This is a genomic window from Pandoraea sp. NPDC090278 (assembly GCF_044772185.1).
GTDB lineage: Bacteria > Pseudomonadota > Gammaproteobacteria > Burkholderiales > Burkholderiaceae > Pandoraea.
This window is the reverse complement of record NZ_JBIVYJ010000006.1, coordinates 394,462-451,095: the sequence shown is the minus strand read 5'-3', so window position 1 is coordinate 451,095 and position 56,634 is coordinate 394,462. Positions and strand designations below refer to the sequence as shown.

General features: G+C 62.8%; 54 protein-coding genes and 1 pseudogene (1 of these 55 only partly in view). 30 read left to right on the top strand and 25 right to left on the bottom strand.

The window, feature by feature from the left end:
* Positions 1-191 precede the first annotated feature (191 nt).
* The 3 genes from ACIQWO_RS22685 (at position 192) to ACIQWO_RS22675 (ending at position 2,761) form a co-directional block, all read left to right on the top strand.
* Positions 192-1,334, top strand: a complete 1,143-nt coding sequence (locus tag ACIQWO_RS22685) for a ribonucleotide-diphosphate reductase subunit beta (RefSeq protein WP_039393274.1) — start codon at positions 192-194, stop codon at positions 1,332-1,334.
* A gap of 467 nt (positions 1,335-1,801) precedes the next feature.
* Positions 1,802-2,107 (top strand): hypothetical protein, encoded by a 306-nt coding sequence (locus ACIQWO_RS22680; protein ID WP_150737384.1) that lies wholly within the window; start codon positions 1,802-1,804, stop codon positions 2,105-2,107.
* 24 nt (positions 2,108-2,131) lie between these two features.
* Positions 2,132-2,761, top strand: a complete 630-nt coding sequence (locus ACIQWO_RS22675) for a histone H1-like DNA-binding protein (protein WP_402829094.1) — start codon at positions 2,132-2,134, stop codon at positions 2,759-2,761.
* A 164-nt stretch (positions 2,762-2,925) separates the two neighbouring features.
* On the opposite strand, the gene ACIQWO_RS22670 is transcribed toward ACIQWO_RS22675, so the two are convergent.
* From ACIQWO_RS22670 to ACIQWO_RS22625, 10 genes are all read right to left on the bottom strand, one after another.
* Positions 2,926-3,405: a membrane protein gene (locus ACIQWO_RS22670; protein ID WP_039401436.1), complete on the bottom strand. Its 480-nt coding sequence runs from the start codon at positions 3,403-3,405 to the stop codon at positions 2,926-2,928.
* Between the two features lie 19 nt (positions 3,406-3,424).
* Positions 3,425-4,360: a carbohydrate kinase family protein gene (locus tag ACIQWO_RS22665; protein ID WP_402829092.1), complete on the bottom strand. Its 936-nt coding sequence runs from the start codon at positions 4,358-4,360 to the stop codon at positions 3,425-3,427.
* A 126-nt stretch (positions 4,361-4,486) separates the two neighbouring features.
* The gene (tpx, locus tag ACIQWO_RS22660; protein ID WP_402829090.1) at positions 4,487-4,987 is read right to left on the bottom strand and encodes a thiol peroxidase; all 501 of its coding nucleotides are present in this window, start codon (positions 4,985-4,987) and stop codon (positions 4,487-4,489) included.
* Positions 4,988-5,019: 32 nt separating this feature from the next.
* On the bottom strand, positions 5,020-6,111 hold the full coding sequence (locus ACIQWO_RS22655; protein WP_402829087.1) for a DUF3426 domain-containing protein: 1,092 nt from the start codon (positions 6,109-6,111) through the stop codon (positions 5,020-5,022).
* Between the two features lie 69 nt (positions 6,112-6,180).
* Complete coding sequence (prmA, locus tag ACIQWO_RS22650) at positions 6,181-7,098, bottom strand: 50S ribosomal protein L11 methyltransferase (protein ID WP_402829085.1); 918 nt, start codon at positions 7,096-7,098, stop codon at positions 6,181-6,183.
* Between the two features lie 27 nt (positions 7,099-7,125).
* Entirely contained in the window at positions 7,126-8,487 is a 1,362-nt protein-coding gene (gene accC, locus ACIQWO_RS22645) for an acetyl-CoA carboxylase biotin carboxylase subunit (RefSeq protein WP_402829083.1), read from the bottom strand.
* Between the two features lie 97 nt (positions 8,488-8,584).
* A complete protein-coding gene (gene accB / locus ACIQWO_RS22640; protein ID WP_402829081.1) occupies positions 8,585-9,046 on the bottom strand; it encodes an acetyl-CoA carboxylase biotin carboxyl carrier protein in 462 nt (153 codons plus the stop codon).
* Positions 9,047-9,116: 70 nt separating this feature from the next.
* Positions 9,117-9,563: a type II 3-dehydroquinate dehydratase gene (aroQ, locus tag ACIQWO_RS22635; protein ID WP_039393255.1), complete on the bottom strand. Its 447-nt coding sequence runs from the start codon at positions 9,561-9,563 to the stop codon at positions 9,117-9,119.
* Positions 9,564-9,709: 146 nt separating this feature from the next.
* Positions 9,710-10,234 (bottom strand): TlpA family protein disulfide reductase, encoded by a 525-nt coding sequence (locus ACIQWO_RS22630; RefSeq protein ID WP_402829079.1) that lies wholly within the window; start codon positions 10,232-10,234, stop codon positions 9,710-9,712.
* 143 nt (positions 10,235-10,377) lie between these two features.
* The gene (locus tag ACIQWO_RS22625) at positions 10,378-11,034 is read right to left on the bottom strand and encodes a UDP-N-acetylmuramate--alanine ligase (RefSeq protein WP_402829077.1); all 657 of its coding nucleotides are present in this window, start codon (positions 11,032-11,034) and stop codon (positions 10,378-10,380) included.
* A gap of 119 nt (positions 11,035-11,153) precedes the next feature.
* Between ACIQWO_RS22625 and mpl the strand changes: the two genes are divergently transcribed.
* From mpl to mtgA, 7 genes are all read left to right on the top strand, one after another.
* Positions 11,154-12,539 (top strand): UDP-N-acetylmuramate:L-alanyl-gamma-D-glutamyl-meso-diaminopimelate ligase, encoded by a 1,386-nt coding sequence (gene mpl, locus ACIQWO_RS22620; protein ID WP_402829075.1) that lies wholly within the window; start codon positions 11,154-11,156, stop codon positions 12,537-12,539.
* A gap of 21 nt (positions 12,540-12,560) precedes the next feature.
* Positions 12,561-13,172 carry a YqiA/YcfP family alpha/beta fold hydrolase gene (locus ACIQWO_RS22615; protein WP_402829073.1) on the top strand — a complete coding sequence of 204 codons (612 nt, stop codon included), beginning with the start codon at positions 12,561-12,563 and terminating at the stop codon, positions 13,170-13,172.
* Positions 13,173-13,249: 77 nt separating this feature from the next.
* Positions 13,250-15,445 carry a ribonuclease catalytic domain-containing protein gene (locus ACIQWO_RS22610; protein ID WP_402829071.1) on the top strand — a complete coding sequence of 732 codons (2,196 nt, stop codon included), beginning with the start codon at positions 13,250-13,252 and terminating at the stop codon, positions 15,443-15,445.
* Positions 15,439-16,398 (top strand): energy transducer TonB, encoded by a 960-nt coding sequence (locus tag ACIQWO_RS22605; RefSeq protein ID WP_402829069.1) that lies wholly within the window; start codon positions 15,439-15,441, stop codon positions 16,396-16,398. Before ACIQWO_RS22610 ends, ACIQWO_RS22605 begins: the two co-directional genes overlap by 7 nt.
* 108 nt (positions 16,399-16,506) lie before the next feature.
* Positions 16,507-17,403: a lipid A hydroxylase LpxO gene (gene lpxO / locus ACIQWO_RS22600; RefSeq protein WP_402829067.1), complete on the top strand. Its 897-nt coding sequence runs from the start codon at positions 16,507-16,509 to the stop codon at positions 17,401-17,403.
* Between the two features lie 86 nt (positions 17,404-17,489).
* Entirely contained in the window at positions 17,490-18,362 is an 873-nt protein-coding gene (gene aroE / locus ACIQWO_RS22595; RefSeq protein ID WP_402829065.1) for a shikimate dehydrogenase, read from the top strand.
* A 100-nt stretch (positions 18,363-18,462) separates the two neighbouring features.
* Positions 18,463-19,128, top strand: a complete 666-nt coding sequence (gene mtgA, locus ACIQWO_RS22590) for a monofunctional biosynthetic peptidoglycan transglycosylase (protein WP_402829216.1) — start codon at positions 18,463-18,465, stop codon at positions 19,126-19,128.
* A 44-nt stretch (positions 19,129-19,172) separates the two neighbouring features.
* On the opposite strand, the gene ACIQWO_RS22585 is transcribed toward mtgA, so the two are convergent.
* Positions 19,173-20,048 carry a mechanosensitive ion channel family protein gene (locus ACIQWO_RS22585; RefSeq protein ID WP_150666560.1) on the bottom strand — a complete coding sequence of 292 codons (876 nt, stop codon included), beginning with the start codon at positions 20,046-20,048 and terminating at the stop codon, positions 19,173-19,175.
* Positions 20,049-20,397: 349 nt separating this feature from the next.
* Between ACIQWO_RS22585 and corA the strand changes: the two genes are divergently transcribed.
* Positions 20,398-21,360, top strand: coding sequence for a magnesium/cobalt transporter CorA (corA, locus tag ACIQWO_RS22580; protein ID WP_039393240.1), 963 nt, complete (start codon positions 20,398-20,400; stop codon positions 21,358-21,360).
* A gap of 162 nt (positions 21,361-21,522) precedes the next feature.
* On the top strand, positions 21,523-22,335 hold the full coding sequence (gene pyrF / locus ACIQWO_RS22575; protein ID WP_402829062.1) for an orotidine-5'-phosphate decarboxylase: 813 nt from the start codon (positions 21,523-21,525) through the stop codon (positions 22,333-22,335).
* Positions 22,336-22,443: 108 nt separating this feature from the next.
* On the opposite strand, the gene ACIQWO_RS22570 is transcribed toward pyrF, so the two are convergent.
* Genes ACIQWO_RS22570 through thiL form a run of 3 tightly spaced genes read right to left on the bottom strand, consistent with a single transcriptional unit; the run spans position 22,444 to position 24,500 of the window.
* Positions 22,444-22,947, bottom strand: coding sequence for a CinA family protein (locus ACIQWO_RS22570; RefSeq protein WP_402829060.1), 504 nt, complete (start codon positions 22,945-22,947; stop codon positions 22,444-22,446).
* A 21-nt stretch (positions 22,948-22,968) separates the two neighbouring features.
* Positions 22,969-23,490 (bottom strand): phosphatidylglycerophosphatase A, encoded by a 522-nt coding sequence (locus ACIQWO_RS22565; protein WP_402829058.1) that lies wholly within the window; start codon positions 23,488-23,490, stop codon positions 22,969-22,971.
* Positions 23,487-24,500, bottom strand: coding sequence for a thiamine-phosphate kinase (gene thiL / locus ACIQWO_RS22560; protein WP_402829056.1), 1,014 nt, complete (start codon positions 24,498-24,500; stop codon positions 23,487-23,489). Before thiL ends, ACIQWO_RS22565 begins: the two co-directional genes overlap by 4 nt.
* Positions 24,501-24,829: 329 nt before the next feature.
* On the opposite strand from thiL, the gene ACIQWO_RS22555 reads away from it, so the two are divergent.
* From ACIQWO_RS22555 to ACIQWO_RS22545, 3 genes are all read left to right on the top strand, one after another.
* Entirely contained in the window at positions 24,830-27,133 is a 2,304-nt protein-coding gene (locus ACIQWO_RS22555) for an NADP-dependent malic enzyme (RefSeq protein ID WP_402829054.1), read from the top strand.
* Between the two features lie 276 nt (positions 27,134-27,409).
* Positions 27,410-27,805: a ribonuclease domain-containing protein gene (locus tag ACIQWO_RS22550; protein WP_402829214.1), complete on the top strand. Its 396-nt coding sequence runs from the start codon at positions 27,410-27,412 to the stop codon at positions 27,803-27,805.
* A 7-nt stretch (positions 27,806-27,812) separates the two neighbouring features.
* A complete protein-coding gene (locus ACIQWO_RS22545; protein ID WP_039393221.1) occupies positions 27,813-28,361 on the top strand; it encodes a barstar family protein in 549 nt (182 codons plus the stop codon).
* A 149-nt stretch (positions 28,362-28,510) separates the two neighbouring features.
* Here the strand turns inward: ACIQWO_RS22545 and ACIQWO_RS22540 are convergent, their stop codons facing one another.
* From ACIQWO_RS22540 to ACIQWO_RS22525, 4 genes are all read right to left on the bottom strand, one after another.
* Entirely contained in the window at positions 28,511-29,143 is a 633-nt protein-coding gene (locus ACIQWO_RS22540; RefSeq protein ID WP_402829051.1) for a YidB family protein, read from the bottom strand.
* A 50-nt stretch (positions 29,144-29,193) separates the two neighbouring features.
* Positions 29,194-29,931: a 16S rRNA (uracil(1498)-N(3))-methyltransferase gene (locus ACIQWO_RS22535; RefSeq protein ID WP_402829049.1), complete on the bottom strand. Its 738-nt coding sequence runs from the start codon at positions 29,929-29,931 to the stop codon at positions 29,194-29,196.
* A 118-nt stretch (positions 29,932-30,049) separates the two neighbouring features.
* Complete coding sequence (locus ACIQWO_RS22530) at positions 30,050-30,472, bottom strand: glyoxalase/bleomycin resistance/extradiol dioxygenase family protein (protein ID WP_046289822.1); 423 nt, start codon at positions 30,470-30,472, stop codon at positions 30,050-30,052.
* 162 nt (positions 30,473-30,634) lie between these two features.
* The gene (locus ACIQWO_RS22525) at positions 30,635-31,567 is read right to left on the bottom strand and encodes a polyamine aminopropyltransferase (RefSeq protein WP_402829047.1); all 933 of its coding nucleotides are present in this window, start codon (positions 31,565-31,567) and stop codon (positions 30,635-30,637) included.
* Between the two features lie 197 nt (positions 31,568-31,764).
* Between ACIQWO_RS22525 and tkt the strand changes: the two genes are divergently transcribed.
* Both tkt and gap read left to right on the top strand, forming a co-directional pair.
* Positions 31,765-33,777 (top strand): transketolase, encoded by a 2,013-nt coding sequence (tkt, locus tag ACIQWO_RS22520; protein WP_402829045.1) that lies wholly within the window; start codon positions 31,765-31,767, stop codon positions 33,775-33,777.
* A 28-nt stretch (positions 33,778-33,805) separates the two neighbouring features.
* Positions 33,806-34,816, top strand: a complete 1,011-nt coding sequence (gene gap, locus ACIQWO_RS22515) for a type I glyceraldehyde-3-phosphate dehydrogenase (protein ID WP_150666548.1) — start codon at positions 33,806-33,808, stop codon at positions 34,814-34,816.
* Between the two features lie 104 nt (positions 34,817-34,920).
* On the opposite strand, the gene ACIQWO_RS22510 is transcribed toward gap, so the two are convergent.
* Together ACIQWO_RS22510 and fur are read right to left on the bottom strand one after the other, a co-directional pair.
* A complete protein-coding gene (locus ACIQWO_RS22510) occupies positions 34,921-35,784 on the bottom strand; it encodes a hypothetical protein (RefSeq protein ID WP_402829042.1) in 864 nt (287 codons plus the stop codon).
* Positions 35,785-35,954: 170 nt separating this feature from the next.
* Positions 35,955-36,386, bottom strand: a complete 432-nt coding sequence (gene fur / locus ACIQWO_RS22505) for a ferric iron uptake transcriptional regulator (protein ID WP_039393197.1) — start codon at positions 36,384-36,386, stop codon at positions 35,955-35,957.
* Between the two features lie 249 nt (positions 36,387-36,635).
* On the opposite strand from fur, the gene ACIQWO_RS22500 reads away from it, so the two are divergent.
* The 13 genes and pseudogenes from ACIQWO_RS22500 to ACIQWO_RS22440 all read left to right on the top strand — a co-directional run bounded on the left by ACIQWO_RS22500 (position 36,636) and on the right by ACIQWO_RS22440 (position 51,046).
* A complete protein-coding gene (locus tag ACIQWO_RS22500) occupies positions 36,636-37,259 on the top strand; it encodes an outer membrane protein assembly factor BamE (protein ID WP_402829039.1) in 624 nt (207 codons plus the stop codon).
* A 42-nt stretch (positions 37,260-37,301) separates the two neighbouring features.
* Positions 37,302-38,099 carry a 4-hydroxy-tetrahydrodipicolinate reductase gene (dapB, locus tag ACIQWO_RS22495; protein ID WP_039401415.1) on the top strand — a complete coding sequence of 266 codons (798 nt, stop codon included), beginning with the start codon at positions 37,302-37,304 and terminating at the stop codon, positions 38,097-38,099.
* A 325-nt stretch (positions 38,100-38,424) separates the two neighbouring features.
* Complete coding sequence (leuS, locus tag ACIQWO_RS22490; protein ID WP_402829037.1) at positions 38,425-41,016, top strand: leucine--tRNA ligase; 2,592 nt, start codon at positions 38,425-38,427, stop codon at positions 41,014-41,016.
* Positions 41,017-41,127: 111 nt separating this feature from the next.
* Positions 41,128-41,643 (top strand): LPS assembly lipoprotein LptE, encoded by a 516-nt coding sequence (gene lptE, locus ACIQWO_RS22485; protein WP_402829035.1) that lies wholly within the window; start codon positions 41,128-41,130, stop codon positions 41,641-41,643.
* Positions 41,644-41,695: 52 nt separating this feature from the next.
* Positions 41,696-42,775: a DNA polymerase III subunit delta gene (gene holA / locus ACIQWO_RS22480; RefSeq protein ID WP_402829033.1), complete on the top strand. Its 1,080-nt coding sequence runs from the start codon at positions 41,696-41,698 to the stop codon at positions 42,773-42,775.
* Positions 42,776-42,866: 91 nt separating this feature from the next.
* The gene (locus ACIQWO_RS22475) at positions 42,867-44,135 is read left to right on the top strand and encodes a glutamate-5-semialdehyde dehydrogenase (protein WP_402829031.1); all 1,269 of its coding nucleotides are present in this window, start codon (positions 42,867-42,869) and stop codon (positions 44,133-44,135) included.
* A gap of 22 nt (positions 44,136-44,157) precedes the next feature.
* Entirely contained in the window at positions 44,158-44,778 is a 621-nt protein-coding gene (locus ACIQWO_RS22470; protein ID WP_402829029.1) for a HutD family protein, read from the top strand.
* 206 nt (positions 44,779-44,984) lie between these two features.
* Positions 44,985-45,926, top strand: a complete 942-nt coding sequence (locus ACIQWO_RS22465) for an AraC family transcriptional regulator (RefSeq protein WP_402829027.1) — start codon at positions 44,985-44,987, stop codon at positions 45,924-45,926.
* Positions 45,927-46,200: 274 nt separating this feature from the next.
* Entirely contained in the window at positions 46,201-46,644 is a 444-nt protein-coding gene (locus ACIQWO_RS22460) for a (2Fe-2S)-binding protein (RefSeq protein ID WP_402829025.1), read from the top strand.
* 76 nt (positions 46,645-46,720) lie between these two features.
* The gene (locus ACIQWO_RS22455) at positions 46,721-48,931 is read left to right on the top strand and encodes a molybdopterin cofactor-binding domain-containing protein (protein ID WP_402829212.1); all 2,211 of its coding nucleotides are present in this window, start codon (positions 46,721-46,723) and stop codon (positions 48,929-48,931) included.
* Positions 48,932-48,990: 59 nt separating this feature from the next.
* Positions 48,991-49,116: pseudogene (locus tag ACIQWO_RS22450) on the top strand (XdhC family protein); the annotation flags it as partial.
* Between the two features lie 159 nt (positions 49,117-49,275).
* Positions 49,276-49,923: an XdhC family protein gene (locus ACIQWO_RS22445; protein WP_402829210.1), complete on the top strand. Its 648-nt coding sequence runs from the start codon at positions 49,276-49,278 to the stop codon at positions 49,921-49,923.
* A gap of 67 nt (positions 49,924-49,990) precedes the next feature.
* Entirely contained in the window at positions 49,991-51,046 is a 1,056-nt protein-coding gene (locus tag ACIQWO_RS22440) for a porin (protein ID WP_402829023.1), read from the top strand.
* Between the two features lie 90 nt (positions 51,047-51,136).
* Here the strand turns inward: ACIQWO_RS22440 and purH are convergent, their stop codons facing one another.
* The 5 genes from purH to ACIQWO_RS22415 all read right to left on the bottom strand — a co-directional run.
* Positions 51,137-52,702, bottom strand: coding sequence for a bifunctional phosphoribosylaminoimidazolecarboxamide formyltransferase/IMP cyclohydrolase (purH, locus tag ACIQWO_RS22435; protein ID WP_402829021.1), 1,566 nt, complete (start codon positions 52,700-52,702; stop codon positions 51,137-51,139).
* A gap of 106 nt (positions 52,703-52,808) precedes the next feature.
* On the bottom strand, positions 52,809-53,042 hold the full coding sequence (locus ACIQWO_RS22430) for a Fis family transcriptional regulator (RefSeq protein ID WP_039393174.1): 234 nt from the start codon (positions 53,040-53,042) through the stop codon (positions 52,809-52,811).
* Positions 53,039-54,067: a tRNA dihydrouridine synthase DusB gene (dusB, locus tag ACIQWO_RS22425; protein ID WP_402829018.1), complete on the bottom strand. Its 1,029-nt coding sequence runs from the start codon at positions 54,065-54,067 to the stop codon at positions 53,039-53,041. The genes ACIQWO_RS22430 and dusB overlap by 4 nt, the downstream gene beginning before the upstream one ends.
* 152 nt (positions 54,068-54,219) lie before the next feature.
* Positions 54,220-55,557, bottom strand: a complete 1,338-nt coding sequence (locus tag ACIQWO_RS22420; RefSeq protein ID WP_402829016.1) for a UbiH/UbiF/VisC/COQ6 family ubiquinone biosynthesis hydroxylase — start codon at positions 55,555-55,557, stop codon at positions 54,220-54,222.
* Between the two features lie 21 nt (positions 55,558-55,578).
* A protein-coding gene (locus ACIQWO_RS22415; RefSeq protein ID WP_402829014.1) for an aminopeptidase P N-terminal domain-containing protein crosses the window boundary here: on the bottom strand, positions 55,579-56,634 show its 3' portion. 276 nt of this gene lie beyond the right edge of the window; only the last 1,056 of its 1,332 coding nucleotides appear in the window; its start codon lies off the right edge, out of view — the gene reads right to left on this strand; the stop codon is at positions 55,579-55,581.

Below are 56,634 nucleotides of genomic sequence, written 5' to 3'. Positions count from 1 at the left end.
GCGCGAAAGCGAATCTGCTTTACCCCCAATACCAAGCATTGCCACTCGCGGATTTTTCGTCGTCGTCCTCTGATTGACGGCAGCAATATCGCAATTTTTTCGTCGGCCTTCGTGAGCGAACGGCTGATCTGTCACTTCGGCGATACACGTACCCAATGTGTTTCGCATCAACCTGAACGGACCGAGACCCTATGCTGAACTGGGAAGAAGAGACCTCTACCGCCAAACCGGCACCTGCCGCAGCACCGGCTGCGCCTGCATCGAACATTCTGGGCACGCAAGACGACACGCCGCACACGATCGCCTCGCAGTCGACGCGCCGCGTGAGCGCCTCGGACAAGCGCGTGATCAACGGCACGACGGACGTGAACCAACTGGTGCCGTTCAAGTACAAGTGGGCCTGGGAAAAGTACCTGGCCGGTTGCGCGAACCACTGGATGCCGCAGGAAATCAACATGTCGCGCGACATCGCCTTGTGGAAGGACCCGAACGGTCTGACCGAAGACGAGCGCCGAATCATCAAGCGCAACCTCGGCTTCTTCGTGACGGCCGACTCGCTTGCCGCGAACAACATCGTGCTGGGCACCTATCGCCACATCACCGCGCCGGAGTGCCGTCAGTTCCTGCTGCGTCAGGCGTTTGAAGAAGCGATCCACACGCATGCCTATCAGTACATCGTCGAAAGCCTGGGTCTGGACGAAGCCGAGATCTTCAACGCGTATCACGAAGTGGCATCGATTCGCGACAAGGACGAATTCCTGCTGCCGTTCATTGAGGTGGTCGCCGATCCGTCGTTCAAGACGGGTACGCAGGAAGCTGACCAGAAGCTGCTGCGTTCGCTGATCGTGTTCGCCTGCATCATGGAAGGCCTGTTCTTCTACGTGGGCTTCACGCAGATTCTGGCGCTGGGCCGTCAGAACAAGATGACCGGTGCTGCAGAGCAGTATCAGTACATCCTGCGCGACGAGTCGATGCACTGCAACTTCGGCATCGACCTGATCAACCAGGTGAAGCTGGAAAACCCGAATCTGTGGACGCCGGAATTCCGCGAAGAGATTCGCGAGCTGTTCAAGAAGGCAGTCGAGCTTGAGTATCGCTACGCAGAAGACACGATGCCGCGCGGCGTGCTCGGTTTGAACGCGGGCATGTTCAAGAGCTACCTGCGCTTCATCGCGAATCGTCGTTGCGCGCAGATCGGTCTCGAAGCGCTCTACCCGAACGAAGAGAATCCGTTCCCGTGGATGAGCGAGATGATCGACCTGAAGAAGGAGCGCAACTTCTTCGAAACGCGAGTGATCGAGTACCAGACCGGTGGCGCACTGAGCTGGGACTAAGCATTGAGTGAAAAATGGATGCGTCGCGTAAAGCGAGCATCCATGCGGGTTTCGAGAGGGTGGTGTGTGCGTGCATGGCACGCGTGACTGACGGAAGAGAAGACGAAGAAGAGGCGTCGGTCACACACATCATCCTCACTCGCACGTTGAAGTTCTCGCTTCGAAGTTGGCTTCGAAGATCGCTTCAGAGTTCGCAGTGAAGTGCACGTCGAAGACACAGCAGAGCACGTCGAAGACATCGAACACACGCATCGCACGCATCGACATGCGAGTGTGATGTGCATCAAATACAACAGATTGACTTCTTCGTTACGATTGATGTGCGCTTTTTTATGCACAAAGTATTAACATCGCATCACAAAAGAATTATTATTCGCTCAAATAAATTGCAGTCTCGATGAACACACGAAAGCACTCACTGCTTTCCTCCCGCGACAGAGAGCTGGTAGTTACGGAGCGTAAAAACCTTGGTGCATAGCAAGCTGTATCGCTTATCCGCTATCGCAATCTCCTCCATCCCGATGACGGGACAGGCAAGCTACCCCCCGAAGAATCTGGCGATCCCCCTTTCTCAAGACAATCGAATTGCTGGCGGCAATGTCGCCGGCAATTTTTTTGCGCGCGTGACCACATACGGTCAGCGTCATGCGCGCAGCGCCGAATTCATTAGCGTAAGCGGTCGTAGTCCGATGCGTACGCCGATGAATAGCCCGCTCGCCGGCGGTTCCCGCACGGTGGTCGGGTTTCCTTCTCAGGTAGTTTCGTTTGAGTGATCTCTCACGTTAAGGAGTTTTGTCATGGCTACGATTAAGAAGGCTGTTGCCAAGAAGCCGGCGGCTAAGAAAGCTGTTGCCAAGAAGCCCGTTGCAAAGAAGGCAGTTGCTGCCAAGAAGCCGGTAGCGAAGAAGGCAGTTGCTGCCAAGAAGCCGGTAGCAAAGAAGGCTGTTGCCGCTAAGAAGCCGGCAGCAAAGAAGGTTGCTGCTAAGAAGCCGGTTGCCAAGAAGGCAGCGGTGAAGAAGGTTGCAGCTAAGAAGCCGGTCGCCAAGAAGGCAGCGGTGAAGAAGGTTGCCGCTAAGAAGCCGGTTGCCAAGAAAGCAGCAGTGAAGAAGGTTGCCGCCAAGAAGCCGGTCGCCAAGAAAGCAGCAGTGAAGAAGGTTGCTGCCAAGAGGCCGGCCGCGAAGAAGGCAGTTGCTGCCAAGAAGCCGGCTGCGAAGAAGGCTGCTGCCAAGAAGCCTGCTGCTAAGCCTGCTGCGAAGAAGGCCGCTGCGAAGCCTGCCGCGAAGAAGCCTGCTGCTGCGAAGAAGCCGGCCGTCAAGAAGGTTGCCGCTAAGCCTGCTGCTGCTCCGGCCGCCGCACCCGCTGCTGCACCGAAGACTGCGCTGAACCCGGCAGCGGCATGGCCGTTCCCGACCGGCAGCCGTCCGTAATCCGAGTGCCGATGCAGGAACCAAGGCACTTAGGTGTCTTTTGACCGGGTAGGCCTACCCGGTCCGAAACCCGCTGTGATGAGCGATCGTCACAGCGGGTTTTTTCATGACGAAAAAAAATGGGCGACCCGAAGTCGCCCATGTTTCCGGTGTGACGTGTCGCCTTAGTGCGTTACACGCGTCACGCCGCCGCTCGAGAGCAGACGCACGCGCTGACCCGGCTGGAATGCCTCGTCGGCATCCTGAGTAATCGCGCGCAACTCACCGTTGTCCAGACGCACGGTGATCTCGAGACCGGCCTTCTTGCTCATGCGGCTTTCGATGGCCTGACCTGCCACAGCACCCAGCAGACCGCCGACGATGCCCGTCGCAATCGAACCGCGACCGCCACCGATGGCGCTGCCGCCGATGGCACCGAGTGCGCCGCCACCGGCGATGCCCAGAATGCCCGGGTCGCCGTTGCTGCTATCGATCGTGACCGGACGCACCGATTCGACCGTGCCCATGCGCACGACCTGTTCGCGTTGCGCCTGACGGCTGTTGTAGACGCTTGCCGAGTTGCTCGGGCCGAACGCCGTGCAGGCGGACAGTGTGAGCGACGCCGCAGCGGCGAGGATGATTAGCGGTGTGGTGAGTCGTGCCATCGTTATGCCTTTCGTCAAATCATTCGAAGCGGTGGCCGAACGCTTCTTCATATTGCGCTTCGATTTCCGAGCGCGTCGGTGCATACGTCTGCGGACCCTGCTCGGCAATCTTGAGCGAACCCATCAGGCTGGCCAGGCGGCCGGTGGTCGGCCAGTCGAGGCCCTTTTCGATGCCATAAAGCAAACCGCCACGGAACGCGTCGCCGCATCCGGTGGGGTCGACGACACGCTTGGCGGGCACGGCAGGAATGTCGTGTTGCTTGCCGCCGGCGAAGATCTGGGCCCCGTGTTCTCCGCGCGTGACGACAAGTGCCTCGACACGAGACTGGAGATCTTCCATCGACCATCCGGTCTTCGTGCAGAGGAGCTTGGCTTCGTAGTCGTTGACCGCGAGATACGTGGCAAGTTCCACCATGCGACGCAGTGCCTCAGGCGACAGAATCGGCAGGCCCTGACCCGGATCGAACATGAACGGCACGCCCGCAGCGGCGAAACCTTCGGCGTGCGTGAGCATGGCGTCCGAGGCGTCCGGAGCGACGATGCCGAGCGTGGCGCCCTTCGCATCCGCCACGCGGTTACGCGACGAGAACATCATCGCACCCGGGTGGAAGGCGGTGATCTGGTTGTTGTCCATATCGGTGGTGATCATCGCATTGGCCGTCATGCTGTCCGTGACCGTGCGCACGAACTCCGTCGTCATACCGAGCGACTGGAAGCGCTCAAGGTACGCGGCGCCATCTTCACCGACGGTCGCCATGACGACCGGCGCGCCGCCCAGCAGATGCAGGCTGTAGCCGATGTTGCCGGCGCAGCCGCCGAAGTTGCGGCGCATCGTCGGCACGAGGAAGCTGACGTTCAGGATGTGCACCTGATCAGGCAGGATGTGCTCGCCGAAGCGGCCTTCGAACGTCATGATGTTGTCGTAGGCCAGCGAGCCGCAGATCACGGTAGTCACGGGAAAATCCTTGCGAAAAGTAAGCGGGGGAGTGCCAGCGGAGGAACGCACGCGGCGAGGGACGACATGAGGTAACGATACCCCGGCGACCGCATGGTCGCATCGGGGCATCGTCACGAAGTTGAATTAGGACAGTGCGGCGAGCGCAGCGTCGTAATTCGGTTCGTTCTTGATTTCCGGCACCAGCTCCGCGTGCACGACACGGTTGTCGGCGTCGAGCACGACCACAGCACGTGCCGACACACCGGCGAGCGGGCCGGTCGTGATGGCAACACCGTAGTCCTTGAGGAACTCGCGACCGCGGATGGTCGAGAGCGTGACGACGTTGTTCAGACCTTCGGTGGCGCAGAAGCGGCTCATCGCGAACGGCAGGTCAGCCGAGATCACGAGCACGACGGTGTTGTCGAGCTTGCCTGCGGCTTCGTTGAACTTGCGGGTCGACGTAGCGCATGTCGGCGTATCGAGGCTCGGCACGATGTTGAGGACTTTGCGCTTGCCAGCGAAGTCGTCGAGCGTGACGTCTGCCAGTTTTGCGTTGACCAGCTTCAGCGCCGGTGCGGTCTGACCCTTCTGCGGGAACTGGCCGTCGACTTCGATGGGGTTGCCCCCGAGCGTGACTTGGGACATCTATATCTCCTAGGTTGAGTGCAACAGCGCTATCAGGGATAGAACGCGAGCACCCGGTAATTACTGGCTAGCGCTGCCTGCGCCGACAATCGTAACCGAATCGTGCGTTCATTGCGTGATGCCAGACCGGCATCGCGCATGGCTGCCCCGGTAACGTAGTCGTTCGCTGAAAAAACGCGACGCACGACCGGCTTTCCGTCGATATCCGAGAGCGTCAGTTCGAGCGACGGCCAGGCCAATGCATGGCCAGCTTCGTTGCGCACGAAGACGGTGAGCGTCATCGGCACGCTGTCGGTTGGGGCGTCGGTGGATGCAGCGGACGCGTCGCTCGCGGCGACTACCGACGCGACGCCGCTGTCGTCGTTGCTGCCGACGGCGTCGGTCACCAACGTCACGCTCGAAATCTGGATCTTGTCCGGCTGGCGCGGCAGTCCGACCGCCACATGCAGCGGGCGACCGATCGCGGCAAACACGCCGTGCAATGCCGGTATCCGGTCGATGAGCGCCGCGCGCTCGATCCATGCCCATTGGCAGAGCAGTGCGACGACGGCCAGCGTCATGAGCACGCGCCAGATCACGCGCGCCGCGCCGGGGCGCTTGTTCGCGTCGGTGGAAAGGGGGGGCGTTTCCGCGCGCAAGGAAGGCGAGGCCGTCGGCGCGGTGAGCACCGTGGGATCGTCGTCATCCATATAGCGGCCCGGGCCGTGCTGCATCTGCGCGCGGCTTTCGTCGGGCGAGCCGAGCAGGGCGGCGATGGCTGTGGGCGTCAGCATCTCCGGCACCGGCTTTTCGCTGGTGGCTGCGGACGATGAGGACGATGAAGGTGACGATGCACCTTCAGGCGTGGTTGGGCGAGTTGCCGTTGAGGTTGCCGACGCAGCGCCCGACGTCGCAAAAGCACTTTCCGTGGCACTGCTTGGGCTCGACGTCGCGTTGGGCGATGGCGAGGCAGGCGGAGTGTCGTCGGCCGGAGGATCGCAGAGATAAGCGCGGCCGTCGAACACCTCACGGCAATGGCCGCAGCGCACGAGGCCGTCGCGCAGCTTGAGCTGATCCGCGACGACGCGAAAAACGGTGTGGCAGTGAGGGCAGCGGGTAGCGAGAACGCGCGAGGACTGGGTCATGAGGCTCGGGGGACTCGTTGGACTCGTCGCATCGGGCGCATCGCGTGCGGCAGCGCGGCGGGCGGGCGGTTAACCTACGGACCCGGCGACGGACCCGGTGGCAGCCTGCCCGTGCAGGCAGACCCAGCCGTCGTGAGCGCGCCAGACCGACATCTTCATATAAGGCGCGTAGGCCGCGATCACCTCGTCGGCCTGCCGTTCCAGCACGCCGGACAGCGCAAGCCGTCCACCCGTGGCCACGCGCGACGTCAACATCGATGCGAGCAGCTTGAGCGGATTCGACAGAATATTGGCGACCACGATGTTGAACTGACCGTCACGCAGGTCGTCGGGCAAACCGTATTCGACCGGCGCGTGATTGCGTTCGCTGTTGTAGCGGGCGGATTCGACGGCTTGCGGATCGATGTCGATACCGATGACCGGATCGGCGCCGCACTTGCGCGCGAGAATGGCCAGGATGCCCGAGCCGCAGCCATAGTCGAGCAGCGACTGACCCGTCTGCACGTGCTGTTCGAGCCACTCCATGCAAAGGCGCGTCGTCGGATGGCTGCCGGTGCCGAAGGCCAGACCCGGGTCGAGTTCGAGAATGAGGGCGTCGGTGTCCGGTGCGTCGTGCCACGACGGCACGACCCAGATCCGCTGGCCGATCTGCATCGGCTCGAACTGCGACTGCGTCAGACGCACCCAGTCCTGTTCCTCCACGTCACGCAACGTGAAGGCAGGCGACTCGGCGAGTCCCAGTTCATTGACCGCCGCCGCGAGCAGCACGGCGGCGTCCTGATCTTCCCCCACCAGCGCGACCACGCGCGAGCGTTGCCACGCCGTGTCCGGCGGGGTCAGACCCGGCTCGCCGAACATCGGTTGCTCGTCGGGCGTGTCGGCATCCGCGTCTTCCACGGAGACCGACAGCACGCCCAGATCGAGCAGGGCGTCTGACAGGGCCTCGGCCTGGGCGCGGGCAACTTCTACGACGAGTTCGCGATACATAGCGAGTGATTCCTACGAATTAACGACTTAATTACCGCCGACGGCAGACTTCTGCGCCAGCTTGTGTTCCAGATAGTGAATGCTCGTGCCGCCTTCGACGAACTTGGCGTCGAGCATCAGTTCCCGGTGCAACGGGATGTTCGTCTGGATACCTTCGACCACGATTTCCGACAGGGCCACACGCATGCGGCGGATCGCCTGCTCGCGCGTTGCGCCGTAAGCGATCAGCTTGCCGATCATCGAGTCGTAGTTAGGCGGCACGAAGTAGCCGTTGTAAGCGTGCGTGTCGACGCGGATGCCGGGGCCACCCGGCATATGCCAGGCGGTGATACGACCCGGCGACGGCGTGAACTTGAACGGATCTTCGGCGTTGATACGGCATTCGATGGCGTGGCCACGGAACTCGATATCGCGCTGACGGTAGGCGAGCTTTTCGCCCGCCGCGATGCGAATCTGTTCCTGCACGATGTCGACGCCCGTGATCATTTCCGTGACCGGGTGTTCGACCTGCACGCGCGTGTTCATTTCGATGAAGTAGAACTCGCCGTTTTCGAACAGGAACTCGAACGTACCGGCACCGACGTAGCCCATCTTCTTGCACGCGTCGGCGCAACGATCGCCGATGCGCTCGATCAGACGACGCGGAATCAGCGGAGCCGTCGCTTCTTCGATCACCTTCTGGTGACGACGCTGCATGGAGCAGTCACGCTCACCCAGCCAGATCGCTTGCTTGTGCTTGTCGGCGAGAATCTGGATTTCGATATGGCGCGGGTTCTCGAGGAACTTCTCCATATAGACTTCCGGATTGCCGAAGGCACGACCGGCTTCTTCGCGCGTCATGTTGACCGCGTTCACGAGCGCCGCTTCCGTGTGCACCACGCGCATGCCGCGACCACCGCCGCCACCTGCTGCCTTGATGATCACCGGATAACCGACCTGACGTGCAATGCGCACGATTTCCTTCGGATCGTCGGGCAACGCGCCTTCCGAACCCGGCACGCACGGCACGCCGGTCTTGATCATCGTCTGCTTGGCCGACACCTTGTCGCCCATCAGGCGAATGGTTTCGGGGCGCGGGCCGATGAACGTGAAACCCGATTGCTCGACGCGCTCGGCGAAGTCGGCATTTTCGGAGAGGAAGCCGTAACCCGGGTGAATTGCCTGGGCGTCCGTCACTTCCGCCGCGCTGATCAGCGCAGGCATGTTCAGATAGCTCAGCGGCGAGGGGGCCGGACCGATACAGACCGCTTCGTCGGCGAGCTTGACGTACTTCGCTTCCTTGTCGGCTTCGGAATAGACCACGACGGTCTTGATGCCCATCTCGCGGCACGCGCGCTGGACGCGCAGAGCGATTTCGCCGCGGTTGGCGATGAGAATTTTTTCAAACATTATGTGCAGTCCTGCCCGTAAGGGGAGAGGAGCGGGGCCGGACGCTTCGTGTCGCCACGCGGCCGAAGGCTGCGGGCGGAGCGTCCGACAACCGGCATTAGCCGATCACGAACAGCGGTTGACCGTATTCCACGGCCTGACCGTTCTCGACGAGGATTTCCTTGATCACGCCGGCTTTGTCCGACTCGATCTCGTTGAGCAGCTTCATCGCTTCGATGATGCACAGCGTCTGGCCTTCCTTGACCGAGTCGCCGACTTGGGCGAACGGATCGGCGCCCGGCGACGGGGCGCGGTAGAACGTACCGACCATCGGCGACGTCACGATGTGGCCTTGCGGCAGTGCCGGTGCGGCAGGCGCTGCTGCGGCGGGCGATCCGACAGGAGCTTGCGCAGCGACTTGCGGCATGGCGGCCGGCATGGCCATCTGCATCGGGGCGGCGATCAGTTGCGGCGGTGCCTTGACGATGCGGACCTTGCCTTCGCCTTCGGTGACTTCGAGTTCGGAAATACCCGATTCGGCCACGAGGTCGATCAACGTCTTGAGTTTGCGCAAATCCATGAAGGAAGCTCCTTGATTCTGTATCGACGCGGGCGCAACGTCCCGCGAGAGGAAATGGGGTGTGAGAGGACTACCCGCCGGCGAGTCGCCGCAGGGCAAAATCGAGTGCGTAGGTATACCCGCGCCAGCCCAGGCCGCAGATCACACCTTGCGCAATATCGGAAAAGTACGAGTGATGCCGGAAGGCTTCGCGCGCATGAACGTTCGAGAGGTGAACTTCGACGAACGGGATGCCTACCCCGGCCAACGCGTCGCGAATGGCCACGCTCGTGTGGGTGTAGGCCGCCGGGTTGATGACGATGAAGTCGATCGACTCACCGCGCGCCGCCTGAATCCGGTCAACCAGTGCGCCTTCGTGATTGCTTTGGAATGTCGCCACCTCTGCACCCGCCGTCTGGGCCTGCGCCACAAGGGCGGAGTCGATGTCGGCCAGCGTCGTGCGACCGTACACCTCCGGCTCGCGAGTACCGAGCAGGTTCAGGTTGGGGCCGTGGAGCACGAGAATGCGGTGAGGCATCGGCGAATCAAATTTCACGAAATTGGGCGCAATTAAACGCCAGTTGGTGGATTTTGTCCAGTGGGGCGAAATAGGGGCTGCCCCTCAGGGGACCGCCGGTCACGTCCGGCGGGGCTTCCCGGGATGCCCTTCCCACTGTGTTAGGGTCAGATGAGCGGCTTGAGCGCGGCGCGGACCTCGTCCGAGGTGATGCGGCCCAGCTTCTCATAATGGACGCGGCCCTGCGGGTCGACGACGACCGTAAAGGGCAATGCGCCCGCCTTGTTGCCAAGCGCGCGGGCCAGGTCCGTACCGGCATAACCTGCCACGAGCAGCGGATAGTCCACTTTCACCTTTTGCTCGAACGCGATCATGTTCTGAGCCGTATCGATGCCGATGCCGACAAATTGCACGTTTTTCGTTCCGAACTCGGTGGAGAGCGCCTGCAAATCGGGCATTTCCTCGACGCACGGCCCGCACCACGGCGCCCAGAAGTTCACCACCAGCGTCTTCCCTTTCCACTGGGAGATGGCCTGATCGTTACCCTTAAGGTCGGGGAGACGGGTGGCGAGCAGTTGGGCGACGGCGGCGTCCGAGGCGCTCGGTGCTGGCTGGTTGCGGTGGCCGAGCCAGAATCCGCCTGCCAGCCCGACGAGGGCCAGAATCACCAGAATAACGATGCGTTTTGCCATGATGGATAGAAGGCGGAAGTGCCGGGATAAGACGGTAAACGAAAGACGAACCGTAATTGCGAAGAATTAGTGGCGATTGCGTCGTGATTGCGCTGTGATTGTGCCGTGATTTTGCCGCGAATGTGCGTCAGCCTACGATCCGCTCAGTGACTCGCTGCATGGCTGGTGGCTTCCGTCTGCGCGATCAGCGCTCGCAGCCCGTCGGCGTCGATCCGGACCGGACGGCCATTGCCGTCGGACGCCTTGAGCGCGCCACGCATGTCGTCCATCGAATAAAGCGACAGATGGACGCCCGCCGGTTCACCCTGCTGGCGACGTTCGCGCCAGAGAAAGCTCAACGTCTCGACCATCCCCCGGCCGTTGAAATGGCGACTCTCCGAGACTTCGTAGTCGATGCCCCGGTTCAGCAAGTCGATGGCCACTTCCTTGGGGTTGTCGCAAAAAGCCTGCAAGTAGATATCAGATAGCGCTGTGGCCGTGCCGTTATAGACCGCACCGGTGATGAACGGGCGGTAACGCGCCAGCTCTGTCATCACCGTCAGGGCGACCTGACGCAGATGCGCCAGCTCGGCGGGCTGGCTATCTGAGAGGAACGTTTGCACGTACTCCCGGACTTCCGCTTCGATCTGGTCGTTATCGGGCAGTAATTCACCAGCAATTCGCGATTCACCCGTTACCTGCTTGGCCGCTTTGCGCTTCGCCAAGGCGTAGTCGGCCCCCTCTTCGGCGATGAGGCGAGCGGCCGCCAGCGCGATTTCTTCGCGCAGGCGTTGGGCGTCGGTCCAGGATTTGCGTGTCATGCGAACGATGATACCCGAAAGGCATTGCGGTTCATGTGACAGGTACAATGGAGCCCCTGGCTTCTCTGCACTCCCATTTCCCGCACGGGTTCGGCCCGTCCTCACCACGCTCCCCATCCATGCATATTCATATTCTTGGCATCTGCGGCACGTTCATGGGCGGACTGGCAGTCCTCGCGCGTCAGGCCGGTCATACCGTCACGGGTTGCGACGCCAACGTCTATCCGCCGATGAGCACTCAGCTCGAGGCGCAGGGCATTCGCCTGATCGAAGGGTTCGATGCCGACCAGGTCTCGCTGGAGCCTGACCTGTTCGTGATCGGCAACGTCGTGTCGCGCGGCAATCCGCTGATGGAAGAGATCCTGAACCGGAATCTGCCTTACACGTCCGGCCCGCAATGGCTCGGCGAGCACGTGCTGTCGAAGAAGTGGGTGCTGGCGGTGGCCGGTACGCACGGCAAGACGACCACGACGTCGATGCTGACGTGGATTCTCGAAGACGCCGGGTACAACCCGGGCTTCCTCGTTGGCGGCGTGCCGATGAACTTTGGCATTTCGGCGCGGCTGACCGACAGCGACTTCTTCGTCATCGAGGCGGACGAGTACGACACCGCGTTCTTCGACAAGCGCTCGAAGTTCGTCCATTACCACCCGCGCACGGCCATCCTGAACAATCTGGAGTTCGATCACGCCGACATCTTCCCGGATCTGACGGCGATCGAGACGCAATTCCATCATCTTGTGCGTACCGTCCCCGGGCAGGGCCGCCTGATAGTGAACGGCCGCGAACCGGCGCTGGAGCGCGTGCTGACGCGCGGCTGCTGGAGCGAAGTCGAACGCTTCGGCGTGGCGGACGGCTGGCACGTGGCCGAAGCCAACGAAACGCTGGCGGCCGGACAGGAGGCGTTCTGGGTCCATCACGGGCCGAAGGCGGCGGGGGAAGTGAAGTGGGCGCTTCAGGGCGAACACAACCGGATGAATGCGCTCGCGGCACTGGCCGCCGCACGTCACGTGGGCGTGCCGCCGGAGCAGGGCGCCGCATCGCTGAGCAAGTTCCAGAACGTGAAGCGCCGTATGGAAGTGCGCGGTGAAGCCGCGGGTGTGACCGTCTACGACGACTTCGCCCATCATCCGACCGCTATCCAGACGACGTTGGCTGGTCTGCGCCGCCGCGCAGGCAAGGCCCGCATTCTGGCGGTGCTCGAACCGCGCTCCAACACGATGAAACTTGGCGTGATGAAGGCGCAACTGCCCGCGAGTCTGGCCGATGCCGATCTGGTGTTCGGCTATGGCGCGCCGTCCGGCAAGGATTCGCTCGGCTGGAATCTGACTGAAGCGCTCGCACCGTTGGGCTCGCGCGCTCAGGCGTTCAGCGACATCGACGGGCTGGTGCGCGCGGTGAGCGCAGCCGCGCAGCCGGGCGACCAGATCGTGGTGATGAGTAACGGCGGCTTTGGCGGCATTCATCAGAAATTGCTGGATGCACTGGCGGCGCGTGCGCACTGACTTGGTTTTATCGGGGCTCCCATGATTCTCTATTTGCACGGCTTTCGTTCTTCGCCGCGTTCGTTCAAGGCGCAGTTGATGGCTGCCCGTATGCACCGGCTCGGTCTGGGGCACGACTGGGCGTGCCCGCAGTTGCCGCCGTCGCCGCTCGCCGCCGTCGTCGATGCGCAGCGCCTGCTGACCGGCGTGAGCGCCGACGAGTTGACCATCGTGGGTAGCTCGCTGGGCGGCTACTACGCAACGTATCTCGCAGAAAAGCTGGGTTGCCGCGCCGTGCTGCTCAATCCGGCAACGCGGCCGTATGACGATCTCGGTAAATGGCTCGGCGAGCAGCCGATGTGGCACGGCGGTGGTTCCATCGTCGTCGAACCGCGCCATCTGGACGAACTCCGTATGATCGACGTGGCGCAGATCACCCGTCCCGAGCGCTATTACCTGGTGGCCGCGACCGGCGACCAGACGCTGGATTATCGCGACATGGTGGCAAAATTCCCTGGCGCGAAGCTCACGCTGATTGAGGGGAGCGACCACGGGATTTCCGATTTCGCTAACTATATGGACGACGTGCTGCGTTTCGCCGGCATCGACGTTCCGCCTTCGCCCGACGCAGCAAGCCCGTTCGCGGGCGAATGACGCGTTACCCCGTTCTGTCCTAAACCGCCGTAGTTTGGCGGGCTACAATATCGCCTATTGCGATCGATGGCTGTTTCATGAACATTTTTTTTGAGGAATCCGGCGGCTTCAAGGCTGGCACGGTGTTGTCGCAGCAGGGCGAGTCGTATCAGGTGGAGTTGCCTGGCGGGCGTCGCAGCAAGATCAAGGGACGCGACGTTCTGCTACGTTTCGAGTCGCCCACGCCCGCCGAGCTGATCGCGCAGGCACAGGCCGCAGCACAGGATATCGATATGAGTTTCCTGTGGGAGTGCGCGCCAGCTGACGAATTCGCGTTTCCCGTCCTCGCCTCCGAGTATTTCGGGGAGGGCGCGAGCGTTGCGCAGCAGGCCGGGCTGGCGTTGGCCTTGCAGGCGTCGCCGATCTATTTCCGCCGCAAAGGCCGCGGTCAGTATCAGCGCGCCGCGCAGGAACAGCTCGAAGCCGCACTGGCCGGACTGGCGCGTAAGCAACAGCAAGCGGAGTTGCAGCAGTCGTACGCCGACCAGATGATCGCTGGCTCGCTGCCGGACGCGCTCAAGGGCAAGGAACTGCAACTGCTGTTCCGTCCCGATAAGAACGCGCTCGAATGGAAGGCGCTCGATGCGGCGGCCATCGCGCTGGGCAAGACCCACGCCGAGGTGATGCTGGCGTGTGGCGGCATTGCGTCGCCGCGCGCTTATCACGAGGCCGCCTTCCTCTACGAACACTTCCCGCGCGGTACCGGCTTCCCCGATCTGGGACCGACGCCGCTGCCGTCCGACGATCTGCCGCTGGCCGACGTGCAGGCGTTCTCGATCGACGATTCGACGACGACCGAAATCGACGACGCCCTCTCGGTGCAACTGCTGCCGGACGGTCTGCTGCGCGTGGGTATCCACATTGCGGCACCGGCGCTGGGCATCACCCGCGGCGACGCCATCGACGAGATCGCTCGTGTGCGTTTGTCGACGGTCTATTCGCCCGGCGAGAAGATCACCATGCTGCCCGATTCGGTGGTCGAGACTTATACGCTCGCCGAAGGGGGCGCGCGTCCGGCGCTGTCGCTGTATGTCGTGGTCAAGGCCGACACGTATGAGATCGTGACGACCGAGACGCGCGCAGAACTTGTGCCGATCTCCGCCAACCTGCGTCACAACGAACTCGACGCCATCATCACGGCAGAAACGCTGGCCGATGGCAGCGGCGACTATCCGCACAAGGAAGAGCTGCGTCTGCTGTGGCCGTTTGCGCAATCGCTGTACGACAAGCGTCAGGCCGCGCGCGTGGGCTACGGTCTGCGCCCGGAAGTGCAGAACAAGACCGACTTCAATTTTTATGTCGACGGCGAGCACGTCACGATCAAGCAGCGTCTGCGTGGCGCACCGCTTGATCTGATCGTCGCCGAAATGGCGATTCTCGCGAACAGCCGCTGGGGACGCCTGCTGGCCGAATGCGGTGTGCCGGGTATCTACCGCGCACAACGCGCCTACGGCGTGAACCGCACGCGCATGCAGACGTCGCCCGCCCCGCACGAAGGGCTGGGTGTCGAGCAGTACGCGTGGAGCACGTCGCCGCTGCGTCGCTATGTCGACCTTGTGAACCAGTGGCAACTGATCGCCTGCGTGCGTCACGGCGTGACCGCCAAACTGGCCGCGCCGTTCAAGCCGAAAGATGCCGATCTCTATGCAACGGTGTCGAGCTTCGAGGCGGCGTACGCGGCCTATGGCGAACATCAAAGCCGCATGGAGCGCTACTGGTGCATGCGCTGGCTGATTCAGGAGAACAAGTCGCAGGTGCAGGCGAGTGTGCTCAAGGGCGATACCGTTCGTCTGAACGATATCCCGCTCACGCTTATCGTGCCGGGCCTCGGACTGCACGCGCGCGGCACGCAGATCATGCTCGACGTGCTGTCGTTCGACGTCGTCACGCTCAGTATTTCGGTGCGCATCTCGCAGGTGCTTGGCGCGAGCCAGACCGAACTCGCGGATGACGACGACGAAGGTGACGGCGGTGCCGGTGACGGTGGTGAAGGTGGCGAGAGCGGCGGCGCTGACGGTGCCGAAGGGACCGACGGTGGCGAAGGCTCCGACTCGTCCGAGTCGTCTGAGGGCGATGTCGGTGCGGCGGGTGCTGCCGAAGGCGCTGCTGACGATGGCGACACCGTGTCCGCCCGGGGCGATGACTCGGTCGCGGCGTCCGACGCCGGATCACCGATGGCCGCCGCGCTCATGGCGGCAGGGGCGCACGACGCTTCGGCTAGCCCCGCGTGCTGAAACCGGCTTTGCCCTCCGGCGACCTGGCCGCGGCGCGACGTCGCGGCTGGTCGCTAATGCGCGAGCATCCGCTCGCCACCGGCCTGATCTTTTCGGCGGTGGTGCATTTGCTCGCGCTGGCTGTGCATTTCGTTGCGCCCGACAGTTTCCGGTTGCACAGCGCTGATACGCCCCTCGAAGTCGTCCTCGTCAATGCGAAGTCGGCCAACGCGCCGGACAAGGCGACGGCGCTCGCGCAGGCCAACCTTGTCGGTGGCGGGGAGCATGATGGCGAACGCGCCACGTCGCCCCTGCCGTCGCAGGCTATCGAGCGCGATGGCGCCCCTGTCGCACAGGTCCAGCGCAATGTGAGCGACCTGGAAGCGATGCAGGAGAAGCTGCTTTCGCAGCTACACAGTCAGTACGCCACCACGCCCGAGGCGCAGCGCAATCGCGCCGACACGCCACAGCGGGGTCATGGACTCGACGACCAGACGGTCGACCAGCAGATCGCGCGCCTGCAGGCAGAAATCGACAAGCAACTGCGGGCCTATCAAACACGCCCTAAGCGAGGTCAGGTGACGGCGAACACGCGCGAAGTTGCGTACGCCAGATACTTCGATGGTCTGCGTCATCGTATCGAGCGTTATGGCACGGAGCACTTCCCGCAAATCGGCAACGACCGGCTGTACGGCGAGCTGATCGTCACGCTCAATGTGAATCAACGGGGCGGGTTGGGGTATCACAAGGACGGTTGGAACGTCGTTGGCGTGGAGGTGACACGCAGTTCCGGCAATCGGGATCTGGATCGACGCGCGGTCGCGATCGTACAGGCCAGCGCGCCGTTCGGCGACTTCTCGTCCGAGATGAAGCAGCGTTACGACATCCTCGAAATCGTCACGCGAATGACATTTACGCGTCAGGGTGTGCAAGCGCAAACGCTCACTGCACCGGCGCAGGACAACCCGCAATAGCACACCGGTGTGGCCGCAGCAGACTGCTTTCCCTTTGGGATCGTGGTGGGCGAACCTTTCCAAGCATTTCTATAATTGCTGGGTTTTCCCGATCTCGAAAAATCCGCCATGAAATGGATTGTTCTGGCGATCATTGCTGCTTGTGCTGTGTATGTGCATTTCCGCGGTAAGGTTCGCCATAAATTCTTCCGCCAACTCTCCGACCATTCGACGTTCCTGTCACCACTGAACGTCTTTATGTACACCTTTTCGCGTGTACCCACGACGCCTTATCTGAAGTCCGACCACTTCCCCGAACTGGAGCCTTTGCGTCAGAACTGGGAGGCGATTCGTGCCGAAGCAATGTCGTTGCTCGACGCGCGCCGTATCAAAGCGTCCGACAAGTACAACGATGTCGGCTTCAATTCGTTCTTCAAAAGCGGTTGGAAGCGGTTCTACCTGAAGTGGTATGACGAATCGTATCCGTCCGCCAACGCGCTGTGCCCGGTCACAACCGATCTCGTGCGCAAGATTCCGACGATCAAAGCCGCGATGTTTGCCGAATTGCCGCATGGCAGCCGACTAGTGCGTCACCGCGATCCGTACGCCGGTTCGCTGCGCTATCACCTCGGGCTGGTCACGCCGAACGACGACCGTTGTTACATCGATGTCGACGGCCAGCGTTATAGCTGGCGCGATGGCGAGGGCGTGATGTTCGATGAGACATATATTCACTACGCCGAGAACCAGAGCGGCCAGAACCGTATCATTCTGTTTTGCGACGTCGAGCGCCCGATGAGGTACCGCTGGACGCAGGCCATCAACCGTTGGTTCGGCCGTCATCTGGTGGGCGCAGCAGCGTCGCCGAACGACGCAGGTGACCGTACCGGCGGCTTGAACAAGGTGTTCAAGTATATTTACTCGATTCGCATCGTCGGCAAACGTCTGAAGGCGTGGAACCGTAACGTGTACTATGCGGTGAAATGGGCGTTGTTCGGAAGCATCCTGCTATGGATTCTCTGGTGAGCGCCTGACGCCGTATCGGCCGACGACCTGCTGCATGAATATCAGCGGCGCCTGAGCGAAAGCCAGGCGCCGCGTCTTTGAAAACGATGACAAACCAAACGCCTGCCGGGGATTTGCCAGCCGATCGCTACGCCGTGATCGGTCATCCTGTCGAACATAGCCAGTCGCCTTTCATTCACGCCGAGTTTGCGCGGGAGACGGGGCAGCGACTCGTCTACGAGCGTCTGCTCGCACCGCTCGACGCCTTTGCCGCCACGGTGCGCACGTTCATCGAACAAGGGGCGCGCGGAGCCAACGTCACCGTTCCGTTCAAGCTGGAAGCCCATGCATTGGCGGATCGGCTCACCGAGCGCGCGCAAGCGGCGGGGGCCGTCAACACGCTGATATTCGACGCGCAAGGCGTCACCGGCGACAACACGGATGGCGTCGGTCTGGTGCGGGACATCGAAGGCCCGCTCGGTGTGACGCTCACTGGGCGCCGCGTGTTGCTGTTGGGCGCGGGTGGCGCGTCGCGCGGTGCGATGCTGCCGCTGATCGAGGCGAAACCGGCGGCGCTCTTCGTTGCGAATCGCACGGCGGCGCGCGCCGACGAACTCGTCGCCCGATTTGCCGACGCGGCTGCACGTCACAACGTGGCGTTGGGCGGTGGCGGCTGGGATGCCGTCCCCGCTGGATTCGACGTCGTCATCAACGCCACGGCCGGTAGCCTCCAGGGCGAAGTCCCGCCGTTGCCCGCAGGCGCCTATGCCGCCGGTTCGCTCGCGTACGACATGATGTACGGGCCGCAGCCAACGGTCTTCATGACGCACGCGTTGGCCTTCGGCGCGGCGAAGGCGTCGGACGGGCTGGGCATGCTCGTCGAGCAGGCGGCCGAAGCGTTTGCTGTATGGCGCGGTGTGCGACCGTCGACCGAGGTCGTGCGCGCAGCGCTGCGTGCCCGGCTCAACGCCAAAAGCTGATCGTGCCGATGGCTGCCCAGCGACACACACACGGACTTCGCGCGCTAACGGCACCCGTCGCAAACGCGCGTGGGGGCCGTGGCAATGGGCGGGCTACTTCATCACGCTGCTGATCGTGGGCGTGCTGGCGACGCAGCTTTACTACTTCCTGCAAATCGGCTGGTGGGTGCGCTTCAATCCGCAATCGACGGCGTTCATGCGTGCCGCCGAAGCGCGGCTTCATGACACGGATCCGAAAGCGACACTGCGTCACGAATGGGTGTCGTACGACCAGATTTCGCGCAATCTGAAACGCGCGATCATCGCCAGCGAAGACGCGAACTTCGTCAATCACGACGGCTACGAAATCGACGCAATGCTCGGCGCGTGGGAGAAGAATCAGAAGAAGGGGCGCATCGTGGCGGGCGGCTCGACCATTTCGCAGCAACTGGCGAAGAATCTGTTTCTGTCGAGCGAGAAGAGCTACCTGCGCAAGGCGGAGGAATTCACCATCACCTGGATGCTTGAATTCTGGATGGACAAGCAGCGCATCTTCGAGATTTATCTGAACTCGGTGGAGTGGGGCGAGGGCGTGTTCGGGGCAGAGGCGGCGGCACGCTACTACTACGGCATTCCGGCGTCGAAGCTCTCGCCGTGGCAGGCTGCGCGGCTCGCGGTCATGTTGCCGCGTCCGCGCTACTTCGACACGCATCGCAATTCCCCGTATCTCGCGCAACGCGCCGGGGTCATTGCGCGTCGGATGGGGGCGGCTGAGTTGCCGCAGTAGCGGTTACCCGCGGTAGCCGCCCCGTCGCGCTCGGCCGGATGCGATCAATGTCGCGGCTGCGCCGCGTCCGGGATGGTTTGCGTAGGCACTTGCATGACCGTGCGCGTCGGATAAGGCAGCGAACAGCCGACGCCCTCAACCGTCTCCTTCACATTACGCTGCAGATCCCAATACAGTCCCCAGTAGTTGCCCAGCAACGACCAGACGCGCACGTTCACGATCACGGCGCTGTCGCTGACCTGCTTGACCATGATTTCGGGCGCGGGCTTGTCGAGCACACGCTGATCGTCCGACACGTGTTGGCGCAACGCGCTCATCGCGGCGTCGAGGTCGTCGTCCAGCGCAATGCCCACCGTGATTTCCATGCGACGGGTCGCGTTGCGGCTGTAGTTCGTGATCGGCTGTCCCCAGATCTGGTTGTTCGGAACGCAGACGTAAATGCCGTCCGCATTCGTGAGTGTCGTCGTGAACAGACCGATCTCTTCGACGGTGCCCGCCACGGTAGACCCGGCCGTCACATAGTCGCCATTACGGAACGGGCGCAGCACCAGCAGCATCGTGCCTGCGGCAATGTTCTGCAACGTGCCTTGCAGCGCCAGACCGATGGCCAGACCTGCAGCGCCGAGGACTGCAATGATGCTCGCCGTCTGCACGCCGAACTGCGCGAGTACCGCAATGATCGTGATGATGCGCACGGACCACAGCACCACCGACTCGATCAGCGGTTTGAGCGTGGCGTCGAAATGCGGTGAGCGACTGAGCGTCTTGTGGACGAAACGGGACAAGCGCTTCGCGACCCAGAAGCCGACCAGCAGGATCAGCACGGCCTGCAGGAACGACAAGCCGTAGTGCACGGCGTTCGCCGCTAGAAAACCTGTCACGGCGTCGAAAGACGTGAGCGGGGTAGTAACTTCCGCCATTTTTGATTTCTCCCTGTTCGGTGACGTTTCCGCGAGAAGCAGCAAGAAACGTCGATAGAAGCGTCGATAAAAGCGTCAATGAAAGCGCCGAGGCGGACGCCGATGAAAGCGTGCCGACAAAGGCGTCGATATCAAAGTTGACGCAAAGTGCGTAGATTGGTTCGCCGAGCTTGCCAGCGAACGCCATCGAATCGCGTGAAATCACAGACTTTAGGAATATTCCTACGAACGATTCCGGTGCTGGCCGACAGGGGGCGGCGAGTGGGCTGCTTCGACCGGTGTGCCGCCATTGGCGTGACTGTGGCGCGGCTGCTACACTGGCGTCGCCTTGTAGCAGGGAGAATCCCGTTTGATCAATGCCTTCGTCATCCATCATGGCCGCCTGCAACAGGTGACCTGTGATCATCCCAGCGATCTGGCCAGCGTTTCGCCGGTCTGGGTCGATCTCCACAGCGAGTCCGAAGAGGAACGTCGCTGGGTCGAAGAGGCCTACAAGGTCAAGCTGCCTTCACGTGACGAAGTGACGGATATCGAAGCCTCGGCGCGATATTACGAAGACGATGACGGCGTGTTGCACATCCGCACCGATTTTCTGCTCGACGACGAAGAGCAGTCGCGCAACGTCCCGGTTGCGTTCGTGGTGGTCAAGGATCTGCTGATTTCCGTGCACGACGAAGATCTGCCGGTATTTCGACTGGTGCGCATGCGTGCGCGCATTCGTCCCGGTTCCGTGCGCGACGCCATGGATGTGCTGCTCGACCTTTACTCGACCGACGCCGAATATTCGGCCGATTCGCTCGAAGGGGTCTATGCGGCACTCGAAGAGGTCAGCAAGCGGGTGCTGGGCAAGAACCTCACCGATGCGGATGCCGCCAAGGCACTCGAAAGCGTTGCCGCGCAGGAAGACTTGAACGGGCGCATTCGCCGCAACGTCATGGATACGCGACGGGCGGTGTCGTTCCTCATGCGCGCCCGTATGCTGAAGGACGAGCAATATCAGGAAGGCAAGCAGATCATGCGCGATATCGAGTCGCTCGATAATCACACCGCGTATCTGTTCGACAAGATCAACTTCCTGATGGACGCCACCATCGGCTTCATCAACATCAACCAGAACAAGATCATCAAGATCTTTTCGGTGGCTGCCGTTGCTTTCCTGCCGCCGACGCTGATCGCCAGTATTTACGGCATGAACTTCCAGATGATGCCGGAGCTGCGATGGGAGGTCGGATACCCGTTCGCACTGGGTCTGATGATCGTTTCGGCTATCGCGCCGTTCCTGTATTTCCGTTATCGCGGCTGGCTCGATTGAGGCTTCCGTGACGTCATGCGAAGGCCGGTGCAACGCTGGCTTTCGGAAAGTTCGCAAGGGGAAAGCCGCCGAGCAGGTAAAATGACGGCCTTGCTGGATCGAACCAGACTCGAATCACTCTCCGTCGGATTACCACCGCCGGAACCCCGCCGGAACTCCGTCATGAAATTCACCGAAGCTCTCAACGCCGCCTGGACGCGCAACAACTCGCTGCTGTGTGTCGGCCTTGACCCCGAACCGTCGCGTTTCCCTGCGCATCTGGAAGGCAAACCCGACGCGATTTTCGAGTTCTGCCGTCAGATCGTGGACGCGACCGCGCCCTACGCCAGCGCGTTCAAGCCGCAGATTGCTTATTTCGCTGCGCATCGCGCCGAAGAACAGCTCGAACAACTGATCGCGCACATCCATGCCGATCATCCGGGGCTGCCGGTGATCCTCGACGCTAAGCGCGGCGATATCGGCAGCACGGCCGAGCAATATGCCCGCGAAGCTTTCGAGCGTTATCGCGCGGACGCCGTCACGGTGAATCCTTACATGGGTTTCGATTCGCTGGAGCCGTATCTCGCGCATCCCGACAAGGGCGTGATCGTCCTGTGCCGGACGTCGAACCCCGGCGGCAGCGATCTGCAATTCCTGGATGTCGACGGCAAGCCGCTGTATCAGACGGTGGCACGACTGGCGGCAGGGCCGTGGAACACGAGCGGTCAGATTGGTCTGGTCGTTGGCGCTACGTTCCCGACGGAGATCGCCACTGTGCGTAGCCTCGTCGGCGACATGCCGCTGTTGATTCCGGGCGTTGGCGCGCAAGGCGGCGATGTCGAGGCGACGGTGACCGCCGGGCGCACCGCCAATGGCGCAGGCATGATGATCAATTCGTCGCGTGCCATCATCTACGCGGGCCGCGACGAACACTTCGCCGACGCTGCTGCTGCAGCCGCCCTGAAGACGCGCGACAGCATCAACGCCTATCGTTGAACCGTTGCGGAACAATGCGAGATCGGTGCCTGACGCATCGCTCTTCGAGCACAAAAAAACAGCGCCTCGCGAATTCGCAGGCGCTGTTTTTTTATAGACTGCGTTGGATTACGCTTCGCCCTTGTCGAGCAACTCGATGACGCCGCGCAGCGCGTATTGCGCCGCCTGACTACGCACCTGCGTTCGGTCGCCTTTGAAGTGCTTCGTCTCGACGATGGTGATGACGCGATTGCTCCAGCCGAAGCAGACCATGCCCACCGGCTTGTCAGCCGTTCCGCCGCCGGGACCGGCGACACCGGTGATCGACAGCGAGATCTGCGCACGGCTGTTAAGCAGCGCGCCTTCCGCCATGGCGCGGGCCACCGGTTCACTCACTGCGCCGTGTTTGTCGATCAACTCGGGCGGCACGCCGATCATCTCGGACTTGGCCTGATTCGAGTACGTCACGAAGCCGCGCTCGAACCAGTTGCTGCTCCCGGAGACATCAGTGATGGCCGCAGCGACGAGACCGCCGGTGCACGATTCGGCCGTTGCCAGCATCAGGCGCTCATCGCGCAGACGGTTGCCGACTTTCACCGACAATTGGGCCAGAAGATTTTGTTCGGAAACCACGAGACGACGCCTTCAAAAAATTCAGATCGAGCGCCAGAGCGCAATGACGAGCAACGTGCAGAATGCGGCGACCAGATCGTCCAGCATGATGCCGAGACCGCCCTTGACGGTCCGGTCGAAGTAGCTGATAGGCGGCGGCTTGACCGCATCGAAGAAGCGGAACAGCACGAACGCGACCAATTGACCGACGAAGCTCGCGGGTGTGATGAGCAGCAACACGATCCAGAACGCGACGATCTCATCCCACACGACAGCGCTCGGGTCCTGCACGCCAAGCTTGCGTGCGGTAAAGCTGCAGATCCAGATGCCGCCGATGATGGAGGCGGCGATCAGCACCGCCCAGCCCGTTACCGTCAGATACAGATTCAGCACCAGATATGAAGCCCAGCCGAAAAGCGTACCTACCGTGCCCGGTGCGAACGACGACAAGCCCGTGCCGAAGCCGAGCGAAAACAGATGTGCGGGGTGCGACAGCAGGAAACGCGAGTTCGGCCGGTGCGGGCCGCTGCCCGGATTGACGGCGGCCGTTTGATCAGTGCTCATTGGAAATGGTCGAAACTTTTGAAATCGGCAGCGACGCTCGCGCCCGTATTGTCATGGAGATGCAGCATCGTTCGGCGCGCGTCGGGAAGCGCTATTGTACCGATACGAGTGACGCGCATCCCGAGTTCGTCGCCGATCGCTTCGATTCGCCCGCGCTGGGTGGCATCGGCGCAGAAACAAAGCTGGTAGTCGTCTCCTCCTGCGAGCGTGCACAGCCGCTGAATGTCTGAGGACTGCGTGCCGAGCAAGTCCGAGCGCGGCAGCGCATCGACATCGATTCTTGCGCTCATCGAGGATCGTTCGAGAATGTGTCCGAGGTCACCGATCAGACCGTCCGAGATATCCAGGGCGGAGCGCGCCACGCCGCGCAATGCCAGCCCGAGCTTCACTTGCGGTTCCGGCCAATCCATCGCCCGGCGGGCGAGCGCGAGTTCACTGTCCTGCAAGGACCATTCGCCGCGCAGCGCCCCGAGCGCGAGGCGTGCATCGCCCAGCGTGCCGGAGACCCAGATGTCGTCACCGGGCTGCGCCGCGTCCCGACGTAGCGCCTGTGCGCCGGGCACGCTGCCAAAGACCGTCACGCAGAGATTGCGTGGGCCGCGTGTCGTGTCGCCGCCGACGAGCGGGCAAGCGTAACGGTCCGCCAGTTCGGTAAGGCCTTGCGCAAATGGCCCAAGCCACGCCGGATCGCTGTCGGGCAACGCAAGCGCCAGCGTGAAACCCAGCGGTCGTGCGCCCATCGCGGCCAGATCCGACAGGTTCACGGCGAGTGTCTTATGGCCGAGCGCGCGGGGGTCGACGTCCGCAAAAAAATGGCGGCCTTCCACAAGCATGTCGGTCGAGATCGCCAGTTGTTCACCTGCGGGCGGACGCATCAGAGCGCAATCGTCGCCGATGCCGAGCGTCACATGCTCGCCCTGCTGCGTCGCTCCGGCAAAGAAGCGTTCGATCAGCGAAAACTCGGACAGCGACGGGGGCGACGACGATGCGGCGGTGGAATGTGAGGTCATGGGTAACGAGGCAGTGTTACGACGCAAACCCCTATTCTAAGAGGGCGTGAGCGCTTTCCCAAGCGGGCAAACGGACTTGGGTCCCGTTTTCAGACGCCTTCTCATGCCGGTCTCGGACAACGCCCTATTGGTTTTTCATCCGTTGTCCGAAAACGCGCTCAATGCTGCAATGCAGCGTTGAGTTTGCGCAGAATATTCGCCACTATCAGCTTGGAATTGCTTCATTGCGAGCGTGGCCGTTATCCGTTTTTTGCATAAATGACGTGAATAAATAGGGCTACAATTCGCACTGAAAATTTGACCCTCCTGTTCGCCAAGAGCTTCCCCTCATGCCCACGCCGATCGATCCGAAACTGCGCGAAGCTGCGCTCGAGTATCACGAATTTCCCACCCCCGGCAAAATCGCTATCGCGCCGACCAAGCAGTTGCTGAACCAGCGCGATCTGGCGCTGGCGTACTCGCCGGGCGTTGCAGCCGCGTGTGAGGAAATCGTTGTAGATCCGCTCAATGCTTCGCGCTACACCGCGCGTGGCAATCTGGTCGGCGTGATTACGAACGGCACCGCCGTGCTGGGCCTCGGCGATATCGGGCCGCTGGCATCGAAGCCGGTGATGGAAGGCAAGGGCGTGCTGTTCAAGAAGTTCGCCAATATCGATGTGTTCGACATCGAAATTGCGGAGAAGGACCCGGAGAAGCTGGTCGACATCATCGCGGCGCTCGAACCGACGTTTGGCGCGATCAACCTCGAAGACATCAAGGCACCCGAGTGTTTCATCGTGGAGCGCAAGCTGCGCGAGCGCATGAAGATTCCGGTCTTCCACGACGATCAGCACGGCACGGCCATCGTGGTGGCGGCGGCGCTGATTAACGGGCTGAAGGTCGTCAACAAGGACCTTGCGTCGGTCAAGGTCGTGACGTCGGGCGCAGGTGCGGCAGCACTCGCCTGTCTGGATCTGCTCGTGGACATGGGACTCCCCATCGAGAACATCTGGGTAACGGATCTGGCCGGGGTCGTGTACGAGGGGCGTACCGAACTGATGGACCCCGAGAAGATTCGCTTTTCGCAGAAGACGGAAGCCCGCGGTCTGGCCGATGTGATCGGCGGTGCCGACGTGTTCCTCGGACTGTCGGCCGCTGGCGTGCTGAAGCCGGAAATGGTGAAGACGATGGCCGATAAGCCGCTGATCTTCGCGCTGGCCAACCCGAATCCGGAAATCACGCCGGAACTGGCGAAGGAAGTGCGTCCGGATTGCGTGATGGCGACCGGCCGCACGGACTATCCGAACCAGGTCAACAACGTGCTGTGCTTCCCGTTCATTTTCCGTGGCGCTATCGACGTCGGTGCGACGACGATCACGCGCTCGATGGCAATTGCGGCGGTGAACGCGCTCGCAGAACTGGCGCGTCAGGAGCAGAGCGATATCGTGGCTTCGGCCTATGGCATCAAGAATCTGTCGTTCGGCCCGGAATACCTGATTCCGAAGCCTTTCGATCCGCGTCTGTTGGTGAAGGTCGCCACCGCAGTGGCGGAAGCCGCGATGGCAGCCGGTGTGGCAACGCGCCCGCTGGCGGACGTCGACGCCTATTCGCAGTCGCTTCAGCAGTTCGTGTATCACAGCGGTGGTCTGATGAAACCGCTGTTCTCGGTGGCGCGTAGCGTGCCGGCCGATAAGAAGCGCATCGCCTTCGCCGAGGGCGAAGAGGAACGTGTGCTGCGTGCCGTCCAAGTGCTCGTGGATGAGCGCGTCGCAACGCCGGTGCTCGTGGGTCGCCCGGCCGTGATCGAGCATCGCATTCAGCAGTACGGTCTGCGCCTCACGCCGGGTGTCGACTTCACCGTGGTCAATCCGGAACACGACGAGCGCTATCGCGATTACTGGGAGACGTATCACCGTCTGACGAATCGCAAGGGCGTCACGGCGTCTTACGCGCGCGTGGAAATGCGTCGCCGCACGACGCTGATCGCAGCCATGCTGGTGAGCAAGGGCGAAGCGGATGGCATGATCTGCGGCACGGTGTCGACACCGGGACGTCACCTGCACTTTATCGATCGTGTCATCGGCAAGCGCGAAGGCGGCAACGTCTATGGCGCGATGAACGCGCTGGTGCTGCCGAATCGTCAACTCTTCCTGGTCGATACCCACATCAATCAGGACCCGACGGCAGAGCAACTGGCCGAAATCACGCTGATGGCGGCCGACGAGATCCGTCGTTTCGGTATCCAGCCGAAGGTCGCGCTCCTGTCGCATTCGAACTTCGGTACGAGCGATGCGAATTGCGCACGCAAGATGCGCGAAACGCTGGAAATTCTGCAGGAGCGTGCGCCGGAATTGGAAGTCGATGGCGAGATGCACGGTGACTGCGCATTGGACCCGGAGCTGCGCGCGCGCATCATGCCGGATTCGACGCTGACCGGTGCGGCCAACCTGCTGGTGATGCCGAATATCGACGCCGCCAACATCGCCTATAACCTGCTCAAGACCGCTGCCGGTAACAATGTGGCGATCGGGCCGATTCTGCTGGGTGCGGCGAAGCCGGTGCACATCCTGACCGAATCGGCGACGGTGCGTCGCATTATCAATATGGCGGCGCTGGTCGTGGCCGACGCGGCTGCGCAACAACAGGGGCGCTGAGGTTTCATCCCCGTTAGCCGACATAAGAAAGAAACGCCGCGCCCCTTCGGGCGCGGCGTTTTGTCATCTGAGTGATGCATTTTTTGGCATCGTATATCTCAATGTGTGTGCTTACTGTCGTGAAAATCCCTGTATTTTCGTGAATTTGTTGAGTGGTTTGGTTGCAAAATGTAAGCCGACATTGATTCTGATGACCAATAGCGATAATCTTACGGCTTCACCCACCAGAACGGGCCGGTAGCGCAAAGCCGCGCCGGGCGACAGCTAGCTATGACAATGGCACGTTGGCTTCACCGGAGCATCGTGGCACTGACTGCGGCGGGAAGTGTCTTTCTGGGGGCTAACGCTGTGGCGCGCGAAACCGCGCCATACGTCACGGATCAAACAGCAACGGTCTCCGTTGCCGAGTTACCTCGCGAAGCGCAGCGCACGCTGACGCTGATTGCCCAGGGCGGGCCGTTTCCCTATGCCAAAGATGGCATCACGTTCGGGAACTACGAAAAGCGCCTGCCCAAAATGCCGCGTGGCTATTACCATGAATATACGGTGCCGACTCCCGGTGCCCGCAATAGAGGTGCCAGGCGCATCATCTGTGGCGGTAACCAACGTGCGGTCGAGCTGTGTTACTACACCCAAGACCACTACAACAGCTTTAGACGAATAAGGGAATGACAGCAGTATGAGTGAGCCGGTTTTTGCACAAGAACGCGGGAAAGATCTTATGGCAGATCCATTCGGTGCGGGCGAGGGCAACTTGTTCAAGCAGGTGCTGGGCCTGCATGCTGTCGCGCGGGCCGGCCATCGCCGTAGCCTATCGGAAGAGGGAGATATGAGTCTTTTCCAGGCCGTGAGGCCGAACATCGTGCAGTCGATCCGTGCATTCCGCGTGCCGGAACTGGCGGCAGAGGCCGAGCGGCTCGGACAGCACTTCCTCTATGCCAATTGTTCGCATGCACAAAGCAAGGCGGAAGTGCTGGAGACGATCGCCACATCGTTCCTGTTCCCGAAGCATTTCGGAAAGAACTACGACGCGTTGCATGATTGTCTGACCGATCTGGTTGCCCATTGCGGGCCGCAACCCGGGTTCGTCGTCGTGCTGGAAGGCTTGCCGGTCGTCACAAAGTTCGACAAGGATGGCCGCGAGACGCTGCTGGAAGTGTTCCGCGATACCGCCGAATTCTGGAGCGAGCGTCGCGTGAGCTTCCGCGTTTTCTACTCGTTTGCCTGAGGCTCACGTATCGTCTGACGCGAAACTTCCGTGAAAATCGCTTTTGACGCGAGTAACGGTTGGCTTTTCGTGGTTCCGGTAGATGACAAAGCGCAAGAAAAAAGGTCCGCACTGCGGACCTTTTTTCATTTCCAGTCGTTCGTCGTAAATCAGCTGGTGTGGTTGCCACCGAGGAACTGCTGGGCCAGCGACGCCAGATCCAGCGAGCCTTGCGGCAGCGAGCCGTTCGGCGTCAACTGATTGACGACCTTGGGCAGCAGATCCGACAACTCCTGCGCCGCTTCGCTTTCCGAAACACCCGCCGAACTTGCCAGTTGCTGCAACTGGCCGCCTGGGCCGAGCGCTTGCGTGACCTGATCGGCGCTCACTGCCTGATTGGCACCCGTGCCGACCCAGGAGTTCACCGCTTCGCCCAAGCCACCCTGGTTCAGAACTTGCGCGAGTCCGCCCAATCCGCCGAGCTGTCCCAGCAGACCGCCCTCCGGCGCTCCCGGCGCACCCGCCGCCGGCGACTGCGCGCCGCCGAGTAGTCCGCCCAGCAAACCGCCCAGACCGCCCGCCCCACCGGCGCCGCCTGCCGCGCCGCCACCGAGCATGCCGCCAAGGGCGCCGCCGAGGCCGCCGAGCAAACCACCGCCTTCACCACCTTGACCTTGAGCGCCACCCGAGCGGCTGGCAATCATCGCCAGCAATCCCATCAGCAACATGGTCTTCGTACTGAAACCGCCGCCACCGGCCTGATTGCCGGACCCACCACCGAGAATGCTGTCGAGGATACCCATGACGATTACTCCTTAAGGCTTGCGAGGCCGTTTTCTCGAATCATCGATGCTTACCATCCGCCCCAGCGAGCAGCCAACGCAGCGAGGGCTGCCATGCCCGCCGTTTCGGTCCGAAGAATGCGTTCACCAAGACGGATGGCCGAAAATCCGGCCTGCCGTGCGAGCGCTTCCTCCTGAGGTGCCAGCCCACCTTCGGGGCCGAAGAGCAGTACGCCAGGCGCGGACGGCGCGTCCAGCGGCAGCGAATCGAATCCGCTGTCTGCTCTAGGTGACAATAGCACACGCCATCCGTCACTCTTTATGACATCCCTGTCACCGAGCCACGCCGTGATCGGACGGATCGGCAGCACCTTCGGCACTCGATTTCGTCCGCACTGTTCGCACGCGGCTTGCACGAGCGCTTGCCAGTGCGCGACGCGTTTGGCGGCACGCTCGCCGTCAAGGCGAATGACCGAACGCTCCGTCGCGAGCGGTTGAATTTCCGTCACGCCGAGTTCGATGGCTTTCTCGATGAGCCAGTCCATCTTGTCGCCGCCAGCGATGCCTTGCGCTAGCGTAATGCGATAGGGTGGCTCGGCTTCACGGCGGTCGTGCTCACCGAGTTGCGCCGTCGCGTGGCGCTTTTCCAGCGTCGTCAGTACTGCCGGATATTCGCCACCCGTGCCATTGAATAGCGTGAGCGTATCGCCTGTCTTCAGACGCAGGACCTGGACGTGGCGAACGACCGTGTCCGGAAGGTCGAGGAGGGCACCGGCATGCAGCGGTGCATCGATGAAAAAACGAGGCATTCGGTCGAGAAGGCGTGGGTGAGGAGGAGGGTTAGCGTGGCCGCCGGTGTTGGCGTCGGGGACAGAAGCATACCCCAACGTGTTCCGACGCCTGACACTGGGGCGTGCAAGCGTCTCTTCAACTGCGAGGCGCAACGGGCCGGGCGAAGCCCCACCGGTAACCGTCCGGGTCCTCCAGCTGACAGAAGCGATCGCCCCAGAACTGGTCGCTCGGCGGCATCAGTCCCTTGGCACCTGCGGCGGTCGCACGTGCGTAAAGCGCGTCGACATCTTCCGTGTAGACGTAGAAGCTCTGCGGCGCTTCAACGCCCGAGGTGCGCGGCGTGCGCGCGGTCGTCGCGAATGCGCCTTCGGGGGCGAACATGAGGATCAGTTGCCCCTGATAGAACATTTCGACGTGCATGACAGCGCCGTCGTCGTCCACCATGTCATGCACGGAAAAGCCGAAGGCCTGCTCGTAGAACGTGGCGGACGCGCGCGCATCGCGAACGGTCAGATACGGCGTGAGCCACGGCACGTGGGAGGGGCGGGGATCGGACATGGGTCTGCTCCGTTGGGGCCGTCGGTGAGCGAAATCGATGGGGGTCCGACGGTCTTGGCAAGTTCCCAATATACAAGGAACGCGTATTCGCTTCATCCGTTGCACTCGACAACGCGCCGGATTACGCCTGATCGGTGCTGTAACGAGTCACAGTGCCAGGCATTACACGCCGATGTGGCCGAGGATAGCGCTTAACTCCGGCGGGATTTCGAAGAGCGTGGCGTGACGGGCAGGCGAATAGTGGCGCACGCCTTGGAGCGCCGTTGACGACGGATTCATCGTTAGCGCGTCGAAATCGCTCGCTGTGAGTGAATCGCTGGCAATCGCAAGTGCCCATTGCGTGCCGTACAGCGGCACATAGGCGGTCATCGGCAAGACGCAGGCGAACACCGAATGTAGCGCGTCGAGCATGCGACGCACTTGCGCACCCTCGAACCACGGCGCACCCAGTTGCAGGGCGATGCCCCCGCGTGGGCCAAGCAAGTCGCGGACTTTCGCGAAGAATGCCGCATCGTGCAGCGACGCCGCATCGCCGTCGGCTTCCGTCAGATCGAAGACGACGGCGTCGAAGTGTTCGTCGCGTGCCAGAGCAGCATCGACAAGATCTCGTGCGTCGCCGATGACGAGCGTGGTGCGGGGGTCGTCGAATGCGCCGTTGGCCAGCGCGGGCATGTGTCGAAGGATTGCGGCAGGCACTTGCGCGTCGAGTTCGGCAATGACCACTTCCCGCACACTGGCATGCCTCAGCGCTTCGCGCGCAGAGCCGCCGTCCCCGCCGCCGAGGATCAGCACGCGTTGTGCGTTGCCATGCGCGAGCAGCAGCGGATGCACCATGCACTCATGGCAGATGTGGGCGTCGGCCAGCGACGCCATGAAGCGGCCGTCAAGCCGATACGCTCGCCCGAGTTCGCCGAACGCAGGCAAATCCACGATCTCGATGTGCTGATGGAGTGACGTCGTGGCGTACACCGGCGTCGCAGCGAACGTATAGCCTGCCCACGGCCCGAGCGGTGCCTCGTAAGACGTTGTCAGCTTGGCTGGCGAGGCCGTCGGGGTGTCGGATTGGCTGGCGGAGGTGTCGTGTTTTTCGGGCATTGGCAAGACAACTTCCTCTAATTTGTGGCGATCACATCACTTCTTCGCATGATTCCACGTTCCCGCCGGTTGAGGAAGTTCGCCGTGAACGACCCGGGAAGGGGGCGATTCTGGTAAAATCTTGGTCTTTTCCTGCATTTGAATTTCGCGCGGCAGCTCGCGGCAACGGGGCACGCCCGCTCTTCCGGCTGGTCACCATGACGAACTCCTCTCCTGATACGGCTGCGCTGATGGCCTCTGCTATTCGCGTCCTTTCCATGGATGCGGTCCAACAGGCCAACTCCGGTCACCCTGGCGCGCCCATGGGCATGGCCGATATCGCGGTCGCTCTGTGGGGCCGCCATCTCAAGCACAACCCTACCAATCCGCATTGGGCCGACCGCGATCGCTTCGTGCTGTCGAACGGTCACGGCTCGATGCTGATCTACTCGTTGTTGCATCTGACGGGTTACGATCTGCCGATCGAAGAGCTCAAGCACTTCCGCCAACTGCACAGCAAGACGCCGGGGCACCCGGAAGTGGGCATCACGCCGGGCGTAGAGACGACCACGGGGCCGCTGGGTCAGGGCATCACGAATGCTGTCGGTTTCGCACTCGCCGAAGCGCTGCTCGCCAAGGAATTCAACCGTCCGGGCAACGACATCGTCGATCACTATACGTACGCGTTCCTCGGCGACGGTTGCCTGATGGAAGGCATTTCGCACGAAGCCTGCTCGCTCGCGGGTACGCTGCGTCTGAACAAGCTCATCGCACTGTACGACGACAACGGCATCTCGATCGATGGCGACGTCGAATACTGGTTTGCCGACGATACGCCGAAGCGTTTCGAAGCCTATGGCTGGAACGTGATTCGCGGTATCGACGGTCATAACGCCGATGCGGTCGACGCGGCCATCGCGCAGGCCAAGAAGTCCGACCGTCCGACGCTGATCTGCTGCAAGACGCTGATCGGCAAGGGCGCACCGAACAAGGAAGGCGGTCACGACGTGCACGGCGCGCCGCTGGGTGCCGACGAAATCGCCGCGACGCGCGCAGCGCTCGGCTGGAATCTGCCGCCGTTCGAAGTGCCGGCCGACGTCTATGCCGCATGGGACGCCAAGGCGGCCGGTCAGCAGGCCGAAGCCGCGTGGAACGAGCGTTTCGCCGCTTATCGTAGCGAGTTCCCGGCGGAAGCTGCCGAGTTCGAGCGCCGCATGAAGGGCGAACTGCCCGGTGACTTCAAGGCGGCCGCTACCGCCCTCATCGCCAAGACCAACGAAAAGGCCGAGACGGTGGCAACGCGTAAGGCGTCGCAACTCGCCATCGAAGGGCTCGCCGCGGTGCTGCCGGAATTCCTGGGCGGCTCGGCCGACCTGACCGGCTCGAACCTCACGAACTGGAAGGCCAGCAAGGCGGTGCGCGCCAATGCGGACGGCGTGCAGTTCGGCAATCACATCAACTACGGTGTGCGCGAGTTCGGTATGAGCGCCATCATGAACGGCATTGCGCTGCACGGCGGTTACATCCCGTTCGGCGGCACGTTCCTGACGTTCTCCGACTACAGCCGCAATGCGCTGCGTATGGCGGCGCTCATGAAGCTGCGTTCGATCTTCGTGTTCACGCACGATTCGATCGGTCTGGGCGAAGACGGCCCGACGCACCAGTCGATCGAGCATGTTTCGAGCCTGCGCCTGATTCCGCAAATGGATCTGTGGCGTCCGTGCGATACGACGGAAACGGCGGCGGCTTGGGTGGCGGCGGTGGAGCGTCACGACGGTCCGTCGAGCCTGGTGCTGAGCCGTCAGAACTTGCCGTTCGTCTCGCGCAGCGATGCGCAGATCGCCGATATCCGTCGTGGCGGCTACGTGCTGCGCGACGTGGCCAATCCGCAGATCATTCTGATCGCGACAGGCTCGGAAATGGATCTGGCGCTCAAGGGCGCGGAAGCATTGGCAGCCGAAGGGATTGCCGCACGTGTCGTGTCCATGCCGTCGACCAATGTGTTCGATCGTCAGGACAAGGCCTACCGCGAGAGCGTGCTGCTGCGCGGCGTGCCGCGTGTGGCCGTGGAAGCCGGTGTGACGGCGTTCTGGCATAAGTACGTCGGCCTGGAAGGCGGCGTGGTCGGCATCGATACCTTTGGCGAGTCGGCTCCGGCCGGCGTGCTGTTCAAACACTTCGGCTTCACCGTCGACCATGTGGTCGCGACGGCAAAGTCCGTGCTTGGCTGATTTCGTTAGACCTTACGGAGATACCCCCATGACCATTCGCGTCGCTATTAACGGCTACGGCCGTATCGGCCGCAACGTACTGCGTGCCCACTACGAAGGTGGCAAGAAGCACGACATCGAAATCGTTGCCATCAACGATCTCGGCAATGCACAGACGAACGCCCACCTCACGCAATACGACACGGCGCACGGTAAGTTCCCGGGCACGGTGTCGGTCGATGGCGACTTCATGATCGTCAACGGCGACAAGATCCGCGTGCTGGCCAACCGCAACCCGGCCGAACTGCCGTGGGGCGAGCTGAACGTCGACGTCGTGCTCGAGTGCACCGGTTTCTTCACCACGAAGGAAAAGGCCAGCGCTCACCTGAAGGGCGGCGCGAAGAAGGTCATCATCTCGGCCCCGGGTGGCAAGGATGTGGACGCAACGGTCGTGTTCGGCGTGAACGAAGGCGTGCTCAAGTCGACCGACACGGTCATCTCGAACGCTTCGTGCACCACGAACTGCCTGGCACCGCTGGTCAAGCCGCTGCACGACAAGATCGGTCTGGAAACGGGCCTGATGACGACCGTTCACGCTTACACGAACGACCAGGTGCTGACGGACGTCTATCACGAAGACCTGCGTCGCGCCCGTTCGGCCACGATGAGCATGATCCCGACGAAGACGGGTGCAGCTTCCGCCGTCGGCCTGGTGCTGCCGGAACTGAACGGCAAGCTCGACGGCTACGCCATTCGCGTCCCGACGATCAACGTGTCGATCGTTGACCTGTCGTTCATCGCCAAGCGCGACACGACGGTCGACGAAGTCAACGCGATCCTGAAGGAAGCCGCCGAAGGCCCGCTGAAGGCCATCGCTACGTACAACACGGCACCGCTGGTGTCGGTCGACTTCAACCACAACCCGGCGTCGTCGAACTTCGACGGCACGCTGACGAAGGTATCGGGTCGCCTGGTGAAGGTCAGTTCGTGGTACGACAACGAGTGGGGCTTCTCGAACCGCATGCTCGACACGACCGTCGCGCTGATGGCTGCGAAGTAATCGCCGCGAAAGCTGTCTCAGAAGTCAAAAAAGCCGCTGTCGAGAGACAGCGGCTTTTTTATTGTGAGCGGATGAATCGGAACTGCGCGATCGTATCTCGCCTGTCAGGCGCTGCGTGCGCGCGACTTGCGGGTCAGTCCGATAATCACGCCGACGAGTGCGCCGAACACGAGGCCGGCACCACCGAAATACAGCTTGCGCGGGAATGCGGCGTTCTGCCCGATCTGCACCTCGCTTACGACACGCGTGTTGTACGACTGATCCGGTGCGAGCAATTGCGAGACACGGTAGCGGCTTTCGTTCAGTGTGGCGCGCTCCGTTCGGCTGTTCTGCAAGGCGCCCAGTGCCATCACCGAATCGGTATTCTTCGAGCGTGCCAGCGCAGCGCTCAGTTGTTCCTGGGCCTTGGTGTTTGACTCGATGGCGGCATCGATGACACTCAACTGCTGCTTCGGCAGGGCGCGGGCGCGCTCCAGGATCGCAGCGTGTTCCGTTTCGATGCGGTGCGTCGCGGCCGTGAGAACCTGCTCTGCCTGCTCAGGTGAAGTCCCGCGCGCTGAGATTTCCATATACGCGGTGCCCTGAATCGGGCGCGCTTTCAAGGCGTTCCATGCCACCGTCTTACGCAGTTCTTCGACATTGCCCTGCAGTTGCGGCATGACCTCGGACGTCACCTTGTCGCGGAACGTGCTCAATTGCACCCGCCCCACGGTTTGCTGAATCGACTCGATAAGGGGACCATCCGGACCCGCGACCGGCGAGCCGGCGGCGCGACCGATTTGCAGCGTGACCTTGCCTTCCCATTGCTTGTGAAAGGCAAAGGTACTGCCGATGCCGATTGCAGCGCCGACCACGGCAACGCCAACAATGACTGCTAGATTGTGGCGAATGAAGCCGAGAACATCTGCGAACGTAATCTCGTCTACGTCGTTCTGTGCCATGTCGTTGGGGATTTCTTCGTTAGTCATAGGGGCCAGGCTTAAGTGCGGTCCCGCGAAGACGCTATCTGCGCCTCAACGTATCTTACGGGGGATGGTTATTGTAGACGATGCTCGCCGACGCAGGAATCAACCCGGCGGCCGAAGATGTGGGAAATCCCTGAATGCCTTCGTGCGAAGGCATTCTGACAGCTATATTTTTAATTTTTTTGACGGTGGGGGCACGGGTCCTTCGTGCAACTGCCGTACATTGCGAGTGAGTGCTCCTGGAGTGCGAAACCGCGCTCCTTCGCGATCAACTTCTGACGGCGTTCGATCTCGGCATCGAAGAATTCCTCGACGCGTCCGCAGTCCATGCACACGAGGTGATCGTGGTGATGGCCTTCGTTGAGTTCAAAAACGGCCTTGCCGGATTCAAAGTTGCTGCGCGACAATAGCCCGGCTTGCTCGAACTGGGTCAGGACACGGTAAACCGTGGCCAGGCCGATATCGAGATTTTCGCCGAGCAGATGACGATATACGTCTTCAGCGGTCAAGTGGCGCACCTCACTGTTCTGGAAGATCTCCAGAATCTTGAGGCGCGGAAGCGTGGCTTTCAGTCCGATATTTTTCAAATCGGCGGGATTCGGCATCGCTCTACGTCCCTAGAGTACAATACAGCCCCAATAATAATGCCTTTTTGCCTTGCCCGGGCGCAAACCGTGGCAAACGGGACGGTTGTGCCGTCAACGGGGGCGATGTGGCGGCGCGCCCGGCGTGCCGGATTCAAGTTCGATCTTTTTGAAAGCGAGTCAGATTTGCGTCGTTATCTCTCCCTTCCGTTGTCCGTCTGCGCAGCCGCGGCATTCCTTGCTCTGGCTGGCTGCTCGACGTATGACAGCATGACCGATAAAGTTATCGGCGTGGTCACGCCGTATCGAATCAACATCGTTCAAGGCAACTTCGTCTCGAAGGAAGCCTATGAGCAGCTCAAGGCCGGTATGACGCGCGATCAAGTGCGCCAACTGCTCGGCACGCCGCTGCTCGCCGACATCTTCCATGCGAATCGCTGGGATTACGTCTTCTACTTCAAACGCGGCAACGCGTCGGTCGTTCAGGAACGTCACCTGAAGGTGTACTTCGAAGGCGACACGCTGGCCCGTTGGGAAGGCGGCGAAAATCTGCCGACCGAGTACCAACTGGTGCAGGAAATCGATGGACAGAAGGGCAAGGCCGTGAAGACGGAAGCGCCTGCACCGTCGACGGCGAGCGCCGCGGCTGCCGAAGCCGCCGCACCGTCGCCGGACGCAGCAGCAGCGGCACCGACCGCAGCCCCTGCACCGACCGATGTGGCGACCGTTTCGACGGACGCTGCTGCCAACGTCGCGGCCGCAGCCAAGCCTGCACCGACGGCGCAACCGAGCGCCCCGGCGCCGCGCGCCAGTACGTCGAGCTCGGCCGGCACGGGACTGGTTCCGTCGCCTCGCGTGACCTCCGGTGGCGGTCTGTTCTCGACGCCCCAGTAAGCGGCTGAAAGCCGGTAGAAAGACGACGAAAGACTCACCATGATGAAGATTGCGATTGCAGGGGCCTCCGGCCGTATGGGCCGGATGCTGATCGAAACCGTGCTCGCGGCAGACGACGCCGAGCTGGTCGGCGCACTCGACCGTGAAGGCAGTCCGGCGCTCGGTATCGACGCTGGCGCGTTCCTCGGCCGCGACACCGGCGTGAAGATCACTGCCGATCTCGACGCCGCTCTGGCCAATGCCGAATACCTGATCGACTTTACGCGCCCTGAAGGCACGCTGATGCACCTGGCGGCCGCGCAAAAGCACGGCGTGAAGATGATCGTCGGCACGACCGGTTTCTCGGAAGAAGACAAGGCACTTCTGGCTAAGGGTGCAGAACAGGTCGCCGTCGTGTTCGCGCCGAACATGAGCGTGGGCGTGAATGCCACGTTCAAGCTGCTCGAAATCGCCGCGAAGATCCTGAATACGGGCTACGACATCGAGATCATCGAAGCCCATCACCGTCACAAGGTCGATGCCCCGTCGGGTACGGCGCTGCGCATGGGCGAAGTGGTGGCTGAAGCGCTGGGCCGCGATCTGAAGGAATGTGCGATTTACGGCCGTGAAGGCGTGACCGGCGAACGCGATCCTTCGACGATCGGTTTCGCAACGGTGCGCGGCGGCGATATCGTCGGCGATCATACGGTGCTGTTCGCCGGGATCGGCGAGCGTATCGAAATCACGCACAAGTCGTCGAGCCGCCTGTCGTATGCGCAAGGTTCGCTGCGTGCGGCGCGTTTCCTCGCACAGCACAAGACCGGCCTGTTCGACATGCAGGACGTGCTGGGCCTACGCTGATCGGCATAGGTTCCACGGGGCGGCCAGCGGTGCTGGCCTGAGCGCGCAAAGGGCGTCAGGTTGTACAGCTCAGGCACCGAAGGCCGGTCCCGGATGCCGCCATCGCGGCGCGCTCCACCGGCGGTCGTACGACAGACCCGCCGGATCGGAAGCGAAAGTGACGCAAAGGTCACATCCCCTCGCCAACGTCACGCCGAATCCACTTCCGGCGGCGTTATAATCATCGTTTTCCCCGGATCTGCCCCATATTTCCTGCGTACCGCGCATCCCGATGACGCGTGCCAGCCGGGCCGACACCGAGCCGAATCCTATCCGCCGACCCATCATGCAAGAAAAATACGTTCCCGCCGACGTCGAAGCCTCCGCCCAGTCACACTGGCAGGCGATCGATGCCTACAAGACCACCGAGCGCGCGGACAAACAGAAATTCTATTGCGTCTCGATGCTGCCGTATCCGTCGGGCAAGCTGCATATGGGTCACGTGCGCAACTACACCATCAACGACGTGATGTACCGTCAGATGCGCATGCGCGGCTATAACGTGCTGATGCCGATGGGTTGGGATGCGTTCGGCATGCCGGCGGAAAACGCGGCCATGGCCAACGGCGTGCCGCCGGCTAAGTGGACGTACGACAACATCGACTACATGAAGAAGCAGATGCAGGCGATGGGTCTCGCGATCGACTGGTCGCGCGAAGTCGCCACCTGCAAGCCTGAGTATTACCGCTGGAACCAGTGGCTGTTCCTCAAGATGCTGGAGAAGGGCGTCGTCTATCTGAAGACGGGCACCGTGAACTGGGATCCGATCGATCAGACGGTGCTCGCCAACGAGCAGGTGATCGACGGCCGAGGCTGGCGTTCGGGCGCGCTCGTCGAGAAGCGCGAAATCCCGATGTATTACATGCGCATCACCGAGTACGCCGACGAACTGCTCGGCGACCTGGACGACCTCGGCTGGCCCGAGCGCGTAAAGGTGATGCAACAGAACTGGATCGGCAAGAGCTTCGGCGTGAACTTCGGCTTCCCGTACGAACTCGACGGCGAGCAAAAGCTGCTGCGCGTGTTCACCACGCGTGCCGATACGATCATGGGCGTGACCTTCGCCGCAATCGCGGCCGAGCACCCGCTGGCGACCCGTCTGGCGGCAGATCGCCCCGACTTGCAGGCATTCATCGCCGAGTGCAAGCAGGGGGGCGTGGCCGAGGCCGACATCGCCACGATGGAAAAGAAAGGCATGCCGACGGGCTTCTTCGTCACGCACCCGCTCACCGGCGACAAGGTCGAGGTCTGGATCGGCAACTACGTGCTGATGGGCTACGGCGAAGGCGCTGTGATGGGCGTGCCGGCGCATGACGAGCGCGACTTCGCGTTCGCCCGCAAGTACAACCTGCCGATCAAACAGGTCGTCGCCGTGGACGGCGAGACGTATTCGACCGACGCCTGGCAAGCCTGGTACGGCGAGAAAGAAGGCACGCTGATCAACAGCGGCAAGTACGACGGTCTGGCCTTTGCGGCCGCCATCGACGCCATCGCTGCCGACCTCAAGGCGAAGGACGCTGGCGACAAGCAAGTGACGTTCCGCCTGCGCGACTGGGGCATCTCGCGTCAGCGCTACTGGGGCACGCCGATCCCGATCATCCACTGCGACACCTGCGGCGCTGTGCCGGTCCCGGAAAAAGACCTGCCGGTCGTGCTGCCGGAAGACCTCGTGCCGGACGGCACCGGCAACCCGCTCGCCAAGTCCGAAGCGTTCCTCAAGTGCGATTGCCCGAAGTGTGGCAAGCCTGCGCGTCGTGAGACGGACACGATGGACACGTTCGTGGATTCGTCGTGGTACTTCTCGCGCTACGCCTGCCCGGACGCAGAGACCATGGTCGACGAGCGCACCAACTACTGGATGCCGATGGATCAGTACATCGGCGGTATCGAGCACGCGATTCTGCACTTGCTCTACTCGCGCTTCTGGACCAAGGTCATGCGCGATCTGGGCCTCGTGAGCTTCAAGGAACCGGCGCAGAACCTGCTTACGCAGGGCATGGTGCTCAACGAAACGTTCTACCGTGAAGACACGTCGGGCAAGAAGACGTGGTTCAACCCGCTCGACGTTCAGGTGCAGTTCGACGACAAGGGGCGCCCGGCGGGTGCTACGTCGAAGGCCGATGGCGCAGACGTGACGCTCGGCGGCATCGAGAAGATGTCGAAGTCGAAGAACAACGGTGTGGATCCGCAGTCGCTCATCGATCAGTACGGTGCCGATACGGCGCGTCTGTTCGTGATGTTCGCGGCCCCGCCGGAGCAGCAACTCGAATGGTCGGGTGCGGGTGTGGAAGGCGCGAGCCGCTTCCTGCGTCGTCTGTGGGGCTTCGGTCAGTCGCAAGCGGCGTTGCTGCGTCAGACGGATGCTGCCATCGATACGGCCAACCCGGCTGCTCAGGCGCTGCGTCTCGAGATTCACAGCGTGCTCAAGCAGGCCAACTACGACTACCAGCGCGTGCAGTACAACACCGTGGTGTCGGCAGCCATGAAGATGCTTAACGCGATTGAGAGCGACAAGGGCGCAGCGGGTGCCGGTGCGGTGCGCGAGTGCTACGGCATTCTGCTGCGCGTGCTGTACCCGGTGGTGCCGCACGTTACGCACGGTCTGTGGGTCGAACTGGGCTACGCCGCACAGTCCGGCGACCTGCTCGACACGTCGTGGCCGGAAGTCGACGAGGCCGCCCTGGTGCAGGACGAAATCGAACTCGTGCTGCAAGTAGCGGGCAAGGTGCGCGGCGCGGTGCGCGTGGCGAAGGATGCTTCGCGCGAAGCCATCGAACTGGCCGCGCTCGCACACGAAATGACCGCTAAGTTCGGCGAAGGCAAGCCGGTGAAGAAGGTCATCGTCGTGCCGGGCCGTCTGGTGAACGTGGTGGTCTGAGCGCGATCAGAGAGTGCGGGGGCGGCGGTTGCCGCCTCCAGTCGGTTGATGACGTTTGGTGAGAAGAGGGCACATCACGTGCAAATGACATCCGGGCAACGAGGCGTCGGTATGACGCGCAGGATTTTCGGTTGGATCGCGCTGCTGGGTTGCGCACTGACGTTGTCGGCGTGTGGCTTCCAGCTGCGCGGCGCGAGCGAGTACGCATTCCATCGCCTGTACATTTCGGGCGGCGGCATGATGGCCATCGATATCTCGCGCTACATCCGTTATGGCAGCAAGGGCACGGTCGTTGTGACCAATCCTGCGGATGCGGATGCCCGTCTGGAAATCGTGAACGTCACGAACTCGCGTACGGCGGTCAGTCTGGATGCGAACGGTCAGGCGCGTGAGTACGAAATGCGCAGTGCCTACACCTTCCAACTGGTGACGCCTGATGGCCGACCGATCATTCCGCTCAACACGATTCGCCTGGTGCGCAATCTGCCATACAGCGACAACGAAACGACCGCACGCGACACCGAGGCAGCGCTGCTCAATCGTGACATGCAAAAGGACGCCGTCGATCAGATCATCCGTCGCATGGAAGCTGTGACGTCCATGCCGGACGTGAAGCCGGAAGAGTAAATCCCGGGCCGCCTGATCGATCAGGCACATTCAGGAAAGCCACACCGCCGCCATGCAATTGCGCCCCGACGCGCTCGACGCGCACCTCGCCAAGACGCTCTCGCCGATCTACACGATCTACGGCGATGAGAGCCTGCTCGTGCAGGAGGCGGTGGACCGCGTGCGTGCGGCGGCGCGTGCTGGGGGCTATACCGAGCGCGACGTACTCAGCGTCGAGCGCAGCTTCGATTGGGGCGCACTCGCCAACGCGGGACAGTCGATGTCGCTGTTCGGCGACAAAAAGCTCATCGAATTGCGCATCCCCGGCGGCAAGCCGGGCAAGGACGGGGGGGCGGCGCTCAAGGCGCACGCCGACGCGGCCAACGGCGATGTGCTGACCATCATTACACTGCCCCGGCTCGACGCCACGGCAAGCAAATCCGATTGGTTCACGTCTCTCGACCGGGCCGGTGTGACGGTCAAGATCGATCCGGTCGATCGTGCACGTTTACCGGACTGGATTGCACAGCGACTTTCCGCACAGGGCCAACGGGTCGAAGCCGGTGAGCCGGGACGACGCGTCCTGCAATTCATCGCCGACCGCGTCGAAGGTAATCTGCTCGCGGCGCATCAAGAAATTCAGAAGCTCGGCTTGCTGTACCCGGCGGGCGCGCTCGCGTTCGAACAGGTGCAGGATGCCGTGCTCAATGTGGCGCGCTACGACGTCTTCAAGCTCAGTGAAGCGGTGCTCTCGGGCGATGTTGCGCGGCTGGTGCGCATGCTCGACGGGCTGCGCGGAGAAGGCGAGGCCGCGCCGCTCGTGCTGTGGGCGCTCACCGAAGAGGTGCGCACGCTCGCCAAGATCACACGTGGCATGGCGACGGGCAAACCGCTTGCCATGCTGCTGCGCGAATACCGTGTCTGGGGCCCGCGCGAGCGGTTGATGGAGCAGGCCGTGGGTCGCGTCACCGCACCGATGCTCGCACAAGCCCTGCAACTCGCGGCGCGTCTGGATCGTCAGGTCAAAGGCCTGCGCGCTGAAGGTCTGCCGAGCGATCCGTGGGACGGCATGCTGCAACTCGGCCTGCTGCTCGCTGGTGAGCGACCGCCGGTGGCGCGCGCCACTCGCGCCGCGCGCCCAGCACACGCCTAACATCGCTCAACGCGTCCGGTCACGGCGGCAATGCCGCTCACCGCGCCCGGCATCCCGACATCACGATATCCCGAATTCTCAGAACCACGATATGGACATCAAAGCCTACATGCAATCGTTGGGCCAGCGCGCCCGCGAAGCATCGCGCGCCATGGCGCGTGCCGACACTGCCGCTAAGAACCGCGCCTTGCTCGCCATTGCCGACGCCATCGAACGCGACAGGGCGAAATTGCAGGACGTGAACCGTCGCGACCTCGAACGCGCGCGTGCCAATGGCCAGGACGCTGCCTTCATCGACCGTCTCACGCTGTCGGACAAGGCGCTTCGCACGATGATCGAAGGCCTGCGCCAGATTGCCGGACTGTCCGATCCCATCGGCGAGATCAGCAACGTGCGCGTGCAACCGAGCGGTATTCAGGTCGGTCAGATGCGCGTGCCGCTGGGCGTGATCGGCATCATTTACGAGTCGCGTCCAAACGTCACCATCGACGCTGCGGCGCTGTGCCTCAAGTCGGGCAACGCCACCATTCTGCGCGGCGGCTCGGAAGCGATTGAAAGCAACACGGCGCTGGCGGCGCTTATCGCAGAAGCGCTCGCTTCCACGGGCCTGCCCGGCGACGCCGTGCAAGTCGTGAGCACGCCGGACCGCGCTGCCGTGGGTGAGCTCATCACCATGACCGAGTATGTCGACGTGATCGTGCCGCGCGGTGGCAAGAGCCTGATCGCGCGCCTGATGCAGGACGCGCGCGTGCCGATGATCAAGCACCTCGACGGCATCTGCCACGTCTATGTCGACGGCCGCGCCGATCCGGTCAAAGCACTGGCGATCTGCGAGAACGCCAAGACGCATCGCTACGGCACGTGCAACACGATGGAGACGTTGCTCGTCGATCAGCAGGCCATCGATCAACTGCCTGCCATCGCCCGCATGTTCCAGAGCAAGCAGGTCGAGCTGCGCGGTTGCGAACGTACGCTCGCCGCACTGACCGCAGCCGGTGTAAGCGGTGCGATCGCTGCGACCGAGGAAGACTGGTCGACGGAATATCTCGCACCCGTGCTCGCGATCAAGATCGTCGACGGCATGGCACCCGCCATCGCCCACATCAACCGTTACGGCTCGCACCACACCGACGCCATCGTGACGGAGAACTACACCGACGCCATGCAGTTCCTGCGCGAGGTCGATTCGGCGAGCGTGATGATCAACGCCAGCACGCGTTTTGCCGACGGTTTCGAGTTCGGTCTGGGGGCGGAGATCGGCATCTCGAACGACAAGCTGCACGCACGCGGCCCGGTCGGTCTCGAAGGACTGACGAGTCTGAAGTACGTCGTGTTCGGACACGGCGAAGTGCGTCAATGATCGTGAACGAAGGCGTAGACGCATGAAACTGCAAGCACTCGGCCCGGCCGATTTTCTGAAGATGCCTTGGAAGAATGGTCAGGGCGTGACGACGGAACTGGCGGTGGCGCGTCGCCCCGGCGAAGACGGCTTCGACTGGCGTATCAGCACCGCCACGGTCGCCGTGCCAGGACCGTTCTCGGTGTTCGCTGGCATCGACCGGTCGCTCGCGATTGTTCGCGGCGGCACGCTCACGCTCAACGTTGAAGGACTTCCGGACGTCACACTGACGACGCGCACTGCACCGTACGCTTTCGGCGGAGAACTCGCGGTGAGCAGTACGCCCGCGCTTGAGGCGGACGGCGTGCCCATCGACGACTTCAACGTCATGACGCGACGCGACGGCTGGCAGCACGCGCTGACGCAACATCGTCTCGAAGGCGGTGCGCTGACGTGGACGCTGCCCGCAACGACTGACGCGCTCGCGTTCCTCTACTGCGCGCACGGACAGGTGCGTGTGACATTCCACGACGGCCAGACGTTGACCGTCGGTGCGGGCAATGCGCTGCGCATCGACGATGTAGACGCGGGTGCCAACGTTTGCGAACTGGTCGCGGACGCCACCTCGGCGGATGTCTTCCTGACAACCCTCGCCCGTCGCTAATCCTCGTCAGCGGCCTGTGCGTCGAGGTGTCGACCCACAGGCCTATACGCTGGCGTCTCCCTCCGCCATCCCCATCTCGACCGGCCTCAGGTCAAACCCGATTTTTTTCCGCGCAGTAAAACGGCATACTTCGACGTAATTCACATATAAATCGAAGTTCCACCCATGAAACGACGAAACGATCATCCTGCGCGAGGCGGGGCGCGATGGATCCGCTAAGCGACGTACTGAGCGATTTGCGCGCGGACGCGGTCGTCACCGGCCGCTTCACGTTCGGTGCGCCGTGGTCGCTGCGCAAACCGGCGCTCGACGGCGCACCGTTTCGCATGGCGATGGGGGAGCCGTTTTATCTGATCGTGGCGGGCATGACACCGGTGCGTGTCGAGCCGGGTGACTGTGTGCTGCTGCCGCACGGGCATGAGCATGTGATGTGTTCGTCGCTGGATGAACCGCCGGTGGTCTTCGAGGAGATGATGTCGGCGCAGGGTATCGAGCCGCGTCTGGACACGCCGTTGGCGTTCCGTGCGGGCGGCGACGGCCTTGTCAGCGATCTCTACACCGGCGTGGTGATGTTCCGCGACCGGGTGCGCAATCCGCTGCTGGCGTCGCTGCCGCCCCTGATCCATATTCGCGCAGGCGACCCGGCCGTGCCCGCGTTGCTCACGAACACCATTGCCGGATTTATCGAAGCGTCGATGCAGCGCGGCGCGGGATGGCGCGTGGTCGTCGCGCGCCTGGCCGACGTCTTGTTCGTGCAAATCCTGCGGGCGTATCTCGAAGCCTGCGGCAGTGCCAGCACCCACTGGCTGCGCGGCATGACCGATCCGCAACTGGGACGCGCCATCGCGTCCATGCACGAAGCACCGCAGCGCCCGTGGACGGTCGAGCAACTTGCCGCCATCGCGGGTATGTCGCGCTCGAAGTTCTGTCTGCGCTTTCGCGATCTCGTCGGCGAATCGCCGATGACCTACCTCACGACCCATCGCATGTACCTGGCGGCGGAGCGCCTATCGGGCGCCAGCGCGCGGATCTCCGATGTCGCGGAGGCCGTCGGCTACGCCTCGGAGAAGGCGTTCACACGCGCCTTTCGCCGCTGCTACGGCCTGCCGCCGCGCGAGTACCTTCGCAGCTGCGAGCTGGGTCACTAAGCCACAGTAGTCCCTTCCTCCCTTTGATGCGCCCCGTCGCGCGCGCCGTCTGCGTGCGGGATGCGTGACGTCTGAATGCGGCTGACGGCAGCCTTAGTTCGACGACAGCCTTAGTTCGACGGCAGCCCAAGGGTTTTCCCGTCTCTGGACGAACGGCATCCTTTTCGGGCCGGGCGGCCGTTGTCCGGCAATTTCCTCGTTGTGAGAATTCATTCGCCATCTGCCGGTGCTGCGCAATTGACCGCCGCACGCGGCAGTCACAACGGGAGAGTCAATGGAATTCCAACTCAACGGGCGGCCTTTCGTCTTCGACGGCGAGGACGACACGCCTTTGCTGTGGGTCATCCGCGATGCAGCGGGGCTGACCGGAACGAAGTACGGATGCGGCATCGGGGCGTGCGGCGCGTGCACGGTGCACCTTGAAGGCGTGGCCACGCGCACGTGCGTGCTGCCGATCTCGGCCGTTGCAGGTAAGCGCATCACGACCATCGAAGCGTTGTCGCCCGCGCGCTCGCATCCGATCCAGCAGGCGTGGATCGCCAAAGACGTGCCGCAGTGTGGCTATTGCCAGTCCGGCATGGTGATGGCGGCCGCCGCACTGCTCGACAAGCATCCGCATCCCACCGACGCGCAGATCGACGAGGCGATGACCAACCTCTGCCGTTGCGCGACCTATCACCGTATCCGGGAGGCGATTCATGACGCAGCAAAACGCTGAGCGCACGGCATCCCCCGTGAACGACACCTCCGTCACGGCGCCTGCTTCGTCGTCGCGCCGTCAGTGGCTCAAGGGCATGTCGCTCGCCGCGGGCAGTCTGCTGATTCCGATTTCCGCGTCATGGCTGACAAGCCCCGAGGCCCGCGCTGCCGATGCGGCAGACGGCCATCTCGTCGAGATCAACGACTGGATTCGCATCGACGCCGACGGCACGACCGTGCTCGGACTCTCGCAGTGCGAAGTCGGGCAGGGCGTGTACACGGGCTTGCCGCAAGTGCTGGCGGACGAACTGGACGCAGACTGGCGACGCGTGCGTGTCGAGTTCGTGACCGCGCGCGACGCCTACCGCACGGCCGCCGCGAACGAAGCGTTGCAGCAGTTCGTGGGCGCATCGATGTCGGCGACGCTGTTCTACGAACGCCTGCGGATCGCCGGGGCGCAAGCGCGCGAGGCGCTTGTCGAGGTTGCAGCGCGCCGATTCGGCGTTCGCACGACCAACTGCGTCACGCGCGACGGTCGCGTGATGCATCCGCAGTCGGGCCGCTCGCTCGGCTATGGCGAACTGGTGGCAGCGGCGGCAAAGCAGCCTCTCAATCCGCATCCGCGTCTGAAGAACGAGGCCGCGCATTCGCTGATCGGTCGCGCGGTCGCTCGTCTCGATACGCCGTCGAAGGTCGACGGCTCGGCCGTCTTCGGCATCGACGTGAAGGTGCCGGACATGCTCGTCGGCGCCGTTCTCATGGCCCCGACCTCGGGCGGCACGCCGCTGTCCGTGCGCAATCGCGACGAGATCAAGGCGCGCAAAGGCGTGCACGATGTGGTGCTGGCGAAGGACGCCGTCATCGTCGTGGCTGACGATTACTGGCGCGCGAAGAAAGCCTGCGACGCACTCGACGTCGAATGGAAAGCCGGTCCCGCCGCCGACAGCACGACGATCATGGCGCAGCGTCGTGAGGCACTGGTCAAAGCGAAGGGCGGTGTCGCCACGAACATCGGGGACGCACCCGCACTGATCGCCGCAGGCGGCAAAGTGGTGACGGGCGAATATCACACGCCTTACATCGTCCACGCGACGATGGAGCCGGTGAACGCCACCGTGCACGTGCGTCGCGACAAAGGCGAGATCGAAGTGTGGGGCCCGATTCAGGGACAGGACAAAGTGCGCTGGGCGTTGGGCGGCATCTTCAAGCTGCCGCCGGAAAAGGTCACGGTCCATACGACGTTCCTCGGCGGTAGCTTCGGACGCAAGTACGTGCCCGACTTCGTGATTCATGCGGCCGTCGCGTCGGCGGCGGTGGGGCGTCCCGTCAAGGTGATCCGCTCGCGCGAGGACGATATCCGTCACGGCTTCTACCGGCCCTGCGCATCGGGACGCTTTCAGGCCGTGCTCGGCGATGACGGTCTGCCCAAAGCCATGCACCTGCGCGTGGCGGGGCAGTCGATGTACAACGTCATCAAGAAGGATCACTACGAGAAGGCGGGTTACGACGAGACCATGCTCGACGGACTCTACGACCTGGTCTACGCCGTGCCGAATCTGCGCGTCGAAGGCATCGACGTGCCGCAACCGAACATTCCCGTGAGCTTCATGCGCTCGGTCGGCTCGACGTCGAGCGTGTTCTTTCTCGAGAGCTTCATCGACGAGATGGCGGACGCGGCGGGCATCGAGTCGATTGAGTACCGCAAGCGTTTGCTGAAGCACGATCCGCTCGCCACACGTGTCGTCGAAGAGACGGAGAAGGCGGCCGGATGGCGGACGAAGGCGAAAGCGGGCGTGCATCGTGGCTTCGGCTACTGCACGTACACGGGACGCGGCGCAGCGTTCTCCACCTATGTCGCCGTCGCGGTAGAGCTGCGTGTCGTGGGCGATCGCTTCAAGGTCGAACGCGTGGTGTGCGGCGTCGATTGCGGTCGCGCGATCAATCCGAACCTCATTCGCGCGAACATCGAAGGCGGCATCGGCTTCGCGTTGACGAACACGTTCAAGAGTCAGATCACGTTCGCGAACGGTGGCGTCGAACAGAGCAACTTCGGCGACTACCCGCTGCTGTATCTCGTGGAGATGCCGAAAGTCGAGACAGTGATTCTGCCAAGTGATCGTCCGCCGCAGGGCTGTGGCGAAGTGTCGCTGCCGCCGATGGCACCGGCGGTCGCGCAGGCGATTCGTCGCGCGACGGGCGTGCGACCGCGCTCGATGCCACTGCCGCAAACGGTGACCGAAGCGCGCGCGCTGCGTCAGGTGGCCGCGGGTGACGATATCGGCAGCGGGCGAGGGGGGCAGGGGTAATGGACGGCGTCGATGCCGAGGTGCTGGACACCATCGCACGCTAGCAGTCGCAGGGCGACGACGTGTTGCTCGCGACCGTCGCCCGCACGTGGGGCTCGGCACCGCGACCGGTCGGCGCGATGATGGCGCTCACCCCGCGCGGACGCGTCGCCGGATCGGTCTCGGGCGGCTGCATCGAGGACGATCTGCTCGCGAAGGACGCGGGCGGCTTTCGCCCGGGATTGCGTCCGCATGTGCAGACGTACGGCCTGAGTGCCGATGAAGCGCACCGGTTCGGTCTGCCGTGCGGCGGCACGCTGGAACTCGTCATCGAATGTGTCACGCCGCGCAGTGAACTCGACGCCATGCGCTCCACCATCGCGGCCGGACGTCTCGGGGTTCGCGAACTGGATCTGCGCACCGGGCAGGCACGCGTGCGCGGCGTCGGTCAACCGGCGGCGTTCGCCTATACGTCAACGCGGCTGTCCGTTCCATTTGGGCCGCGCTGGCGAATCATCGTGATCGGCGATGGACAACTGACGCAACATCTGGTGCACATGGCGTTGCCGCTCGGCTACCAGATCGTGATCTGCGACCCGCGCGACATTCACGATGATCACGACTGCGCACACGAGACGCATCCTCATGTCACGCACACGAAGGAGATGCCGGACGATCTCATCGTGCGCCTGCGTCCCGACGGCAATACGGCCATCGTGGCACTCACGCACGATCCCAAGCTCGACGATATGGCGCTGCTCGAAGCGCTGAAGTCCGAGGCGTTCTATGTCGGTGCGATCGGCTCGCATCGCAATCAGGCGTCGCGGCGCGAGCGGCTGGCGATGTTCGATCTGACCACCACGCAGATCGAACGATTGTACGGGCCTGTCGGTTTGCCGCTCGGCTCGCGCACGCCGCCCGAGATTGCGCTGGCGATTCTGGCGCAGATGACGGCATTGCGTAATGGTGTCAGGCATGAAACCGAGGTGTGCTCGCGTGACAGGGCGGCGTGAGGGTGTGCCGTACTTGCAGTCGATGTTTTAAGTGTAATTAGTAGTCCAATATAAAAAAGGGAATGTCATGAAACGCAAGGTTTGGATGGCAATGGCACTGACGCTCGCGGCGGGCGGTGTCAAGGCGGACGGGTTGCAGATTTACGGGATTCTCGACAACAGCGTCGAATATCTCAGCAACGCCGGGGTCGGCGCGAACGGCAGCAAGCAGTCGGTCGTGCGCGCGAGCAACGGATCGCAGGTGCAGAACCGCTTCGGCTTCAAGGGATCGGAAGATCTCGGCGGCGGCCTCAAGGCCATCATGCAACTCGAGTCCGGCTTCAACCTCAACAATGGCGTGTTGCAGCAGGGCGGGCGGATGTTCGGCCGCCAGGCCTACGTGGGGTTGCAGAACGATTGGGGCGCGCTGACCGTTGGCCGTCAGAAGAATCTGATTTACGACGCGTTCCTCGAACTCGACCCGCTCGGTTACTACAGCTATGCGTTACCCGCACTCGACGCGCAGTTCGCGGGCAAGGCGGACAACTCGATCAAGTACGCAGGCAACTTCAATGGCTTCAAGGTCGCGGGGTTGTTCTCGACAGGCTACGACGCCACCATCGCCAACGGCGGACAGGTGCCGGGCGAGTGGCGCGTGGGTAAGGAATACAGCGTGTCGATGGGTTACGCCAACGGGCCGCTGAATGTCTCGCTCGTGTACGACCAGCAGCAAGGCACGGCCATCGCGACGCAGGGCAATACGACACAGCGCGTGGCCGCCGGTGCGAGTTACGCGATCGGCAACTTCAAACCCTACGTTGGTTATCAGTGGTATCTGAGCAATGTACCGGGGGTGACTGCGCGCAACGAGTTGTACTTCGCGGGGTTGCAGTATCGTCCGGTGACGGAAGTGATTCTCTCGGGCGCGATTTTCTACAACAACATCACGTCGACGAATCAACATCCGTATCTGCTGGCGGCGAACGCGGCCTATCTGCTGTCCAAGCGTACGCAGCTGTTTGCCGAAGTGGGATTCTCGCGTAACCAGAACGGCTCGAATCTGGGCGTGACCGGTTACGGCATGAGCATTGTGCCGGGCAGCAACCAGCTCGGCGTGGCGGTGGGGCTGTCGCATTACTTCTGATCCGACGCCCGCGGTGCAAAGAAAAAAGGACACCCGAGGGTGTCCTTTTTCGCATCGACGAATGCCCGGTGAGGGCATCGCGATTCGTGCTTAGTGACGGAAGTGGCGCGTGCCCGTCATCAGCATGGCGACGTTGCGCTCGTCGGCTGCGGCGATGACTTCGTCGTCACGCATCGAGCCGCCAGGGTGGATCACGCAGGTCGCGCCTGCATCGACCACCACATCCAGGCCGTCACGGAACGGGAAGAAGGCGTCCGACGCCACGGCCGAACCGTTCAGCGACAGACCGGCGTTTTGTGCCTTGATGCTGGCGATACGAGCCGAGTCCACACGGCTCATCTGACCGGCACCCACGCCCAGCGTCATGCCACCCGCGCAGAACACGATGGCGTTCGACTTGACGTACTTCGCCACGCGCCATGCGAACAGCAGGTCTTCCATTTCCTTTGGCGTCGGGTGACGCTTCGTGACCACGCGCAGTTCATGCGGTGCCACGTTCTTCGAATCGGTCGACTGGACGAGCAGGCCACCGCCCACACGCTTGAAGTCGTATTGGTTCACACCAGCGCCCATCGGCACTTCCAGCAGACGCACGTTCTGCTTGGCGGCGAACACTTGCTTGGCGGCGTCGGTGAACGACGGGGCGAGCAGCACTTCCACGAATTGCTTGGCGACGGCTTGCGCAGCCACTTCGTCGACTTCGCGGTTGAAAGCGATGATGCCGCCGAAGGCAGACGTCGGATCCGTCTGGAAAGCCTTGGCATACGCTTCGGCGGGCGACGCGGCCACGGCCACACCGCACGGGTTCGCGTGCTTGATGATGACGCAAGCCGGAGCTTCGAACGTCTTCACGCATTCCCACGCAGCGTCGGCGTCGGCGATGTTGTTGTACGACAGTTCCTTGCCCTGCAACTGACGGTAGTTCGCCAGCGCGCCTTCCGGCGTGATGATGTCACGGTAGAACGCGGCGCTCTGGTGCGGGTTCTCGCCGTAGCGCATGTCCTGAACTTTGGTGTACGCCAGGTTCAGCGTTGCCGGGTAGGCCGAGCGCTCGTCGTGACGCAGCGACTCGCCGAGGCTCGTCAGATAGTTCGTAATCGCGCCGTCGTACTGGGCGGTGTGAGCGAACACCTTGGTCGCCAGACGGAAGTTCGTGGTGTAACTGACGGTGTTGTTGTTCGCCTTCATTTCGTCGAGCACCACGGCGTAGTCGGCCGGGTCGACGATGACGGTGACGTCGCGATGGTTCTTCGCGGCCGAGCGCAGCATGGTCGGGCCGCCGATGTCGATGTTCTCGATGGCGTCTTCGAGCGAGCAGTCGTCTTTGGCAACGGTCTGAACGAACGGGTACAGGTTCACGACGAGCAGGTCGATCGTCGGAATGCCGTGCGTGTCGAGGGCCGCCATGTGCTCGGGCAGATCGCGACGCGCCAGAATGCCGCCGTGAACCTTCGGATGCAGCGTCTTCACGCGCCCGTCGAGCATTTCCGGGAAGCCGGTGTAGTCGGCCACTTCGGTCACTTTCAGACCGGCGTCAGCCAGCAATTTGGCGGTGCCGCCGGTGGAGAGAATCGACACGCCTTGGGCCGCGAGCGACTTGGCGAAGTCGACGATGCCGGTCTTGTCGGAGACGGAAATGAGAGCTTGCTTGATCATGACGGACGGTAGTGAAGCGGCAAAAACGGGCGGTTAATCACGGATTAGCACGGGTAGCGCAGATGGGCCGGGTCGGCCGGGGCAGCGGATGTTGCGCTCGCAGCCCTTACAGCAGACCGTGCTGCTGCAACTTCTTGCGCAGCGTGTTGCGGTTGATTCCCAGATATTCCGCGGCGAGCGACTGGTTGCCGTCGGCCTTGCCGAGCACGAACTCGAGCAGGGGTTTTTCGACGACGGAAACGACCATATCGTAGACATCATGCGGCCGTGCGCCGTCCAGATCCCGGAAATACATATCCAGACTGTCGCGCACAGATTGTTCTATGTTTGCTTTGCTCATGCGGCTAATAGCTCCCTCGGAGATTCTTGTTCATAGCAGAGGCGGTCCGAGTGCACCTTCTGCTCTTCGAAAAACGCGTTGACCGCAGCCAACTGTTCCCGCGTGGTGTCGAGCGTATTCATACGCTGGCGGAACGTGGCTGCCCCCGGCAGGCCACGCGAATACCACGCGATGTGCTTCCGCGCGGTCCGTACACCGGTGTACTCCCCGTAGAACTCGTAATGGTCCACGAGGTGTTCGTTCATGATCTGCTGGATCTCGTCGACGCGCGGCGGCAAGGCGATCTCGCCCGTCGTGAGAAAGAGTTCGATGTCGCGGAAGAGCCACGGACGCCCCTGCGCCGCGCGGCCGATCATGATGGCGTCTGCGCCCGTGACTTCGAGCACGTGCTTCGCCTTCTGTGCCGACGCGATGTCGCCGTTGGCCACCACCGGGATGCGGGCAGCGGCCTTCACGGCGGCGATGGTTTCGTACTCGGCGTCGCCGTGGTACAGGTCGGCGCGCGTACGGCCGTGCACGGTCAGCATGCTGATGCCGCACTCTTCGGCGATGCGCGCCACCGTGAGTGCGTTCTTGTGTTCGCGGTCCCAGCCCGTGCGAATTTTCAGCGTGACAGGCACGACGTCGCCCACGGCACCCACGACCGCGGACACGATACGGGCGACCAGCGGCTCGTTCTGCAACAGCGCCGATCCGGCAGCAACGTTACAGACCTTTTTGGCCGGGCAGCCCATGTTGATGTCGATGATCTGCGCACCGCGCTCGACGTTGTAGCGTGCGGCTTCGGCCATCATCGCGGGGTCCGCCCCGGCGATCTGCACCGAAATCGGGGCGACTTCGCCCGCGTGATTCGCGCGACGCATCGTCTTCTCGCTGTTCCACAGCTGAGCGTTGGACGCCACCATTTCCGACACGGCATAGCCCGCCCCCAGTCGTTTGCACAACTGGCGGAACGGCCGATCCGTCACACCCGCCATGGGGGCGACGAACAGGTTATTGCGGAGTTCGTGGGGACCGATACGCACGATGAAGGGGAAAAGCCGGAAAAAAGATCGCTATTTTACTGCGAAAACCGGTCCTCGTCGCCTAAAAAATGTGCAAAGTTCCGGGCGGGCCTGTTGGGGCTACCCCGGAAAGACGTCGGGCTATGCCCGGTGAAGGGCTTGAGATATCGGGATCAGCCGCGCTGGCCGAACATCATCTGCCGGGCGAAGGCGGTTTTGAGCGGGGGAACGAGATCGAGGCTGGCCAGCGCCATGCCGCGCGCAAGGGCGACCGGTGCAGCGTCGATGCCGAAGAGGCGGGGCAGCAGATCGGTGATGCGAATCGTCAGCCCCCGGTCCGCACGACGGCGGCGGGCGAAGGCGGTCAGTGCAGCCGGACCTGCTACGCCCTGATGGGACGCACCGGCGCGGGCATGGCGAACGAGGCTGTCGGCGAGGTCGAAGGCGTCGCGCAACCCGAGGTTCAGGCCCTGACCGGCCACGGGGTGAAGCGTCTGGGCGGCATTGCCGATGGCGGCGACTCGCCCGTCGACCACCTGACCCAGGGCGTTCAGGCCGAGCGGGAAGCCCGCGCGTCCGGTAATCGAGGTAAAGCGGCCCATGCGGTCGCCGAACGCGTTGTGCAGCTCACTGAGGAACTGAGCGTCGTCCAATGCGCGGCGGCGACTGGCTTCGGCGTTCGAGCAGCACCACACCAGCGCGTAGCCGTTCTCTTGCGGGAGGAGCGCCACAGGACCGTCGGCCGTGAAACGCTCCCACGCCCAGCCGATGCGCGGACGCTCGCACGTCACGAAGCCCACCAGAGCCGTCTGACCGTAGTCGCGCGTGCGCGGCCGCGCTGTCTGCCCTTCGAACAATCCGCCTTCGGCGTTGACGGCGAGCGTGGCGTGCAGCGTGTGCGCGTGATCGTCGCCCACGCCTTCGAGCGTGAGGGTGACCTGCTGGGTGTCCTGACGCAGCGCGATGGCGCGATACGGGCGGAAGTGGTGCAGTCCCGACACGTCGCTGTCGAGCACGCTGAGCGCCGACGCTTGCGATGCATGCTCGAAGCGCGTCGGTAGCTGTGCCGTCGCGGTATCGAGCGCGCGCATGAGCGCGCCGTAACGCACCACGTAGCCGAGCGCAGGCACACCGTGATCGAGATAGTCGATCTCGGTGCTGCCGAAGCGTTGCGCCTGCGAGACGTGAATGTGCTGGATCGGTGTGCTTGGCAACACCGTGCGATCACGCGGCCACGCACCCGCGCGCGCGAGAATTTCGCGGCTGCCGTGCGACAGGGCGAGCGTGCGCGGGTCGTCGTAGCTGGCTTGCGCGCCGCGCGCGTCCACCAGCGCCACGCGCAAGTGGGGTGCGCGCTGCGCGAGCAACAGGGCGAGCGCGGTGCCGACCGGACCGGCGCCCACGATGGCGACGTCGAAACGCGCGGCAGGCCGTTCGGTCGCCGCGCGCTTCTCGGAAACGTCGGAAATATCGGAGGTGCCGGAAGTGCCGGAAGCCTGTGCGTTCGTCATCAGCCGTCAGTCCGTGACGCGTCAGCCGCGCATCAGCGCTTCGATTTCGTCGGCATCGACCGGCACGTCACGCGTGAGCAGCGTGCAGCCGTCGGCGGTTACGACGGCGTCGTCTTCGATACGAATGCCGATGTTCCAGTAACGCTCGTCGACGTCCGGTCCCGGACGCACGTAGATGCCCGGCTCGATGGTCGTGACCATGTTGGCGGCCAGCGTGCGCCACGGACGCTCGCCGTTCGGGCCGTCTTCGCGGTACTCGCCGCAGTCGTGCACGTCCATGCCGATCCAGTGACCGGTGCGGTGCATGTAGAAGCGGCTGTAGGCCTTGTTGGCGATGACGTCGTCCAGACTGCCCGCCGTGTCGCGATCGAGCAAACCGGTGTCGAGCATGCCTTGCGCAAGCACGCGAACGGCGGCTTCGTGCGGCGCATCGAAACGTGCGCCGGCGCGTGTGGCGTCGATGGCGGCTTGCTGCGAGGCCAGCACGATGTCGTAAAGCTCGCGCTGGGCCGACGTGAACTTGCCGTTGGCCGGGAACGTGCGGGTGATGTCGGAGGCGTAGCCGTCGAGTTCGCAGGCGGCATCGATCAGCACGAGATCGCCGTCGCGCAGTTCTGCGTCGCCCGCGCGATAGTGCAGCACGGTGGCGTTCGCGCCAGTTGCGACGATCGAGCCGTACGCCGGGAATTGCGATCCGTGGCGGCGGAATTCATACAGCAGCTCGGCTTCGAGATGGTATTCGCGCAGGCCGACTTTGGATGCCTTCATGGCGCGCACGTGCGCGTCGGCGGAAATCTTGCCCGCGCGGGCCATGATGTCGAGTTCGGTGCTGTCCTTGATCAGACGCATCTCGTCGAGAATCCCGCGAATGTCGCGCGCGGCCGACGGTGCCGACACGCCGGTGCGGCTCTGTGCGCGCACGGCGTTCAGCCAGTGACGCACTTGACGGTCCTGCTGCGCCGATGCCCCCAGCGCGTAGAACAGGGCGGGTGCGTCGGCCAGCAATTGCGGCAGGCGCGTGTCGATTTCGTCGATGGGGTAGGCGGCGTCGAAGCCGAAGGTCTCGCGCGCGGCATC

Bases quoted from the DNA above. Each gene is read 5' to 3' on its own strand.
- fur (WP_039393197.1), bottom strand. From the start codon at position 36,386: ATGCCGAATCCCGCCGATTTGAAAAATATCGGACTGAAAGCCACGCTT.
- ACIQWO_RS22675 (WP_402829094.1), top strand. From the start codon at position 2,132: ATGGCTACGATTAAGAAGGCTGTTGCCAAGAAGCCGGCGGCTAAGAAA.
- gap (WP_150666548.1), top strand. From the start codon at position 33,806: ATGACCATTCGCGTCGCTATTAACGGCTACGGCCGTATCGGCCGCAAC.
- ACIQWO_RS22585 (WP_150666560.1), bottom strand. From the start codon at position 20,048: ATGGCGGAAGTTACTACCCCGCTCACGTCTTTCGACGCCGTGACAGGT.
- mpl (WP_402829075.1), top strand. From the start codon at position 11,154: ATGCATATTCATATTCTTGGCATCTGCGGCACGTTCATGGGCGGACTG.
- ACIQWO_RS22615 (WP_402829073.1), top strand. From the start codon at position 12,561: ATGATTCTCTATTTGCACGGCTTTCGTTCTTCGCCGCGTTCGTTCAAG.
- ACIQWO_RS22440 (WP_402829023.1), top strand. From the start codon at position 49,991: ATGAAACGCAAGGTTTGGATGGCAATGGCACTGACGCTCGCGGCGGGC.
- ACIQWO_RS22430 (WP_039393174.1), bottom strand. From the start codon at position 53,042: ATGAGCAAAGCAAACATAGAACAATCTGTGCGCGACAGTCTGGATATG.
- ACIQWO_RS22445 (WP_402829210.1), top strand. From the start codon at position 49,276: ATGCGCTCCACCATCGCGGCCGGACGTCTCGGGGTTCGCGAACTGGAT.
- dapB (WP_039401415.1), top strand. From the start codon at position 37,302: ATGAAGATTGCGATTGCAGGGGCCTCCGGCCGTATGGGCCGGATGCTG.
- ACIQWO_RS22470 (WP_402829029.1), top strand. From the start codon at position 44,158: ATGAAACTGCAAGCACTCGGCCCGGCCGATTTTCTGAAGATGCCTTGG.
- ACIQWO_RS22465 (WP_402829027.1), top strand. From the start codon at position 44,985: ATGGATCCGCTAAGCGACGTACTGAGCGATTTGCGCGCGGACGCGGTC.
- ACIQWO_RS22510 (WP_402829042.1), bottom strand. From the start codon at position 35,784: ATGACTAACGAAGAAATCCCCAACGACATGGCACAGAACGACGTAGAC.
- ACIQWO_RS22530 (WP_046289822.1), bottom strand. From the start codon at position 30,472: ATGTCCGATCCCCGCCCCTCCCACGTGCCGTGGCTCACGCCGTATCTG.
- ACIQWO_RS22625 (WP_402829077.1), bottom strand. From the start codon at position 11,034: ATGACACGCAAATCCTGGACCGACGCCCAACGCCTGCGCGAAGAAATC.
- lpxO (WP_402829067.1), top strand. From the start codon at position 16,507: ATGAAATGGATTGTTCTGGCGATCATTGCTGCTTGTGCTGTGTATGTG.
- ACIQWO_RS22545 (WP_039393221.1), top strand. From the start codon at position 27,813: ATGAGTGAGCCGGTTTTTGCACAAGAACGCGGGAAAGATCTTATGGCA.
- prmA (WP_402829085.1), bottom strand. From the start codon at position 7,098: ATGTATCGCGAACTCGTCGTAGAAGTTGCCCGCGCCCAGGCCGAGGCC.
- ACIQWO_RS22455 (WP_402829212.1), top strand. From the start codon at position 46,721: ATGTCGCTCGCCGCGGGCAGTCTGCTGATTCCGATTTCCGCGTCATGG.
- ACIQWO_RS22540 (WP_402829051.1), bottom strand. From the start codon at position 29,143: ATGGGTATCCTCGACAGCATTCTCGGTGGTGGGTCCGGCAATCAGGCC.
- purH (WP_402829021.1), bottom strand. From the start codon at position 52,702: ATGATCAAGCAAGCTCTCATTTCCGTCTCCGACAAGACCGGCATCGTC.
- leuS (WP_402829037.1), top strand. From the start codon at position 38,425: ATGCAAGAAAAATACGTTCCCGCCGACGTCGAAGCCTCCGCCCAGTCA.
- ACIQWO_RS22525 (WP_402829047.1), bottom strand. From the start codon at position 31,567: ATGCCCGAAAAACACGACACCTCCGCCAGCCAATCCGACACCCCGACG.
- ACIQWO_RS22555 (WP_402829054.1), top strand. From the start codon at position 24,830: ATGCCCACGCCGATCGATCCGAAACTGCGCGAAGCTGCGCTCGAGTAT.
- aroQ (WP_039393255.1), bottom strand. From the start codon at position 9,563: ATGCCTCACCGCATTCTCGTGCTCCACGGCCCCAACCTGAACCTGCTC.
- thiL (WP_402829056.1), bottom strand. From the start codon at position 24,500: ATGACCTCACATTCCACCGCCGCATCGTCGTCGCCCCCGTCGCTGTCC.
- ACIQWO_RS22475 (WP_402829031.1), top strand. From the start codon at position 42,867: ATGGACATCAAAGCCTACATGCAATCGTTGGGCCAGCGCGCCCGCGAA.
- tpx (WP_402829090.1), bottom strand. From the start codon at position 4,987: ATGTCCCAAGTCACGCTCGGGGGCAACCCCATCGAAGTCGACGGCCAG.
- ACIQWO_RS22565 (WP_402829058.1), bottom strand. From the start codon at position 23,490: ATGAGCACTGATCAAACGGCCGCCGTCAATCCGGGCAGCGGCCCGCAC.
- holA (WP_402829033.1), top strand. From the start codon at position 41,696: ATGCAATTGCGCCCCGACGCGCTCGACGCGCACCTCGCCAAGACGCTC.
- ACIQWO_RS22420 (WP_402829016.1), bottom strand. From the start codon at position 55,557: ATGACGAACGCACAGGCTTCCGGCACTTCCGGCACCTCCGATATTTCC.
- aroE (WP_402829065.1), top strand. From the start codon at position 17,490: ATGACAAACCAAACGCCTGCCGGGGATTTGCCAGCCGATCGCTACGCC.
- ACIQWO_RS22610 (WP_402829071.1), top strand. From the start codon at position 13,250: ATGAACATTTTTTTTGAGGAATCCGGCGGCTTCAAGGCTGGCACGGTG.
- ACIQWO_RS22630 (WP_402829079.1), bottom strand. From the start codon at position 10,234: ATGGCAAAACGCATCGTTATTCTGGTGATTCTGGCCCTCGTCGGGCTG.
- accB (WP_402829081.1), bottom strand. From the start codon at position 9,046: ATGGATTTGCGCAAACTCAAGACGTTGATCGACCTCGTGGCCGAATCG.
- ACIQWO_RS22550 (WP_402829214.1), top strand. From the start codon at position 27,410: ATGGCACGTTGGCTTCACCGGAGCATCGTGGCACTGACTGCGGCGGGA.
- ACIQWO_RS22500 (WP_402829039.1), top strand. From the start codon at position 36,636: ATGACCGATAAAGTTATCGGCGTGGTCACGCCGTATCGAATCAACATC.
- ACIQWO_RS22655 (WP_402829087.1), bottom strand. From the start codon at position 6,111: ATGACCCAGTCCTCGCGCGTTCTCGCTACCCGCTGCCCTCACTGCCAC.
- accC (WP_402829083.1), bottom strand. From the start codon at position 8,487: ATGTTTGAAAAAATTCTCATCGCCAACCGCGGCGAAATCGCTCTGCGC.
- ACIQWO_RS22670 (WP_039401436.1), bottom strand. From the start codon at position 3,405: ATGGCACGACTCACCACACCGCTAATCATCCTCGCCGCTGCGGCGTCG.
- tkt (WP_402829045.1), top strand. From the start codon at position 31,765: ATGACGAACTCCTCTCCTGATACGGCTGCGCTGATGGCCTCTGCTATT.
- ACIQWO_RS22685 (WP_039393274.1), top strand. From the start codon at position 192: ATGCTGAACTGGGAAGAAGAGACCTCTACCGCCAAACCGGCACCTGCC.
- ACIQWO_RS22535 (WP_402829049.1), bottom strand. From the start codon at position 29,931: ATGCCTCGTTTTTTCATCGATGCACCGCTGCATGCCGGTGCCCTCCTC.
- lptE (WP_402829035.1), top strand. From the start codon at position 41,128: ATGACGCGCAGGATTTTCGGTTGGATCGCGCTGCTGGGTTGCGCACTG.
- pyrF (WP_402829062.1), top strand. From the start codon at position 21,523: ATGAAATTCACCGAAGCTCTCAACGCCGCCTGGACGCGCAACAACTCG.
- ACIQWO_RS22460 (WP_402829025.1), top strand. From the start codon at position 46,201: ATGGAATTCCAACTCAACGGGCGGCCTTTCGTCTTCGACGGCGAGGAC.